This window comes from Bacteroides sp. Phil13 (genome assembly GCF_001940965.1).
GTDB classification, from domain to species: Bacteria; Bacteroidota; Bacteroidia; order Bacteroidales; family Bacteroidaceae; genus Bacteroides; species Bacteroides intestinalis.
In genome coordinates this window covers 1-43,193 of sequence record NZ_MSHA01000008.1, presented here as the reverse complement: position 1 = coordinate 43,193, position 43,193 = coordinate 1, and the positions used below count along the sequence as shown (strand labels likewise).

Annotated in this window: 29 protein-coding genes, 1 tRNA gene and 2 pseudogenes; 24 read left to right on the top strand and 8 right to left on the bottom strand. The window is 42.9% G+C overall.

Annotated features, from left to right (window positions below):
- Position 1: 1 nt before the first annotated feature.
- Both BWI44_RS01025 and BWI44_RS01020 read right to left on the bottom strand, forming a co-directional pair.
- Positions 2-74: transfer RNA gene (locus BWI44_RS01025), tRNA-Phe, on the bottom strand.
- 126 nt (positions 75-200) lie between these two features.
- Positions 201-1,202, bottom strand: coding sequence for a malate dehydrogenase (locus tag BWI44_RS01020; protein WP_021967914.1), 1,002 nt, complete (start codon positions 1,200-1,202; stop codon positions 201-203).
- Between the two features lie 241 nt (positions 1,203-1,443).
- Here BWI44_RS01020 and BWI44_RS01015 point away from each other — a divergent pair, with 241 nt between their 5' ends.
- The 5 genes and pseudogenes from BWI44_RS01015 to BWI44_RS00995 all read left to right on the top strand — a co-directional run bounded on the left by BWI44_RS01015 (position 1,444) and on the right by BWI44_RS00995 (position 5,248).
- Positions 1,444-2,292: a CvfB family protein gene (locus tag BWI44_RS01015; protein WP_195208799.1), complete on the top strand. Its 849-nt coding sequence runs from the start codon at positions 1,444-1,446 to the stop codon at positions 2,290-2,292.
- 119 nt (positions 2,293-2,411) lie between these two features.
- Positions 2,412-3,368: a hypothetical protein gene (locus BWI44_RS01010; protein WP_195208800.1), complete on the top strand. Its 957-nt coding sequence runs from the start codon at positions 2,412-2,414 to the stop codon at positions 3,366-3,368.
- A 138-nt stretch (positions 3,369-3,506) separates the two neighbouring features.
- On the top strand, positions 3,507-3,860 hold the full coding sequence (rplS, locus tag BWI44_RS01005; protein WP_007660372.1) for a 50S ribosomal protein L19: 354 nt from the start codon (positions 3,507-3,509) through the stop codon (positions 3,858-3,860).
- Positions 3,861-4,209: 349 nt separating this feature from the next.
- Positions 4,210-4,392, top strand: a pseudogene (locus tag BWI44_RS01000) (helix-turn-helix transcriptional regulator); the annotation flags it as partial.
- A 163-nt stretch (positions 4,393-4,555) separates the two neighbouring features.
- The gene (locus BWI44_RS00995) at positions 4,556-5,248 is read left to right on the top strand and encodes an ATP-binding protein (protein WP_286810459.1); all 693 of its coding nucleotides are present in this window, start codon (positions 4,556-4,558) and stop codon (positions 5,246-5,248) included.
- 66 nt (positions 5,249-5,314) lie between these two features.
- On the opposite strand, the gene BWI44_RS00990 is transcribed toward BWI44_RS00995, so the two are convergent.
- Positions 5,315-6,295, bottom strand: coding sequence for an ROK family protein (locus BWI44_RS00990; RefSeq protein ID WP_021967915.1), 981 nt, complete (start codon positions 6,293-6,295; stop codon positions 5,315-5,317).
- 178 nt (positions 6,296-6,473) lie between these two features.
- On the opposite strand from BWI44_RS00990, the gene BWI44_RS00985 reads away from it, so the two are divergent.
- The 9 genes from BWI44_RS00985 (at position 6,474) to BWI44_RS00945 (ending at position 19,092) form a co-directional block, all read left to right on the top strand.
- Positions 6,474-7,190, top strand: coding sequence for an ABC transporter ATP-binding protein (locus BWI44_RS00985; protein ID WP_007660366.1), 717 nt, complete (start codon positions 6,474-6,476; stop codon positions 7,188-7,190).
- A gap of 100 nt (positions 7,191-7,290) precedes the next feature.
- The gene (locus tag BWI44_RS00980; RefSeq protein WP_044532659.1) at positions 7,291-8,550 is read left to right on the top strand and encodes an ABC transporter permease; all 1,260 of its coding nucleotides are present in this window, start codon (positions 7,291-7,293) and stop codon (positions 8,548-8,550) included.
- Between the two features lie 27 nt (positions 8,551-8,577).
- A complete protein-coding gene (locus BWI44_RS00975) occupies positions 8,578-9,822 on the top strand; it encodes an ABC transporter permease (protein ID WP_007660364.1) in 1,245 nt (414 codons plus the stop codon).
- Positions 9,823-9,903: 81 nt separating this feature from the next.
- On the top strand, positions 9,904-11,004 hold the full coding sequence (locus BWI44_RS00970; protein WP_286810437.1) for an efflux RND transporter periplasmic adaptor subunit: 1,101 nt from the start codon (positions 9,904-9,906) through the stop codon (positions 11,002-11,004).
- 42 nt (positions 11,005-11,046) lie between these two features.
- Complete coding sequence (locus BWI44_RS00965) at positions 11,047-12,375, top strand: TolC family protein (RefSeq protein WP_138291025.1); 1,329 nt, start codon at positions 11,047-11,049, stop codon at positions 12,373-12,375.
- Positions 12,376-12,450: 75 nt separating this feature from the next.
- On the top strand, positions 12,451-13,344 hold the full coding sequence (locus BWI44_RS00960) for a glycosyltransferase (RefSeq protein ID WP_195208802.1): 894 nt from the start codon (positions 12,451-12,453) through the stop codon (positions 13,342-13,344).
- Positions 13,341-14,438, top strand: coding sequence for a glycosyltransferase family protein (locus BWI44_RS00955; RefSeq protein WP_138291027.1), 1,098 nt, complete (start codon positions 13,341-13,343; stop codon positions 14,436-14,438). The genes BWI44_RS00960 and BWI44_RS00955 overlap by 4 nt, the downstream gene beginning before the upstream one ends.
- A 297-nt stretch (positions 14,439-14,735) precedes the next feature.
- Positions 14,736-16,295, top strand: coding sequence for a glycoside hydrolase family 43 protein (locus tag BWI44_RS00950; RefSeq protein WP_195208803.1), 1,560 nt, complete (start codon positions 14,736-14,738; stop codon positions 16,293-16,295).
- 97 nt (positions 16,296-16,392) lie between these two features.
- The gene (locus BWI44_RS00945) at positions 16,393-19,092 is read left to right on the top strand and encodes an endo-1,4-beta-xylanase (RefSeq protein WP_394368903.1); all 2,700 of its coding nucleotides are present in this window, start codon (positions 16,393-16,395) and stop codon (positions 19,090-19,092) included.
- Here the strand turns inward: BWI44_RS00945 and BWI44_RS00940 are convergent.
- Entirely contained in the window at positions 19,089-20,231 is a 1,143-nt protein-coding gene (locus tag BWI44_RS00940) for a DegT/DnrJ/EryC1/StrS family aminotransferase (RefSeq protein ID WP_195208805.1), read from the bottom strand. The two genes, BWI44_RS00945 and BWI44_RS00940, sit on opposite strands and share 4 nt — an antisense overlap.
- Positions 20,228-21,193: a GNAT family N-acetyltransferase gene (locus BWI44_RS00935; protein WP_286810433.1), complete on the bottom strand. Its 966-nt coding sequence runs from the start codon at positions 21,191-21,193 to the stop codon at positions 20,228-20,230. The genes BWI44_RS00940 and BWI44_RS00935 overlap by 4 nt, the downstream gene beginning before the upstream one ends.
- Before the next feature lie 361 nt (positions 21,194-21,554).
- Between BWI44_RS00935 and BWI44_RS00930 the strand changes: the two genes are divergently transcribed.
- The 4 genes from BWI44_RS00930 (at position 21,555) to BWI44_RS00915 (ending at position 29,593) form a co-directional block, all read left to right on the top strand.
- Positions 21,555-22,328: a 5'-nucleotidase C-terminal domain-containing protein gene (locus BWI44_RS00930; protein WP_195208807.1), complete on the top strand. Its 774-nt coding sequence runs from the start codon at positions 21,555-21,557 to the stop codon at positions 22,326-22,328.
- 44 nt (positions 22,329-22,372) lie between these two features.
- Complete coding sequence (locus BWI44_RS00925; protein ID WP_195208808.1) at positions 22,373-23,275, top strand: bifunctional metallophosphatase/5'-nucleotidase; 903 nt, start codon at positions 22,373-22,375, stop codon at positions 23,273-23,275.
- Between the two features lie 35 nt (positions 23,276-23,310).
- Entirely contained in the window at positions 23,311-26,313 is a 3,003-nt protein-coding gene (locus tag BWI44_RS00920; protein WP_195208809.1) for a serine hydrolase domain-containing protein, read from the top strand.
- Positions 26,314-26,443: 130 nt separating this feature from the next.
- Complete coding sequence (locus tag BWI44_RS00915) at positions 26,444-29,593, top strand: serine hydrolase domain-containing protein (RefSeq protein ID WP_195208810.1); 3,150 nt, start codon at positions 26,444-26,446, stop codon at positions 29,591-29,593.
- A gap of 117 nt (positions 29,594-29,710) precedes the next feature.
- Here BWI44_RS00915 and BWI44_RS00910 read toward each other — a convergent pair whose 3' ends face one another.
- The 3 genes from BWI44_RS00910 to BWI44_RS00900 form a co-directional block, all read right to left on the bottom strand.
- On the bottom strand, positions 29,711-30,340 hold the full coding sequence (locus BWI44_RS00910; protein WP_117691817.1) for an outer membrane beta-barrel protein: 630 nt from the start codon (positions 30,338-30,340) through the stop codon (positions 29,711-29,713).
- A 40-nt stretch (positions 30,341-30,380) separates the two neighbouring features.
- The gene (locus BWI44_RS00905) at positions 30,381-31,013 is read right to left on the bottom strand and encodes a DUF4136 domain-containing protein (protein ID WP_117691815.1); all 633 of its coding nucleotides are present in this window, start codon (positions 31,011-31,013) and stop codon (positions 30,381-30,383) included.
- Between the two features lie 369 nt (positions 31,014-31,382).
- Entirely contained in the window at positions 31,383-32,390 is a 1,008-nt protein-coding gene (locus BWI44_RS00900; RefSeq protein WP_118423148.1) for an aldo/keto reductase, read from the bottom strand.
- A gap of 216 nt (positions 32,391-32,606) precedes the next feature.
- Between BWI44_RS00900 and BWI44_RS00895 the strand changes: the two genes are divergently transcribed.
- The 6 genes and pseudogenes from BWI44_RS00895 to BWI44_RS00870 form a co-directional block, all read left to right on the top strand.
- On the top strand, positions 32,607-33,494 hold the full coding sequence (locus tag BWI44_RS00895; RefSeq protein ID WP_007660335.1) for a helix-turn-helix domain-containing protein: 888 nt from the start codon (positions 32,607-32,609) through the stop codon (positions 33,492-33,494).
- Between the two features lie 165 nt (positions 33,495-33,659).
- Positions 33,660-36,257, top strand: coding sequence for a beta-glucosidase (locus tag BWI44_RS00890; RefSeq protein ID WP_195208811.1), 2,598 nt, complete (start codon positions 33,660-33,662; stop codon positions 36,255-36,257).
- A gap of 341 nt (positions 36,258-36,598) precedes the next feature.
- Complete coding sequence (locus BWI44_RS00885) at positions 36,599-39,736, top strand: SusC/RagA family TonB-linked outer membrane protein (RefSeq protein WP_195208812.1); 3,138 nt, start codon at positions 36,599-36,601, stop codon at positions 39,734-39,736.
- Between the two features lie 25 nt (positions 39,737-39,761).
- Positions 39,762-41,429: a RagB/SusD family nutrient uptake outer membrane protein gene (locus tag BWI44_RS00880; protein WP_118216648.1), complete on the top strand. Its 1,668-nt coding sequence runs from the start codon at positions 39,762-39,764 to the stop codon at positions 41,427-41,429.
- Positions 41,430-41,462: 33 nt separating this feature from the next.
- Positions 41,463-42,569 (top strand): glycan-binding surface protein, encoded by a 1,107-nt coding sequence (locus tag BWI44_RS00875; RefSeq protein ID WP_118423151.1) that lies wholly within the window; start codon positions 41,463-41,465, stop codon positions 42,567-42,569.
- Positions 42,570-42,689: 120 nt separating this feature from the next.
- Positions 42,690-43,193 (top strand): annotated as a pseudogene (locus BWI44_RS00870) (hypothetical protein); the annotation flags it as partial.

Here is a 43,193-nt window from a genome sequence, read left to right as displayed (position 1 = left end):
GTGGTGCCACCAGGAATCGAACCGGGGACACAAGGATTTTCAGTCCTTTGCTCTACCAACTGAGCTATGGCACCTTCTTCGTTTGCGGGTGCAAAGATAAATAGTTTTTTTAATACAGCCAAAGGATTTCTGAAAAAATAAAAGAAAAATCCCCCTTACATTTTATAGGTCATCATGTAGGGGGGAATGTCTTCTTATGATTAGTCTATATTCGGGTTGATGCTTTTCCAATCCTTTATTTCAGGAAGTACACCCATTCCGATTACCTCGTCGCGCAGCTTGCAAAGGTGTGCATAGCTTTCTTTCAGTTTAGCTTCTTCTTCCGGAGTACCTTTCAGTTCTTTGTAATGTACGCCGTCTTTGGTGATTTCTGTTTCCATAGCCATCATGATGTGGTCGAAACCGTGGCTGTGTACATAGGTACCTGCAGGCCAGCGGAACGGTTTGCCACCCATAGCAGCGGCAATCATCTCTATGGATACGTACGCAGGGCTTTGGAAAGAAGAGCGTCCGCGAAGATTGATAATATTGGCACCACCCTTGGTTACCTTGCTTTGAATTTCAGCCCATTGCTCGGCTGTGAGAGCAGGAGTACCGATGATTTCCAACAAAGGTTTACCGTCTACTTTTGCAGTGGAAGCATAAACAGCCATTTGTTCTCCGTGGCCACCATAGGTACGGCAGTTCTCCACCTTATCGGGAGAAATGTGGAAATGCTTGGCAAGTTCGCTGCGTAGGCGAGTACTATCGAGAGCGGCAAGGGTAGTTACCTGTGAAGGTTTCAGGCCGGAGTACAACAGGGTAATCAACCCGGTGATGTCAGCTGGATTGAAAATTACCACTACATGTTTCACATCCGGACAGTAAGCCTTTACATTCTTACCGAATTCCTCGGCGATGGCGGCGTTGCCTTTCAATAAGTCTTCACGTGTCATGCCGGCTTTGCGGGCAGCACCACCCGAAGATACGATGTATTTGGCATCTGTCAGTGCTTCTTTGATATCGGAAGTGTAAGTGAGGTTCAGTCCTTCGAAACCGCAGTGGAACATTTCTTCCGCTACACCTTCCAAGCCCGGGCCGTAAGGATCATACAGACAAATGTTTGGTGTCAAGTGCATCATAATGGCAGTCTGTGCCATGTTAGAGCCGATCATGCCGGCGGCTCCTACAATCGTAAGTTTTTCGTTTGTTAGAAATTCCATAACTTTTATGTATTTAAAGGTGAATATTATTTCTCTCATTTCTGATTTCGCGGTACAAAAATAACTGTTTTCCAGGAGAATTGTTCATAGAAAAAAGTTATGGTTTAGATTAAAAAGTTATTCCTTATATCTAATCTTTGTTCAAAAGCGAAGATTAGCTGTATCTTAGCGTTAAAAATAAGCAAGCTTATTTTGTACTGCTTTCGGTTTACATTACCTTTGCCCCAAAGGAAAAGAAATTATGAGCATCGAATTAGGAAAATACAATGTCTTGGAGGTAGTCAAAGAAGTAGAGTTTGGCATGTATCTGGATGGTGGTGAAGACGGAGAAATCCTGCTTCCCTTGCGCTATGTGCCCGAAGGTTGCCAGCCGGGAGACTTACTGAATGTATTTATATACTTGGATAATGAGGAACGCCTTGTTGCCACTACGCTGACCCCGCTGGTGCAGGTGGGCGAATTTGCCTGTCTGGAAGTGGCATGGGTAAACGAGTATGGGGCATTCTTGAATTGGGGATTGATGAAAGACCTTTTCGTTCCTTTCCGTGAACAAAAGATGAAGATGCAGGTTGGGAAGAAGTATGTCATTCATGCTCATCTGGATGATGAAAGTTACCGCATCGTAGCTTCTGCCAAAGTGGATCGCTATCTTTCCAAGGAGGCTGCCCCTTATCAGGCGGGGGATGAAGTAGATATACTGATCTGGCAAAAGACGGATTTAGGTTTCAAGGCAATCATTGAAAATATGTACAGCGGTTTGCTCTATGATAGTGAAATATTCCAGTCCCTGTACACGGGCGACCGGGTGAAAGCTTTTATCAAGCAGATACGCGAAGATGGCAAGATAGACCTGATACTCCAGAAACCCGGTTTCGAGAAGGTAGACGATTTTTCGAAAACCCTGTTGCAATACATCAAGGATAATGGCGGACGGATTGCATTGAATGATAAAAGTCCGGCAGATGAAATCTACTCTACCTTTGGGGTGAGTAAGAAGACCTTTAAGAAAGGAGTGGGCGATCTTTATAAAAAGCATCTCATCCTCTTGCCGGGAGATGGTATTGTGTTGGTAACTTCCCCGAAGTCCTAAACTGATTAGGGAAATCCCTATATAAGAATAGAGAGAAACAAGCGGATAGGGGATAATCTTCCCCTATTTTTGTTTTCAATAAAGAATAGATATTCATGAACTAAGTAAAAAACGCTACCATGAAACGAATATTATTTATCCTGTTTGCCACTTTGAGTACTGCTGTTTGCAGTGCAGGCACCGACGCTATGAGTAATAGCAAAGTACGTAAGGAAACCCGTTTCCTCACCGATAAAATGGCTTATGAGTTGAATCTGAACACCGAGCAATACAATGATGTGTATGAAATCAATTATGATTTCATTTCCGGCATACGCTATCTGATGGATGATGTATTGTATGGCAATGAGTGGGCGCTCAATCGTTATTATGATTATCTGGATGTACGAAATGACGATCTCCGCTGGGTGCTTAGCAGCAGGCAGTATGCTCGCTTTATGCAGGCAGAGTATTTCTACCGCCCCATCTATACCAGTGGAAACCGTTGGTACTTCCGTGTTTACATCACGTATACCAATCACAATCATTTCTATTTCCCTCGACCATATCATTATCGTACCTACGCAGGTGGGCACTATCGTACACATTATAATAATACAAGCTATTATCGTGGACGTTACAAACATCCGTTCTATAACGGTTCGTACCGCATCCGTGATACTAAATCCTATACTACGCACCGCCGTTCGGATTTCGGTTCTGTAACTGTACGTCCGGGTTCCAATCGTGCACCGGCAAGAGACGATGTATACACTACCCGTCGTAGCAGTTCCAATAATAACCGCTCTGCCACTACCGGTACTACCCGTCGTGAAAGTACGAATAGTAATGCTACTACCAATACTAATAATAGCTCACGCAGCAATAGTAGCACTACGCGCAGAACAGATAACAGCACGCGCAACAATAGCGGTTCCCGCAGTAACAGTAATAGTTCCCGCAGCAATCGCAGCAGTGAAACGAAAAGCAAAACGAACACTACTCGCCGTAGCACCACTACCAAGCCGGGTACGGAACGTAAAGAGAACAGTTCTTCCAGTAACACTTCCCGCCGTTCTTCGGGTGATCGCCGCTAAGTAAAAAATGAGCGAATTATTTGTGTATCTGCCGAATAATTCGTTCCTTTGCACCGCTTTCGCGCAATCGCTGTCAGGACCCAGAGAGAAGCCTGGTATGTTGCGTTGTAACGATCAAACAATTTAAGAACAATAACAATGGATTTAATTAAAATTGCAGAAGAAGCATTTGCTACCGGTAAACAACACCCGAGCTTCAAAGCAGGTGACACTGTTACAGTAGCATATCGTATTGTCGAAGGTAACAAAGAACGTGTACAGTTGTACCGTGGTGTTGTTATCAAGATTGCCGGTCACGGAGACAAGAAGCGTTTCACTGTACGCAAGATGTCCGGTACCATAGGCGTAGAACGTATTTTCCCAATCGAATCACCGGCTATCGATAGCATCGAGGTGAACAAGGTGGGTAAAGTTCGTCGCGCTAAATTGTACTATCTGCGTGCTCTTACCGGTAAGAAAGCAAGAATTAAAGAAAAAAGAGTTAATAGCTAATCTGTTATACTCTAATTTCGAGATAAAAAAGGGAAGCCGATTCGTTGGTTTCCCTTTTTTATTGCAATAGATGGTAGCTGACATTCTGTGCCTTACAAGAAGTTAACTTCCTGTCAGCAAGGAGTTGACTTCTTGTCGACAGGGAGTTAACTCCTTGTATGCAGGGAGTTGAGAGGTTGAAATTAGAATGGTGTGAGATGGTCTATCCGTACTATACTTGGGATGCACTTGTTCCGTACCAAGGCCGTAGTTTCTCCACTCAGGGGTACTTGTGAGGGGAGATACTACGGAGCAAGTGCATCTCGGGTATAGTTTAGGTATGGTGATATGCAGTCGTAAAAGGTTTGTATTGAATTCGTTTGGTTTAAGTGCGCAGGAATTGAAACTATGTTATCTGATTTGCGCCCGGCTGTGCAATAAAGCGATTGCAGTTATTACTCCTAAGTCGGTATTAAAGACGAAGCAGCGTATTAAGAATAAAATAGGTTTGTCGGGTAAGGATAGTTTGGATCGGTATGTACAGCAATACTGATATAATTACTGTCTGAAGTTTTGCAAGTACTATTTTTTCGATTGTAATCGAAAAAATATATCTTTGTAGAAAAAAGTGGTTATGCTTGAACGGGAAATCCGGAAATCAATTCTTGCTGATTTCAAACGCAAGAAAGTAATTGTATTATTGGGAGCAAGACAGGTTGGTAAAAAAAACTTTTGTTGTCACTGGCTCTTCTTCGTTTGATATGGCAAATGAAATCAATGAATCGGCTACTGGGCGTTTGATAGAATATAATCTTTATCCTTTTTCTTTGGCTGAGCTGGCTGCTGATACTTCTGAACGGGAGGAAAAACGATTGTTAGAGAATAGATTGATTTATGGCTTATATCCGGAAGTGATAACGGAGCCGGGGGATGCCAAAAGAACATTGACATCTCTTACTAACAATTATCTGTATAAAGATTTGTTTTCTTATAAGGGCTTGAAAAAGCCTGATGTTATTCAAAAACTTGTTAGAGCTTTAGCTTTACAGTTAGGAAGTGAAGTGTCTTATAATGAACTAAGTAATCTGTTGGGAATAGATAAAGAAACCGTTGAAAACTATATATGTCTTCTGGAAAAATGCTTTGTTGTATTCAGACTGGATTCCTTTAGTCGAAATCTGAGGAATGAAATAAAAAAAGGAAAGAAAATTTATTTTTATGATAATGGAATCAGAAATGCAGTGATTTCCAATTTTGCTCCGTTAGAACTGAGGACGGATGCGGGTGCATTGGAGTTTAAATGGAACGCTAAGGCTAAAAGTAAGCAGCCTAAGGTTTTTATGGAAAGTTATCCAAACTCTGTTTATGAGATAATTACGCCTGAAAACTTTTGGAGTTTTGTGAGATAAAAAAATCCTCCTTTCCCGTTTTACCGGCAAAAGGAGGATTCTACTTAAAATTATGATGGACTATTTTTACTTCAAGTCTCTTAGTTCCCAGCCCAATGCACTGGCACCTAATACAGCAGCATCGGAATCTTTTAATTCAGACATCAACAACTTGGCTTTACCTTTATAGATATTCAGCACATTGTCATCGATAGCTTTCTGGATAGGCTTGAAGATATAATCTCCGGATTTAGCCAATCCACCAAACAGGATGATAGCTTCGGGGCTGGAGAATGCGATAGCATCTGCTATAGCTTCACCTAGGATAGTACCTGTAAAGTTGAAGATATCTTGTGCAAGTTTGTCACCTTGAACGGCTGCATCGTACACATCTTTAGACGTGATATTTTCAGCAGGAATAGAACGAAGCAAACTTGGCTCGGTACGTGCAGTTAGGAATTCACGGGCTGTACGAGCTACACCGGTAGCCGAACAGTAAGTTTCCAAGCAGCCATGACGTCCGCATCCGCAGAGACGACCGTTCTCGCGACGTATGATGACGTGACCTAATTCTCCGGCAAAACCATCGTGACCATAAACCATCTGACCGTTGATAACGATACCGCTACCTACACCTGTACCCAAAGTGATCATGATGAAATCTTTCATACCACGTGCAGCACCATAAGTCATTTCACCGATAGCTGCGGCGTTGGCGTCGTTCGTCAATGCAGTTGGGATACCCAGACGTTCCTCAAACATGGCTGCCAAAGGAATTACACCTTTCCAGGGCAAGTTAGGGGCAAATTCAATAGTACCACTGTAGTAGTTACCGTTGGGAGCACCAATACCGATACCTTTAATTTTATCCACACCACCGTTGGCGATAATCAAAGGTAACAGATTTTTGCAGACTTCGTCTACATAATTATCTACCTGTTCGTGAGCGCCGGTTTTGATGGAACCGCTTGCGATAATAGTTCCGCGTGCATCCACAATGCCAAAGACGGTGTTTGTTCCGCCTATGTCAATACCTACTACGTAGGGCTTTTCCATGCTTGAATTCATGATATTAATGTTTTGTTTAAAGGGTTAGTTAATTAGTTTTATGGTTACAAATTACACAAAGAAAAATGATACTTCAAAATCTTTTTGAAAAAAACTTCACCTCATTTGCAACTTTTCGTAACATAGCTGCGTCTAATAGTGAAAATTAATAAGAAACAGACTAAAAACAGAGAGATTCGTGATACAGCTGAAAGACATTAACAAGACCTACAACAACGGGGCACCCCTACATGTGCTCAAAGGCATCAACCTCGAAATTAAACGGGGGGAGTTCGTTTCCATTATGGGAGCTTCGGGTTCCGGTAAATCCACTCTACTGAATATATTAGGTATTCTGGATAATTATGATACCGGTGAGTATTATCTGAATGGTACGCTGATCAAAAATCTCAGTGAGACCAAGGCGGCTGAATACCGGAATCGTATGATTGGATTCATCTTCCAGTCTTTTAACTTGATTTCCTTTAAAAATGCAGTGGAGAATGTGGCACTACCCCTTTTCTATCAGGGAGTGAGCCGTCGCAAACGCAATGCCCTGGCACTGGAGTATCTGGATCGCTTGGGGTTGAAAGATTGGGCGCATCACATGCCGAACGAAATGTCCGGCGGACAGAAACAGCGTGTCGCCATTGCCCGTGCTCTTATCACTCAGCCGCAGATTATCCTGGCTGACGAACCTACCGGTGCCCTTGATAGTAAGACTTCCGTGGAAGTTATGCAGATTCTTAAAGATTTGCACAAGACAGGTATGACTATTGTGGTGGTTACGCATGAAAGCGGTGTAGCCAATCAGACGGATAAGATTATTCATATTAAGGATGGTATTATCGGCAGTATTGAAGAAAATCAGAATCATGATGCTTCTCCATTCGGAAAAGACGGATTCATGAAATAAAAGAATGTACAATGTACAATTTACAACGTACAATTGAAGCTTCGCCAACATTCCGGAAGGCAAATTGTAAATTGTAAATTGTCAAATAGTAAATGAATATATGTTTGATATTTGGCAAGAAATATACGGAACCATCAAACGGAACAAATTGCGTACGTTCCTTACAGGGTTTGCCGTGGCATGGGGCATTTTTATGCTTATCGTATTGCTGGGTGCCGGAAACGGTATTATCCATGCTTTCGACCAATCTTCCTCGGAACGCGCATTGAACTCTATCCGCATTTTTCCGGGATGGACTTCCAAGCCTTATGCGGGATTGAAAGAGGGACGTCGTGTCCGTTTGGAGAATAATGATCTGGAAGCTACCGAAAAATTTTTTCCGGATCATGTCATCAGTGCCGGGGCTACTGTAAGGCAGAGTAATGTAAACGTCAGTTTTGGGCAGGAGTATGTTAATATCTCTCTGATGGGGGTACATCCTAACTATACGGAGGTGGAGACTGTGAAGACTGCAGACGGGCGTTTTATCAACCAAAATGACTTGAAGGAGCGCCGGAAAGTGATGGTTATACATAAGAAAACTGCTGAAATTCTATTCGGTAAGACTCATACTGAACCTATCGGACAGTTTGTTAATGCAAGTGGAGTGGCCTATCAGATCGTTGGTATCTATAACGACCAGGGAGACCGTGAAGCCAGTGAGGCTTATATCCCTTTCTCTACTTTGCAGACCATTTATAATAAGGGTGAACAGCTGAATAATATCATCTTTACGACTAAGAATCTGGAAACGATAGAGAGCAATGAAATTTTTGAGGCAAACTATCGTAGGGTAATTGGTGCCAGTCGCCGTTTCGATCCTCAGGATAACAGTGCTATCTGGATATGGAACCGCTTCACGGATTATATGCGGACGCAAAATGCAATGGGAATGCTGCGTACAGCTATCTGGGTAATTGGTATCTTTACTTTACTGAGCGGTATTGTAGGAGTTTCGAACATCATGTTGATTACAGTGAAGGAGCGTACTCGTGAATTCGGTATCCGTAAGGCACTTGGAGCGAAGCCGTTATCCATCCTTTGGTTGATAATTGTGGAGAGTGTCACTATCACTACTCTGTTCGGATATATAGGTATGGTGGCCGGCATTGCCGTCACGGAATGGATGAACTCAGCCTTTGGTAATCAGACTATGGATGCGGGAATGTTCCAGCAAACCATGTTCTCGAACCCGACAGTAGATTTGGGGATTGCCATTCAGGCTACGCTCACTTTGATTATCGCAGGCACACTGGCAGGATTCTTCCCTGCGAAGAAGGCTGTGAGTATCAGTCCGATAGAAGCATTGAGAGCGGATTAAGTCGAACGTAAATCGTAAATAGAAATTATGAGAATAGATATAGACTCTTGTGAGGAAATCCTCATCACGATTACAAGAAACAAAACGCGGAGCTTACTGACGGCTTTTGGTGTATTCTGGGGCATTTTTATGCTGGTGGCACTCATTGGTGGTGGCCAGGGGATGCAGCAGGCTATGAGTTCCCAGTTTGAGGGCTTTGCCACGAATTCTGCTTTTCTGGTTTCGCAGAAGACGGGGGAAGCGTATAAAGGTTTCCGCAAAGGACGCTGGTGGGATTTGGAATTATCGGACATTGAGCGTCTGCGTCATGGGGTGAATGAAATAGATGTCATTACACCGTCCATCGCTTATTGGGGAAGAACAGCCATACACGGAGATAAAAAATATGATTGTAGTGTAAAGGGACTGTATCCCGAGTATGAACATATAGAGCATCAAGAGATGGCATACGGACGCTTTATTAATGATGTGGATATTAAGGAGGCGCGTAAAGTGTGTGTGATTGGTAAACGTGTGTATGAAAGCTTATTCCGCCCGGGAGAAGATCCATGTGGAAAGTATATTCGGGTAGACGGTATTTATTACCAGGTTATCGGTATGTGCTCGTCCGAGGGGAATATGAATATCCAGGGACAAGCATCGGAGGCTGTGACTTTGCCTTATACTACCATGAAACAGGCATATAATCTGGGTAACCGGATACATGTGATATGTTTTACAGTGAAACCGAATATTAAGGTAACGGATATTCAGGATAAGGTAGAGCGCATTGTAAAGGCGGCTCATTACATATCTCCGGATGATAAGCAGGCAGTGATGATGCTGAATGCAGAGGCTATGTTCTCTATGGTGGATAATCTGATGACTGGTGTCCGGATTTTGATCTGGATGGTAGGTTTGGGTACTTTATTTGCCGGAGCAATTGGTGTATCGAACATTATGATGGTAACGGTGCGCGAACGTACTACGGAAATCGGTATTCGACGCGCTATTGGAGCACGTCCACGGGATATTCTGCAACAGATTCTTTCGGAAAGTATGGTGCTGACCACGATTGCGGGTATGGCAGGTATTTCTTTTGCCGTATTGGTGTTGCAGGTATTGGAGGTTGCTGCCAATGATCCGGGGCATATAACTACGCATTACCAGGTTTCATTCGGGCTGGCTATCGGTACATGTGCGTTGCTGATAGGTTTGGGGGTACTAGCAGGGCTGGCTCCCGCTTATCGTGCCATGGCGATCAAGCCTATCGAGGCTATCAGGGATGAATAATTGAGGTATCTGAATATTTAGAGAAGCCCTACAGACAGTAAGGTAAAAATTAAAATAGAAAAACAATAATATAATAATAGTATGAAAAAGTATCTGAAAATCGCATTGTTGGTAGTTGTAGCTGCCATTTTCATCTTCACGTTCGTGTTCCTTTATCAGAAGTCTAAACCGAAGATTACGGTTTATGAGACAATTACTCCGGCAGTAGCTGATCTGGAGAAAACAACGGTGGCAACCGGAAAGGTGGAACCGAGAGACGAGATCCTTATCAAGCCTCAGATATCGGGTATCATTGACGAGCTGTATAAAGAAGCCGGACAAACGATACGTAAGGGTGAAGTGATTGCTAAAGTGAAAGTAATTCCCGAACTGGGTACGCTGAACTCTGCCGAGAGCCGTGTGCGTCTGGCTGAACTCAATGCGAAGCAGGGTGAAACTGACTTCGCTCGTGTAGAGAAATTGTTTGAGGACAAGCTGGTTAGCCGTGAGGACTATGAAAAAGCTGAGGTTAGTGTGAAACAGGCACGTGAGGAGTTGCAAACAGCTAAGGATAATCTGGAAATTGTGAAGGAGGGTATTACAAAGAACAGTGCTTCTTTTTCAAGTACGCTGATCCGTTCTACAATCAACGGCTTGATTCTGGATGTACCAGTAAAGGCCGGTAACTCGGTAATTATGAGTAATACATTCAATGATGGTACTACAATCGCTACGGTTGCTAACATGAACGATCTCATCTTTAGAGGTAAGATTGACGAAACGGAAGTAGGACGTGTGCATGAAGGAATGCCGGTGAAGCTGACAATCGGCGCTTTGCAGAATCTTTCATTCGATGCTATACTGGAATATATTTCTCCGAAGGGAGTGGAGGAGAATGGTGCCAATCAGTTTGAAATAAAAGCGGCTATCCAGGTACCGGATACGGTGATGATCCGTTCGGGTTATTCTGCTAATGCGGAAATTGTACTGGAACGTGCACAGCAGGCACTTACCTTGCCTGAGAGTACAATCGAATTCAGTGGGGACAGCACATTCGTATATGTGATGACGGATAGTGTGCCTACCCAGAAGTTTGAACGTAAAGAAGTGAAAGTTGGCATGAGCGATGGTATCAAGATTGTTATCAAAGACGGTGTAGACGGTAAGTCTAAAGTACGTGGTGCAGAAAAGAAGGATAAATAAAAACCGTTGGAGTAACCTTGTATAATTCAATAATAACAGATTATGAAGAAGAACTTAATAATGGGATGCATGGCCATCTTTGCCGTTTCAGTACAGGCTCAGGAGGGCTGGACGCTGCGCCAGTGCATCGACTACGCTATAGAACATAATATTAGCATCCGCCGAACTGCCAACGCTGCGGAACAAAGTGCCGTGAGTGTGAACACGGCCAAATGGGCACGTCTGCCGAATCTGAATGGTAGTGCCGGACAAAGCTGGAACTGGGGGCGTACGCAGACGGCTGTAAAGAATGAAGCCACTGGTGATTATTCTACGGTTTATGTCAATACAAGTAGTAACAGCACCAATATGTCTGTGTCTACCAGTATTCCCTTATTTTCCGGTCTGGAAATTCCCAATCAGTATGCTTTGTCTAAATTGAATCTGAAAGCCGCTATTGCGGATTTGGAAAAGGCTAAGGAGGATATTTCCATTAATATTGCTTCTGCGTATTTGCAGGTGCTATTCGATCAGGAGCTATATCAGGTAGCCATCAGTCAGGTGGCATTGAGTAAAGAACAGTTGGCACGTATTGCACGTCTTGCCGAACTGGGTAAAGCATCTCCTGCCGAGGTTGCTGAGGCTAAGGCTCGCGTGGCACAAGATGAGATGAAAGCTGTACAGGCAGATAATAATTACCAGCTTGCTTTACTTGATCTTAGCCAGCTTATAGAGTTGGAAACTCCGGAAGGGTTTTCTTTATCAGCTCCTGCGGTAAAATTGGACCTGCTTCCTCTTACTCCACCGGATGAGGTTTATCAGACGGCATTAACAAGTAAAGCTGCTGTTCAGGCTGCAAAATATCGTTTGGAAGGTAGTGAACATAGTATTCGTATTGCTCAGAGTGCTTTTTATCCTAAATTGAATCTGAATGGTAGTCTTGGTACGAATTATTATTCTACTCTCGATCGTAATTTCAGTCAGCAAATGCGGGATAACTTTAGCAAGTACGTAGGACTCAGTCTTAGTGTGCCCATCTTTAACCGTTTTGCCACTCGCAATCGTGTACGTACTGCCCGCTTACAGCAGGAGAATTATTCTTTGCAGTTGGACGATGTAAAGAAGACGCTCTATAAGGAAATACAGCAGGCATGGTACAATGCATTGGCTTCCGAGAGCAAATATACCAGTAGTAGTACAGCTACCAATGCCAGTGCAGAGTCTTTCAAACTGATGAGTGAAAAGTATGACAATGGTAAAGCAACCGCTGTAGAGTATAACGAAGCGAAACAGAATCTGATGAAAGCCCAATCTGATGAATTGCAGGCTAAATATGAATATCTGTTCCGTACAAAGATATTGGACTTCTATAAAGGAATACCGATTGAATAACTTTTTTAGTGTCTTTCTCTTGAAAATCCTTCTCCGGCTGTAGGGCTGGGGGAGGATTTTCTGTATATTTGCTGCATGAGTCCTTTTATCAGCATAATTATTCCCTTTTACGGTACGGCAGACCCGGTGCTGCTGCAACGTTGTCTTGATTCTATCCGCCGGCAAGGGATGGAAGAGGGAAGCTATGAGATAATTGTAGCGGATGACGAGAGTCAGACTACGGGAGGAGCGCGTAATAATGGAATGCAACAAGCACATGGTGAGTATCTTTTTTTTGTAGATGCAGATGATGTCTTATTGCCGAATACACTGCCTTCTTGTTTGTCTCTATTGAGACTGTATTCGCCTGATATCCTGAAGTTTGGTTTTCAGGAGCTTACTTGTCACTTTTTGTTAGAACAACAGAGTCCGGCAAATCAATCGCTGTCTTATGTGGAATACTCATCCGGTGCTGACTTTATGGCACTCAACAACTTTACAGGAGTTGTTTGGACGCATATCTTCCGTCGGAGTATGCTGGAAACGTCTTCTCTTTATTTCAGTGAGACGAGCTTTTTTGAGGATGAAGAGTTTGTAGCCAAAGCTTACCTCTTTGCCCGAAAAATGTTGGTGACTTCTTATAAAGTATATGGTTATTACCGTTCCTCATCTTCTTTGACGCGAGTGAATGTTGATGAAAAGTGCCGGAAGAGAATATTAGCTTTCAAGGAAATGCTTTTCCGTTTGAAAGCGTTTAGTCAGTCAGTTACTTCTGCTGGACGTTTGGAAGCATTGGATAGACGAATCCATTTTCTTGTTATTGATTATATCCGTCAGATGTGGAGAAATAAATGCAGTATGAGAGAGATAAACCAACGATTGGCTGTCCTGAAACAAAATGGATTAGTGCCTTTACCTTATAAAAACTATTCCTGGAAGTATTGTTTGGTTTGTCCTGTCATTAATGTTTATATCCGTTTGGTTATATGAAGATATTATTACTTGGAGAATTTAGCGGGTTGCATTGGAGTCTTGCGGAAGGGCTTCGGGCATTAGGACACGACGTTTGTGTTGCTTCCGATGGTTGTGGCTGGAGAAACTATCCGCGCGATATAGCTCTTGACCGGCCGACGGATAGTTTGCGTGATGGCATTTTTTGTATTCTCCGCATCTTGCGTCATCTACCGAGTTTTCGGGGATATGATGTTGTACAGATTATCAGTCCTTATTTTCTGCGCCTACGCAGCGAACGCACTCTGCCGGTTTATCGTTATTTGCAGCGACATAATGGTAAGGTCTTCTTGGGAGCTTTCGGGACCGATTATTATTATATCCGCGCTTGTATGGAAACAGATGTTTTCCACTATTCGGATTTTAAGATCGGAGGCCGGTATCGTGATACAGCTTTTAATCAGATTACTCTTCAGGATTGGTATTATGGTGGGGCAGCTCGTGCCACTCGGGCTATAGCTGAAACTTGTAATGGCATTATCGCTTGCTTATGGGAATATTACGTTTCTTATCAACCCGGCTTCCCTGAGAAAACAGCCTTTATTCCTTTGCCTATTGATTTGCGGAAGGTAACATCGCGCGTTCGCTGTGTACCGGAGAAATTGAATTTCTTTATTGGTATTCAATCGGCCCGTAGTAATTTAAAAGGTACTGATGTCATGCTGCCTGTGTTGCAAGAAGTGCAACGCAAGCATCCCGACCTTTGCCGGATTACCGAAGTGCATGATGTGCCTTATGCCCTTTATCAGCAATTGATGGATGACGCAGATGTGCAGTTAGACCAGTTGTATTCATATACTCCTTCTATGAACTCACTGCTTGCCATGGCAAAAGGAGTAACTGTTGTGGGAGGCGGTGAACCCGAAAACTACGAAATCTTAAATGAAACGGAGCTTCGCCCCATTATCAATGTCTTGCCTGATGAACAGGATATTTACAAGAAACTGGAAGAGATTGTTCTTCATAAAGAACGTATTCCGGAACTGTCGGCGCAAAGTGTAGCATACGTAGCCAAACATCATGATCATATCAAAGTAGCCCGGCAATACCTCGATTTCTGGGAACGGCATTAATGCCCTTTATAACTCATCATTTGTTTCACGGCATGGAACTGTTTGTTTCAGATGGTGCAACAATTACCTCCTACCTTTTTCTTCTTTTTAAGCCTGTATTTGCCCTTGAATACCTTCTGTATCTTTCGGATGTAACATGAGTGAAAGAAAATGAAATGTTATTGCAGAAAGATGTAATATCAGCGAAAGTTTGTGTAAAATGATTGTAGGTGCCTTTTGATGTCTATGTTGTATATTTGCTGCAGGGAGATTTCCCTGCGAAAGAAACAAGCAAAGAAATATCAAAAAAGAAATAGTATGCAAAGACGTTTTTATCTTTTCTTGCTGGTAACCATCCTGTATAGTTGCACAGCTTTGAGCCAGGGAAACTCAGCCGGAAATCCGGTGATTTATGCCGATGTACCCGATATGTCGATGATTCGGGTAGGAGATACCTATTATATGAGTAGTACGACCATGCACATGGCTCCGGGAGTCCCCATTATGAAGTCAAAAGATCTTGTGAACTGGGAATTGGTGAATTATTGCTATGATATTCTGGCAGATGTGGATGCACTGAACCTGAATAATGGAAAAAATGCGTATGGAAGCGGAACATGGGCAAGCTGTATTCGCTATCATAATAATATGTATTATGTATCGACATTCTCCAGCACTACCGGGAAGACCTATATATATGTTACGGAAGATATAGAAAAGGGTTCTTGGAAAACAATCACGTTTACTCCCTCTTATCATGATCATACGGTTTTCTTTGACGATGATGGCCGTATTTATATCATCTGGGGAGGTGGCAAACTGCATATAGCGGAGTTGAAATCCGATTTATCCGGCATCAAAGAAGGCACTGAACGTATCTTTATTGAGAATGCCAGTGCTCCGTCAGGGGATAATGTCGGTTTGCCCGCCGAGGGTTCACAGTTATTTAAGGTGAATGGGAAGTATTATTTATTTAATATAACCTGGCCGAGGGGAGGAATGCGTACAGTGGTTATTCACCGCGCTGATAATATGAATGGCCCTTGGGAGGGTAGAGTAGCTTTGCAGGATAAAGGTGTGGCTCAAGGAGGCTTGATAGATACGCCTGATGGCAGATGGTTTGCTTATCTTTTCCGTGATAATGGCGCGGTAGGCCGTATTCCTTACCTTGTTCCGGTAAAATGGGAAGATGGCTGGCCCGTTCTTGGAATAAATGGAAAAGTTCCGGAAACATTGGATCTACCGGCAAGTAAAGGCTTAATACCGGGTATTGTAGCTTCGGATGAGTTTATACGCAAGAAAAAAGATGCAGCTTTGCCGCTGGTTTGGCAGTGGAATCACAACCCAGATAATTCTCTTTGGTCGGTTGGTGAACGAAAGGGGTATCTGCGCCTTAAAACCGGACGGGTGGATGCTGATTTCTTGTCTGCACGAAATACATTGACACAGCGAACGGTTGGTCCGGTATGTTCGGGAACCACTTCTATGGATGTATCTAATATGAAAGAGGGAGATTTTGCAGGTCTTGCACTTCTTCAGAAAAAATATGGATTCGTAGGTGTAATGTATGAAAACGGGGTAAAGAAGATTGTAATGGTAAGTGCGCAGACTGATAAGCCGGAAGAGGTGGAAAGTCTGCCACTGAACCAGGATACAGTATTCTTGAAAGCCGAATGTAACTTCACGGATAGGAAAGATATGGCAGACTTCTACTATAGCCTGGATGGCAAGAAGTGGATTAAAATAGGTAGTCAGCTTAAAATGGCCTATACCCTCCCACATTTTATGGGGTACCGTTTCGGACTATTCAATTATGCTACCAAGACTTCCGGGGGGTATGTAGACTTTGACTATTTCCGTATCAGCGATAAGAAATAAAGTGATTCGTAATTATAAATAGATATTTTATATAGAAATGAGAAAGGTGAAATCAACGCTTTCCGTGGGTAAGCGTATCATTTTGTTGTCAGTTTGTATGGCAATGTTTTCAGTAACAGGATTTAGCCAGGGAGCTAAAGGTAAAAAGGTAAAGGGTGCTCCGGTATTCTCGCAGGTGGTCTATCAGGGCAATGATCGGGTGTACAGTGAGAATCCTCTGTCGCCCGGTGAGTTTTATAACCCTATTTTGCAGGGTTGCTATCCCGATCCGTCCATAACTCGCAAAGGGGATGACTATTTTCTGGTGTGTTCATCGTTTGCCATGTTTCCCGGTGTGCCTATTTTCCACTCAAAAGATTTGGTGAACTGGACGCAGATCGGCCATGTGCTGGACCGTACTTCACAGTTGAAAGTACATGATACGGGTATCAGTGCCGGTGTATATGCTCCGGCCATCAAGTATAACCCCAATAATGATACTTTCTATATGATTACCACTCAGTTTGCAGGGGGATTCGGGAATATCATTGTAAAGTCGAAAGATCCTTTCAAAGGATGGAGTGATCCTATTAAGTTGAATTTTGACGGTATCGACCCATCTATCTTTTTTGATGATAACGGCAAGGCGTATGTGGTTCATAACGATGGACCGAAGCGTGGCGAAGAACTCTATAACGGACACCGTGTGATTAAAATCTGGGAGTATGATGTGGAAAACGATCAGGTGATTCCCGGTACGGATCAGGTTATTGTAAACGGGGGCGTGGATTTATCCAAAAAGCCTATCTGGATTGAGGCTCCCCATATCTATAAGAAAGACGGACGCTACTATCTGATGTGTGCCGAAGGTGGTACGGGGGGCTGGCATAGTGAAGTTATCTTTGTGAGTGATAACCCGAAAGGCCCCTTTATCCCGGCTCCGAGCAATCCTATCCTGAGCCAGAGATATTTGGATCATAACCGGAAGAATATGGTAGATTGGGCAGGACATGCCGATTTGGTAGAGGGACCTGATGGCAAGTACTACGGTGTATTTCTGGCTATCCGCCCCAATGAAAAGGGCAGAGTGAATATCGGTCGGGAGACATTTATCCTGCCGGTAGACTGGTCGGGTGAATTCCCCGTCTTTGAAAACGGACTTATCCCGATGGAGCCAAAGCTGAAGACTCCTACAGGTGTTGAAAATAAAACCGGAAAAGACGGCTATTTCCCTAACGGTAATTTTACGTTTACCGAAAACTTCACATCTCCGCAACTGGATTACCGCTGGATTGGTTTGAGAGGTCCTCGTGAAGAATTTATTTCAATTCTGAAGGACGGAGGATTACAAGTCACCCCGTTCCCGGTAAACATAAAAGAAGTGAAACCAACTTCGACGCTTTTCTATAGACAGCAGCATAATAACTTCTCATTTACTACTACTTTGAACTATACTCCGAAAACGGAGAAAGACTTAGCAGGTATCACTTGTGTGCAGAGTGAAAATTTTAATTATGTTTTCGGTCTGATGAAGCAAGATAAAGATTTCCATATGGTGCTGGCGAAGACAGAAAAAGGCAATACCCGCCTTCTTGCAAGTGCAAAGGTGGATATGAAGAATCCAATCCGGTTGCAGGTGAAAGGTGTAGGAGATAATTATGACTTTAGTTATTCGCTGGATGGGAATAATTTCGTGCTGCTGGGTAACACCGTGTCCGGTGATATTCTTTCAACCAATGTTGCCGGTGGCTTTACTGGTTGTCTGATAGGTTTGCATGCTACTTCTGCCAATGATATTCGAGTGAATAATCTAAAGGATGCCTATGCTGATTATTTCACTATAGGATGTGCGGTGAATATGGCGAATTTTAATTCACCTCAACAGATAGCATTGATTACTTCTAACTTCAACAGTATCACTGCGGAGAATGATATGAAACCTCAACCCACACAGCCTGCAGAGGGAAAATGGAACTGGGAAAATGCCGATAAGATTGCTAACTTCGCACGTGCCCATAAGATTGGACTTCGGGGACATTGCCTGGTTTGGCATGCTCAGACCGGAGATTGGATGTTCCATGATGAAAAAGGTGATTTAGTTTCAAAGGAAGTGTTGTTTGAGAGAATGAGAACTCATATTCACACTATCGTCAATCGTTATAAAGATGTTGTTTATGCATGGGATGTGGTGAACGAAGCAATGACAGATGATGCGAAAGCGGAGATTCCTTACCGTCAGTCTCTCTATTACAAGATTGCAGGTGATGAGTTTATTAAAAAGGCTTTTGAGTATGCTCATGAAGCGGACCCTAAAGCATTGCTTTTCTATAATGATTACAATGAAACGAATCCTGCCAAGCGCGATCGTATCTATAATATGGTTAAGAGTATGAAGGCCGAAGGAATACCCATTTCCGGTATCGGAATGCAAGGACACTACAATGTTCTTTCTCCTACGGAAGATGAGTTCAGAAAGGCTCTCGAACTTTATTCACAAGTGGTTGATAATATTCATATTACTGAATTGGATGTTCGTATCAACACTCGGGAACAAGGCGGACAGCTCAGTGTAAATCAGGAGGGTAAGAAGTTGGAACTGACTCCTGAGGCGGATGCGGCACAAGTGGCCCAGTATGATATGTTGTTCCGGGTGATGCGTGATTATAAGCATGTGATTAGTAACGTAACTTTCTGGAATGTGTATGATGGCGATTCATGGTTGGATCGTCGTTGGGGGAATCGTCAGCGTAATTATCCGCTTCTGTTTGATGAGAACCTGTTACCGAAGTCTTCATATTATAAGGTGCTGACTTTCTAAATAAAGGCGTTGATGCGGTTTATTATATGCTCTGTCTCTTCATTCGTGAGTAATGGAGAGATGGGGAGACTTAACTCCTCATTATGGATACGTTCTGTAATGGGGAGTTGTTGCATTCCATATTCCTTTTTCAACGCTTCCTGGCGATGAGGTGGAATGGGATAATGAATCTGAGTAGAAATACCGCATTGGGTCAGATAACGTTGCAATTCATTCCGGCGGGGAGAAAAGACGGGAAAGATGTGGAAGACATTGGCTTCATTAATATGATCCGTATGGACAGTACTTTGTAATCCCAAGCGTTGCCAGTCAATATTTTCTTTATAGGATTGTGCTATCTCCCTCCTTCGGGCATTATCTTTATCTAAGCGGGATAACTTTATGGAAAGAACCGCCGCCTGTAATTCGTCCAATCGGCTGTTTATGCCTTGGTACAAATGAACATATTTTTCTGTGGAACCGTAATTGGCAATGGAACGTGCGGTGGTGGCAAGTTCGGCATCATGGGTGGTTATGGCACCGCCGTCTCCCATGGCACCCAGGTTCTTGGCCGGATAGAAGCTGAAGGCTGCGGCATCACTTAAATTACCGGCTCGCAAGACCGGGCTTCCTTTTCCCGGTAAGCCTTTGTGCCAGATGGCACCATGTGCCTGTGCGGCATCTTCTATGATTTTTAGTCCGTAGCGGTTAGCCAGATCGTATATTCCTTGCACATCGGCTAAACGTCCATATAGATGGACTGGTAATATGGCACGCGTACGAGGGGTAATCAGTGATTCTGCATAGGTGAGGTCTATGTTGCATGTTTCAAAGGCAGGTTCACAGAGCACTGGTCTCAGTCCGGCACGGATGATAGAGAGTATGGTTGCGATGTATGTATTGGCAGGGACGATTATTTCATCTCCGGCATCCATGACTCCCAATTCACGGTAAGCAAGAAATATTAATGTAAGAGCATCCAGCCCATTTCCTGTACTTACACAATGAACTGTATCGCAGTAGGCTGCGAATTCTTGCTCAAAACGAGCCGTCGCCTCTCCATACAGGTACCATCCCGAATGGGAAACACGTAGTAAGGCATCCGACAGTTCAGGCTCAAAGGAAGCATTGATCTTTTGCAGGTCTAAATACTTTATCATAATTTCAATTCGTAAACGTCATACATGATTGCTCTTGCACCGAAACCTTCCTTCTGGAAAAGTAATCCTTCATTCAATATTTGTCCGCCTTGTTCGGTGGAAATGCCGAAGTCGAAGTAACGCTTTTGTTCATAGCGGCTGTATATCAGTTTGTGGAAAAGCAGGTCGAGTGCTCCGCATTTCTTTCCTTGTGTGGAAGCAGCAATGTATTGCACGTGGGCCACTTCTTCGGTTTCGTATATTACGCAACCGCCCAGTGTTTCAGTTCCGTCGCATACTCGGAAAAGGGAAATCTGACGGGGAAAGTTTTTGTGCAGTCGGGTGATTTCTTCCAGTGAATGTACCGGGGCAACGCAATATCGTTCATGTAGGTTTTCTTCCAATATCGACCAAAAAGAGGCGAAGTCCTCGTCTTCTGTGATTGTCAATGCACAGGCTTGTGCCTTTTTCAGTTGGCGACGGCGCAGGGTGCGGAAAGGTAGACGGTCATCCAGTGGAATTACGGATGAGATGCTACGTGCTGTAAGTTGTGCGCCCAAGCGAACGAGGATATATAAATCTTCTTCCGCTGGATAGCGGTGATAAATGTGCGGAATAGCCCGATACACCACTGATTGTACACCGCACTCCGTATGTAAATAATTCAGGGCGGTGCGGAACGCACTTTCGGCTTGCACTAAGGTGATAGAGGCGGAGAGGAGTATTCCGCCATAAGTCAGTCCCTGATGGGAATAAAAACAATCACCGGAAAGGTTGCCGGGAAGCAAGGCTGTTAATTTCTGATTGCAATAAATCAGTAGGGAACAATCCTGAAAACGCTCGGCATGATAGTCCATATAGTCGCGTTGCAGCATGAATGTACCGTTCTTGGAATGGAGCACGAAGCGGTCCCAGTGTTCTTTTTCTTCTGCCGAGTAGCGGACTATGTGCCAGTTTTGATCGGTTACCATGCTTATTCCCATGTATCTGCTTGTTTAATACTTGATAAGTAACGTAAATTTCGTTGGTTTATTATATGTTTGGGGATATTCAGTGTGACGATGGTTCATAAACCGTACCTTAACCGTATCTCAATCGTATCTCAACCCTACTTGCTCCATACTTTCTCCAGTCAGAAGTATCTCTGACCGAAGAAATCCCGGATTTGGTACGGAGCAAGTATATCTCGTGTACAGCCTGAAGAAGTGTAATCTGTTTGACGTGAAAATATCTCGAAACTTAAAAATGTGCCTGAAAATGAAAAAGCTCATTCTTTTTCTTCCCGTCAGGATGGGATAAGAAAGACTATTCGTTATATTTGTAGCAATTTAAAAAACAAACGAAATGAAAAGAATGACTTTGAAATTTATCCCTGCCGTACTTTTGGTAGCTGTATTCTTGCTAAGCTCTTGTAGTTCTGCATATAAGGTGACGAAGGCGGAGGGGACGATGGTGGCGGTTGACTCTACCTGGGATGTAAATCCTGATGCTGAAGCGATAGCATTGCTTGCTCCCTATAAGGTGAAGGTTGACAGTATCATGCTCCGTGTGGTAGGTACTGCAGAAGTAAGCATGGACAAAGGAGCGCCTGAAAGTCTGCTTTCTAATCTGGTAGCGGATGTTCTACGTAATGCAGCCGGACAAGTATTGGGTAAGCCTGCCGATATGGGATTAATAAATATGGGTGGCTTGCGTAATGTATTGACTGAAGGTCCTATTACTTGCGAAAATATTTATGAGATATTGCCTTTCGAAAATTCTCTTTGTGTATTGACCATGAAAGGGGTTTATCTGAAAGAATTGTTCAATAATATTGCAGCATGTCACGGGCAAGGTGTCAGTGGGATGCAGCTTCTGATAACAAAAGACGGAAAACTATTGGAAGGCACGGTTGCAGGCTGTCCGATAGAGGATGAACAGCTTTATACAATTGCTACCATTGATTATCTGGCAGACGGAAACGATGGTATGACTGCCCTGCCGCAAGCTGAGAAACGTGAATGTCCGGATGGGGCTACTTTGCGTGGTTTGTTTATGGACTATGTGGAGCAACAGACTACTGCCGGAAAGAAGATTACTTCCCGTATGGAAGGCAGGATAACTGTGAAAGATGAGTAATCCAGCTTCGCAAGAGCATAATCATAAATTATAAATCATAAATCATGAAACGATATATTCTTTTATTGATGGCAGTTTGCTGCCTATTTTCGATATCCGCACAGCAATCGACTAAAGAGATACCTGTAGAGCCTCTCTGCCTGGTAGCTCCTGACTCTGCCCAGAAAACCAAACAACTGGTGATTCTGCAAACAAGTGATACGCACAGCCGTATTGAACCCATTGCTGTGAATGCTGCCGACCGCTATGCCGGTATGGGTGGAACGGTGCGCCGGGCTACCTTTATTAAGGAAGCGCGTAAAATAAACCCCAACCTGTTACTGTTTGATTGCGGAGACATTTCTCAAGGAACTCCTTACTACAATTTGTTTCAGGGGGAAGTCGAAGTAAAGATGATGAATCTTATGGGTTATGATGCCATGACGATAGGTAATCATGAATTTGATTTCGGTTTGGAAAATATGGCACGCTTGTTCCGTATGGCAAACTTCCCGGTGGTATGTTCCAACTATGATGTGACAGGTACGGTGCTGGAAGGCTTGGTGAAACCCTATACTACCTTTAACCGCAATGGGTTGAAGATAGGCGTATTCGGTCTTGCTCCGAAGATGGAAGGGTTGGTGCAGGCTGATAAATGTGAAGGTGTGGTTTATAATGATCCGATAGAAGTAGCACAGAAAATGGCGGATTTGCTGAAGAATGAGGAAGGCTGTGATGTGGTCATTTGCTTGTCGCACCTCGGTTATCAACTTAAAAATGCTTCTTGTGACGAAGAACTGGCACAGAAAACGAACCATATTGACGCCATTCTGGGTGGGCATACTCATTCCTTTATGAAAGAACCGGCTGTCTACTTGAATAAAGACGGTCAGAATGTACCTGTGATGCATACCGGAAAAAGTGGAATTTACGTTGGTATGTTGAAACTAACACTTGCGGAAGAATAAATATCCCAATCATCTAAGTAATAAATAGTAAAAAAATGAAGAGACCTATTCTCTTTTTGCTTGCTGCCCTTTTGTGGGGTGGCGCAGGATTGCTTCATGCTCAGACAGAAGCGCCTTTTCTCCCTTCAGCGGCAGATGCCCGTTGCAAACAGTGGGTAGATTCTGTATATTCCGGTTTGAACCTGCAAGAAAAAGTAGGGCAGTTGATTGTTACCACCTTTCCTGCCAAAGTGGATAAACAGAAGAAGAAACAAATACGTGATCTGGTTAAGAAATATAAGATAGGAGGTCTGCTGTTTGCCGAAGGTACACCGGAAGAGCAGGCTATACTGACGAATATTGCCCAGAAGAATTCTAAAGTTCCTGTTATGATTACTTTCGATGGTGAATGGGGACTCTCTATGCGCCTAGAAGGTACGCCTTATTTCCCGAAGAATGCTGCACTTGGCTGTATTGAAGACAACCATCTGATTTATGAATACGGGCGTGAAGTGGCACGGGAATTTCGTGAGCTGGGTGTTCATGTGAATTTTGCACCGGATGCGGATGTCAATACCAATCCTTTGAACCCGGTGATCCATGTACGCTCTTTCGGGGAAGACCCGAAGAAGGTGGCTGAAAAGGTGGTCGCTTATAGCCGTGGACTGGAGAGTGGCGGTGTGTTGTCCGTGTGCAAACACTTCCCCGGACACGGAGATACGGATGTGGACTCGCATAAAGGATTACCGTCACTATATTATAACCGCGAACGCCTGGATAGTGTGGAACTGTATCCTTTCAAAGAAATGATACGTGCCGGCTTGGGTGGGGTGATGGTTGGTCATCTGCAGGTACCTGTGCTGGAACCGGATGCTATCACGGCTTCTTCACTTTCCGGAAATGTGGTGACCGGATTGTTGAAAAATGAAATGGGATTCCAGGGGCTGGTGTTTACGGATGCACTGGATATGAAGGGAGTTTCATCTGTGCCCCAGGTTACTACAAAGGCCTTGCTTGCAGGAAATGATATGGTGCTGGTGCAGTATAATACTGAAAATGCTGTGCAAGAGGTGCTGAATGCGGTGAAAGACGGTGTTCTTTCGGAGAAGGTTGTTGAAGAGAAATGTCGTAAGATACTTACTTATAAATATCTGTTGGGTTTACGTCAGCCGCGTCCTCAGTTGCAGGTTAGCGGAATGAGTTATCGTATCCATACAGATGAAGCCAAGGCACTGGTAACGCGACTTCGCCAGGCTGCTGTTACGGTGCTGGGTAATCATTTTGGAGTATTACCGTTGACACCTGTTGGCGACACCCCGATTGCACTGTTGAGTGTGGTCGAAGGTAAAGACAGCATCTTCATTGCTGAGATGAAGAAATTGTCACCTGTTCCCGTGGAGTGTTTTCATTTGGCGAAGGAGATGAGTGGAGATGAGCACCGTGAACTGGCACGCAAACTGGCGAATTATCGGCGGGTTGTAATCAGCATATCAGGTAAAGATACAGATGCGCTTGCTTATGCCGATTTTCTGGCAGGATTGAATCTGCCCGCCCCCGTAGTATATGCTTTCTTCACGTCCTATCGTGCGATGCAACCTTTAGTTCCGGCTTTGAATCAAGCCAGTGCTGTGGTGCTGGGACATTCATCGGAAGCGGATATTCAGCAATATGTAGCGGGTGTACTGTTTGCTAAAGTCCCTGCTCAGGGAAAGCTTTCCATGAGCATCGGTAATCTCTATCAGGCCGGTGAGGGAAGTGTGATTACTCCGGGGATGAAACCGGGACGTATTATTCCTGAAGATTTGGGAATGAAGTCTAATGAGTTGCATCGTATCGATGCTATTGTCAAGGGCGGATTGGCTGCCGGATCCTATCCAGGGTGTCAGGTGCTGGTGTTGAAAGATGGTCAGACGGTATATGATAAGTGTTTCGGTACTCATTCTGATAAAGACACCACTGCTGTACGCCCTACAGATATGTTCGACCTTGCTTCTTTGACGAAGACTACTGCAACACTGCTTGCCGTGATGAAACTTTATGATACGGGTAAGTTGAAGCTGACGGATAAAGCGTCCCAGTATTTGCCAATCTTGCGAAATACTGATAAGAAGAATATTACAATAAAGGATTTGCTTCTTCATGAATCCGGTCTGCCTCCTTATATTCGTTTTTATCTGGAGGCCATCGACCCGAACTCGGTGCATGGACCGTATGCTCAAAGTTGGGTGGATGAGTGGCATCGCACGCAAGTCAGTGAACATAGCTATTATTGTTCAAATTTCAAGTTTAAGAAAGGCTTGGTCGCTGAAAAAGAATCATCTACTTACAACTTGCATGTAGCTGACAAAATGTGGCTGAACAAGAACTTCAAGAATACCATCTTGCAAAAGATTGCCCGGTGTGATATGGACAGTAAGCGGTATGTGTACAGTGATCTTGGCTTTATCCTATTGCAGCAGGTGGTAGAGGCTATAGTTAAGTTGCCAATGGACCTTTATCTGGCTAAAGAGTTTTATGCACCTATGGGCTTGCAACGTACCATGTATCTGCCCTTATTAAGGTACTCCAAACAAGAGATTATGCCTACGGCCGCAAATGATTTCCTGCGCCGTCAGGATTTATGCGGCTATGTGCACGATGAGACTGCCGCTTGTATGGGTGGCATTTCCGGTAATGCAGGTTTGTTCTCTACAGCTACGGAAGTTGCGAAGATATACCAGATGATGCTGAATGGGGGAGAATGGAATGGCAAACGTTATTTGAGTGAGGCGACTTGCCGTTTGTTCACTACGGAGGCCTCTGCCATCAGTCGCAGAGGATTGGGTTTTGACAAACCTAATTTGAAGGATTTGAAGAACAGTCCTTGTGCTCCTTCGGCTACCAATACCGTTTACGGACATACCGGTTTTACGGGTACCTGTGCCTGGGTGGATCCTGAACATGGAACGGTGTATGTTTTCCTCAGCAACCGTCTGTGTCCCAATGTGTGGAATACAAAACTGACTGAGATGAATATCCGTACCAATATACAGGAAGCGATTTATAAAAGCCTGAAATAGTCTGGGTATAGAAATACAGGAGACACGGGAAATACAGTGTTTTTTACTAATTAGTCCAAAAAACTCTGTATTTTCCGTGTCTTTGTGTTCGAAATACTATAACTTTGGTAGCCTTAATGCATAAATGATGATGAAAAAACTATTCCTATTCTTTTTGATGATATACAGTTGTTGTGTCCGCTTTGATGCTCAGGCACACCATCTGTCGGTACCACAATCTCCTGTACCTTCTGTTGAACCTATTATGATACGATCTGTTTCCAATGATGAACGATGCCGGCAGTGGGTGGATTCGGTACTCAACAGGATGAATCTGAGAGAACGTATCGGACAATTATTCATTTATACTATTGCTCCTCAGCAAGATAAGGCAAACCGGGATTTGCTACGTAAAGTTGTGGATGGCTACAAAGTGGGCGGCCTGCTTTTTTCCGGTGGATTGATGGAAAACCAGGCGATACTGACCAATGAAGCACAGAAGATGGCAGATGTTCCGTTGATGATAACCTTTGACGGCGAATGGGGACTTTCCATGCGCTTGCGAGGTACACCAGTATTTCCCCGAAATATGATTCTGGGCTGCATACAAAACGACAGTCTGCTTTATGAATATGGTCGCGAGATGGCCCGGCAATGTCGGGAACTTGGTGTGCAGGTTAACTTTGCTCCGGTGGCGGATGTGAATATCAACCCGAAGAACCCGGTTATCAATACCCGTTCGTTTGGAGAAAGTCCTGCTAATGTGGCCGATAAAGTAATAGCCTATGCCCGTGGACTGGAAGAAGGTGGCGTACTTTCCGTGAGCAAGCATTTTCCAGGTCATGGTGATACGGATGTGGACTCGCATCATTCGTTGCCGAAGTTGACATTTTCTCGTGCACGTTTGGATAGCGTGGAGTTATATCCGTTTAAGAAAGCCATTCAGGCCGGGCTATCCGGTATGATGGTGGGACATTTGGAGGTGCCGATACTTGAATCGAAACGAGGGGTGCCTTCCTCACTTTCCCGTAGTGTAGTGCATGATTTGCTGACACAAGAGATGAAGTTTCAGGGGCTGGTATTTACGGATGCATTGGCTATGAAAGGTGTTTCTGCCAATAACACGAGTATTTGCCTGCAAGCTTTGAAAGCAGGGCATGATTTGCTGCTTGTGCCCCGACGGATTAAGGAAGAAGTAGATGCTATACTGGATGCCGTGAAAAACGGTGAACTGACGGAAGCGGAGATTGAAGCAAAGTGCCGGAAGGTACTTACTTATAAATATGCTCTCGGCCTATCAAAGAAACCTTTTGTTCGCCTTTCGGGGTTAAGTAATCGTATTAATACGGCGCACACTCGTGATTTGATACGGCGCCTGAACCAGGAGGCGATTACCGTATTGAAGAATAAAAACGATGTGCTTCCGTTGGATGTAGATACCCGGGAAGTGGCTGTGCTCAATGTAGGTGATGCAAAAGAAATACAACCGTTCCTGAAGGAGCTTTCCGGATTTATTAATCCTGTTGGTTCAAAAGGAGTACCTGCCATTTTTCAATTGAAAAAAGAGCTACCGGTGGCTGCACGTAAGCAGTTGCGTGATTCACTGTCACAGTATAAACGTATCCTTGTTTGTGTGACGGAACATCGCTTGGCGCCTTATCAGGCCTTCTTTGGGGAATTTGTTCCTGATATTCCAACAGCTTATCTGCTTTTTATACCCGGTAAGCAAATGTTGCAGATACGCCGTGCGGTATCGGCTGCTAATGCTGTAGTACTTGCACATTCATCGAATGATGATGTACAGTGTCAGGTAGCCAGAATACTATATGCCGATGCAACGGCAAACGGACGCCTGTCGGCAAGTATCAGTGACTTGTTTACTACGGGAGATGGACGGACCATTACTCCGAAAACACCGCTTCACTTTGTGCCTGATGAACATGGTATGAACTCCCGTCTGTTGACTCGCATTGATGAAATAGCGAAAGAAGGCATTAAAGAAGGAGCTTATCCCGGTTGTCAGATTGTGATATTGAAAGACGGAAAGGAAATGTATAATAAAGCTTTCGGAACACATACCTGGCTGGGTGCTACGGGTGCTTCTGTCAAAAAACTCTCTACGACCAATATCCCCGGCGCTACTTTACCGGTATCTCCGACAGATGTTTATGATCTGGCTTCGCTGACAAAGACTACGGCAACATTGCTCGCTGTTATGAAGCTGTATGATAAAGGACGTTTGAATCTTACCGATCGTGTGTCAGACTATCTGCCTTGGTTGCAAGATACGGATAAAAAAGATATCACAGTCCGCCAGTTGTTGTTGCATGAATCCGGATTACCTTCTACATTGTTGTTTTATCAGGAAGCTATCGATAAAGAGAGCTATGGAGGAACTCTTTTCAAAGCAAAACCGGATGCTGCACATTCTGTACAGATAGGGGTTCGTACCTGGGCTAATCTGAAATTTAAGTTCCAGAAAGGGTTGACTTCTAAAGTGCGGACGGCAGAGCATACCTTACAAGTTGCCGATAGCTTATGGCTGAATCGTTCCTTTAGAGAAATCTATCAACAAACGATTGTGAAGGCACCGTTGCGCGATCGCCGTTATCGGTATAGCTGTGTAGGTTTCATCCTGTTGCAGCAATTGGTTGAGGCGCGTACGGGCATGTCGATGGATGCTTTTTTGGAGCAGGAGTTTTATGCTCCGATGGGGTTGAAACGTACGGGGTATTTGCCATTGAAGGGTGCAGCTACGGCAGGAACAGCATATGCAGGCATTGTATCTGGTAAGCATACTCCTATACCGAAAGCGGAAATCATACCTTCTTCGGTGGATCCATTCTTGCGGAAGACGGTTCTTCAGGGCTTCGTGCATGATGAGTCGGCAGCTTTCCAAGGCGGTGTATCAGGGAATGCCGGTCTATTCTCCAATGCAACGGAAGTGGCTCAAATTTATCAAATGTTGTTGAATGGAGGAGAGTTGGATGGTAAGCGTTATTTGAGTCCGGAAACTTGTCGTGTATTTACTACTACTGTATCCTGCATCAGTCGTCGTGGTCTGGGATTCGATAAACCTGACCGGCAGAATCCGGCAAAGAGTCCTTGTGCTACGGCTACGCCTGCCACTGTTTATGGGCATACCGGATTTACAGGAACTTGTGCCTGGGTTGATCCGACGAATGGGCTGGTTTACGTTTTCCTTTGCAATCGTATCTATCCGGATGTATGGAATACGAAGCTGATGAAGATGGATATCCGTACACGAATACAGGAGGTGATGTATCAGGCGTTAAAATAGCTATATATAGAAGAAGGGAATAGCCCCCCGCTCACGCGGCCGGTTATTCCCTTTTTCACGTCTTGAAACAATCAATTAATACCAGTCAAACTTATCTGTGTTGCAATGCAAATTATGTTAGAATGCAATACCCAGACGCAGACCGAAATTGCTTAAACCGTCTACACTATAAGTGAACAGGTCGCCCTTGTTCGTGCCATAGCTATAGTAAGCGGCAATGTGCAACCCCGGACCATAAGCCCATGGGTAAATGTTGAGACCAATTTCCGGTGATACATAGAAGCCCCAGGTACTCTTGTTTGCTTCATAAACATTGAAAGTTGATTTCATTTCAGCGTATTGAGGACCTACCTTCACACCAACGTAAGGTTGGAAAGCGCTACCGCGGTCGAAAGTATAACGACCTGCCAGACCGAAAGGTAACTGGAACAATGTATGCTGTTGGTCGGTATTGATGCTGCCGCCTTCACCTACCGGAAGTGTTTGGCGTCCGAAGTATTCGTGATTGCTATGATAAGCCAGGAAAGCACCGAGAGCAAAGTTTGGAGTGACGTAGTAACCACCTTCGAAGCTCATACCCCATCCGCTGGCTTTATCAGCGAAATGGTTGCTCAGGGGGAAGTTGAATTGCCAATCGATATTGGCATAACCGTTATCGGTCAATTGTGCCTTTGCCGGCATGGCGAAGACGAGAGCCAGAGCGGCAACCGCCAGTACTCTCATAGAAATATATTTTATTGTTTTCATACTTGTTATTGTTTTAAACGACTTAACTACTTACTACTAATTATTTATTAGTCAGATATGAAGATTGAGCATAAGCTTGGTTTACGCCTTCAACAGCCAGTTTGGTATTTACAGATGTGGAACCGCTAAGTAATCCGCTCATATAGCTTGTCCAGAGTACGGGCAGCTTTTCTTTTTCGCCTTGTGTGGCTTCCAGATTTAGGAGCTCGGTAATGAATGACCCCGTGCTATAAGTATAAGTCACAGCATACGGATAGTACCATCCGCCCCAGTTACCCCAGTAAGGTGCATCCCAGTAACCTGGATAGTTCCACCACCATTCGGGACGTCCGTAGTCATTAAAATAGTAAGTGCTCTTGATGTAGCTGACCTGTAAACCGAGGTTGGCTTCTTCACGGTCGTCTACGCGGACAAAGCCACGGTTATTCATATTGGTAGCATAGGCTTGCAGAATTTCCTGAGCGCTTTCATCTTTCCAATATTCGGCTTCTTTCTTATCGCCGATGACAAGAATGCTGTCCGGCATGTAGTACGTTTGGAAAGCTTTGAAATCGGCTTTCGAGTCATAATTAGTATAAACCAGATATTTGTTGTCCAGCTTATCCATGTCAGGGTCTTTTTCGCAGGCTGCGAAAGTTAAGACCACCAATAATAGGGGAATTAATTTCTTCATACTTTTATAATGTTTAGGTTATATATAAAAAATCCTGCCCTGGTACCTCAGGCTTTTGGTACATGAACAAGATAAAAAATAAAAGGTTCAGAAAGGGGTGTGTTAAAATTGTATTCTTGGTGAAGAAAGTCTTAAGAAAGTGAGTTTTTGGGATAGAATACTGGTTCGTATCTTATTGGAAATTAATGTTCTGGAGTTTCCTGCCTGTGGGAACGCTTGTTTCTTCACGTAGGAACGCCTGTTTCTTCACGTAGGAACTGGAGTTTCCCTTAATGGAAACGAGCGTTCCCTTTCGTGGAAACGCTCGTTACTCTTAAAAGGAACTGATTTACCTGCCTGCAGACGATAAAACAAGTCCTTATTATCAGTTTATTTCAGATTATCTATCTGATTGATCTTTTCTAATTCTTCTGCTGTGAATTTCGTATTTTTGATACTTTGCAGATTGTCATCCAACTGTGCTACAGAGCTTGCTCCGATAATGACTGAGGTAACCATATCATCTTTCAGCAACCATGCCAGAGCCATTTCAGCAAGAGTTTGTCCGCGTTGCGTGGCAACTTCGTTCAGGGCTTTTATCTTCTTCAGCGTTTCGTCAGTCAATGCCTCTTTTTTCAGGAACCCACCTTTGGCAATGCGTGAGTCGTCGGGAATACCGTTCAGGTAACGGTTTGTCAATAGACCTTGTGCCAGAGGAGAGAAAGCAATGAAGCCTGTACCGTTTTCTTTAGCTTGTTGCAGGATACCTTCTTCTTCCGGTTCGCGGTTGAAAATGTTATATCTTCCCTGATAAAGCAGGCAATGCACATCTCTTTCTGCCAGGTAACGGTAGGCAAATTCGGCTGCTGCTTTCGGATATTTTGAGATACCGACGTACAGGGCCTTACCTTGCCGCACAATATCTACGAGGGTTTGCAGAGTCTCTTCCAACGGAGTGTCGGGATCGTAGCGGTGTGAATAGAAGATATCCACATAATCCAGATTCATGCGTCGCAGGCTCTGATTAAGGCTGGTCATCAAGTATTTTCTGGACCCCCATTCGCCGTAAGGGCCGGGCCACATATCATGTCCTGCTTTCGTGGAAATGAACAGTTCGTCACGATAAGGCATGAACGATTTCTTCATGATCATTCCGAAAGTTTCTTCTGCTGAACCGTAGGAAGGACCGTAGTTGTTGGCAAGGTCGAAATGGGTAATCCCTTTGTCGAAAGCGTGGTGTGCCATTGCCTGTGAATTAGCGAAAGTATTGACGTCGCCAAAGTTGTGCCACAAACCTAATGATATTTCGGGCAGCAATATGCCGCTTCGTCCGCAACGGCGATACTTCATGCCGTTGTCGTACCGACTGCTGTCGGGAGAGTAAATGGGGTTTATCATTGCTATTAAGTTTAAGTGAGAATACAAAAGTAAGTGATTTTATCGGAAAAGAACAGATTGTACTGTCGAAAAGTATAGCAAAGCACAGCGGATTTCTTAGTGAAAGATGTCGGAATAGGAGCGTTGTGAAGATTGCAAATAAAATCAGGCTTATTAATTATTGTATTAATAAAGAATGATTATATTTGCAACATGATACTTTTTTAACCAGTCAATATGGAAAGCTCAAATTACATCATGAGGGAAATTACTCCCTTGTCCGATCGCGATTGTTTTTATATTGCCGATCGTCGTAAGACAGAATTTACTTATCCTATTCATTGTCATGCTGAGTTTGAACTCAACTTTACAGAGCATGCGGCCGGTGTCCGCCGTGTGGTAGGAGATTCAGCCGAAGTTATCGGAGATTATGATCTGGTGTTGATAACCGGCAAAGAGTTGGAACATGTGTGGGAACAGCATGAATGTGACTCTAAAGAAATCCGTGAGATTACAATTCAGTTCTCGCCCGACTTGTTTTTCAAGAACTTTATGAATAAGAACCAGTTCGATAGTATTCGTTGTATGCTGGAGAAAGCTCAGTGCGGTATTAGTTTTCCTATGCAGGCCATTATGAAAGTATATAATTGGTTGGATCGACTGGCTTCGGAGGAACAAGGTTTTTATGCAGTGATGCATTTCTTGAGAATACTTTATGAGCTATCGCAATATGATGATGCGAAAGTATTGTCCAGTTCTTCTTTTGCTAAAATAGAAACTTTCTCAGATAGTCGTCGCGTGCAAAGAGTGCAGAAGTATATTGCCGATCATTATCAGGAGGATATTCGCTTGAATACTTTGGCGGATATGGTAGGCATGACGCCTGTTTCATTCAGCCGTTTTTTCCGGTTGCGTACGGGGAAGACGCTTTCTGATTATATCATAGATATCCGTCTTGGTTTTGCTACCCGTTTACTGGTGGACTCTGCACATACGATTGCTGAGATATGTTATGACTGTGGTTTTAATAACTTGTCCAATTTCAACCGGATATTTAAACGGAAGAAGGATTGTTCGCCGAAAGAGTTCCGGGAGAATTATAGAAAGAAGAAGATAGTGATCTGATTTTGAACTTTTAGTATTTGGCATATCGTTTGTCTTACTCTTAAAAGAGGTATTTCCCTACTCAACGAAGAATTGTACAATGAAAGGATAAAATAATATCAGTTGGAGTATTAGGATATCGCTACATTTGCAAATAGAAAAACATATTCTAATCTATTGGAAAATATGCAAGCGAGAAAGTCTTTATTAGTTGGAGCATTTATATTAGCAAATATTTCATTGAAGGCCCAGGACAATGGTGGATGTGATGACTGTCCGGCTTTCAATGCAAGTGGAAAAGTGGAAGTGCGTGGAGTGAAGGAGCGAATTATTGGCGATTTATCTCAACCTATATCTGCACGTGTAGAGAATCTCATCAGCAAGATGACACTTGAAGAAAAGGTGGCTCAGCTTTCTAATGAAACAGATAGCATACCGCGCCTGAATCTCCCCTCATATAATTATTGGAATGAATGCCTGCATGGAGTGGCTCGTGCGGGTGAAGTGACTGTGTTTCCACAAGCTATTAATCTGGCTTCTACCTGGGATACATTATTAATTAAGAAAGTAGCTTCTGCCATCTCTACAGAGGCTCGCCTGAAATATTTGGAAATAGGAAAGGGACTTACTTATTGGTCTCCTACTATTAATATGGCTCGTGATCCCCGCTGGGGACGGAATGAGGAAACTTATGGTGAGGACCCTTATTTGACTTCCCGTTTGGGGGTAGCTTTTGTGAAGGGATTACAGGGAGATCATCCCGATTATCTGAAGACGGTTGCTACAATAAAACATTTTGTTGCCAATAACCAAGAAAATGACCGTTTCTCCAGTTCTTCACAGATACCCACCAAGCAGTTGTATGAATATTACTTTCCGGCTTATGAGGCATGCGTAAAGGAAGCGGATGCGCAATCTGTAATGACTGCTTATAATGCCTTTAACGGAGTGGCTCCGAGTGGCTCAACCTGGCTTTTAGGAGATGTTCTGAGAAAAGAGTGGGGATTTGACGGATTTGTTGTTTCTGATTGTGGAGCTATTGGAGTCATGAACTGGCAGCACCGGGTTGTAAACTCATTGGAGGAAGCTGCTGCTTTAGGTATAAATAGTGGTTGTGATTTGGAATGTGGGGGAACCTATCGCGAGAAACTGGTAGCAGCTGTAAAGATGGGATTGGTTTCAGAACAAGCTATTGATAAGGCTTTGACTCGCGTATTAACAGCACGTTTTAAATTAGGTGAATTCGACCCTATTGAACTTGTTCCCTATAATCATTATGATAAAAAGTTACTTGCAGGAGAAAAATTTGGGAAGCTAGCTTATGAAGCTGCGGTTAAATCCATCGTACTTTTAAAGAATGACAATGATTTCTTGCCTGTAGATAAGAAGAAGATACGTTCTGTAGCTATCGTCGGTCCATTTGCTGATAATAATTATCTGGGCGGATATAGTGGGAAACCTGTTCATAACGTTTCTTTGCTTCAGGGTGTTAAAGATTTAGTAGGTAAAAAAGTGAAGGTTTCATACATGGAAGGCACTTCCGTGATTTCTCCGGTTGGTTCGGAGTATTTGGTAGCTTCTGATGGGGTGAGCCAGGGACTTACTGCTGACTATATAAGTGGGCACAATCTGAGTAATATCCCTTTGTTTTCAAGAATTGATAAGACTGTGGGTTTTGACTGGGGAGATGGTACACCGGATGAACGTTTAACTAAAAATAATTATTCTGTCAGATGGAGTGGATATCTGAAAGCTCCGGTAAGTGGCAAACATACTATTGGTATGTATGCGGATGGTGGAGTGCGCATTTGGTTGAATGATCGTTTAGTTTTGGATAAATGGAATGCTCGTGGTTTACAGTTTTATTCTGTAGAGGTTCCGTTTGAGGCAGGCAGAAAAATGCCAGTTAAAATAGAATATATAAATAAGACGGGTGCTGCTGCTTGTATGTTGGTTTCTGATTTTGGAAATTCAGATCAAATAGATAAGGTGAAAGAATTTGTATCCGGGGCGGATTTAGTATTGGTTGCTTTGGGGAATGATGAAAAGTTGGCTCGTGAAAATCGTGATCTGCCTTCCATTTATTTACCTATGACACAGGAATTGCTGCTAAAAGAAATCTATAAAGTGAATCCTCATACTGCCTTGATACTCCACACGGGAAATCCGTTAACTTCAAAATGGGCTGCAGAAAATGTCCCTGCTATTCTTCAAGCTTGGTATCCGGGACAAGAGGGAGGTAAGGCTTTGGCTGGCATTTTGTTCGGTTCAGAAAATCCATCGGGTAAGTTACCGATGACTATTTATGAATCGGAAGAGCAGTTGCCGGATATTTTGGATTATGATATTTGGAAAGGTCGTACCTATCAATATTTGTCAAGTAAGCCTCTTTACGGATTCGGACACGGTTTAAGTTATTCGAACTTTGAGTATACACATTTGCAAAGTGATGGTGTGGTTCGTCCGGATGGTACTTTGCAATGTTCTATTGAAATTAAAAATATAAGTGATGTAGCAGGAGAAGAAGTTGTTCAGGTATATATTTCCCGTGAAAATACTCCGGTTTATACTTTCCCGTTAAAGAAATTGGTGGCTTTTGCGAGAGTGGACCTGAAACCGGGTGAAAGTAAAACGGTTACTTTTACAATTGCTCCCCGCCAGCTTTCTATATGGCAGGAAGGAATATGGAAGATGCTTCCGGGGAAATATTCCTTGTTTGTGGGAAGTGGTCAGGAAGGACTATCTAAAGGAATAAATAGGAATTTTGAAATAAGGGTAGAATAAGGTTAGTTGAGTCAGGATATAGGTGCTTTTTTAGGGGAAAAGATTGTTTTAATGGATAGTTTATAGTCTGTGATATGATGCTTTTTTATTCTTATATTGGGATAATATAATATAGGAATACTTTTCTTGAAATGTATTAATTTAACTTTTAACTATGTTAGGTAAAAACTCTTCAACTCGTTTTATATAACGTGTTTGAATGGGGTATGCCTTCTGATCAGATACTTATTGCATAGTGTCGAAATAGTATTAGTTAATGATAAAATTGTACTTGTTTATCATAGAGACGGCAGCTATATTTGCAGTGTTGAAGAATTTATTATTTTAAATCAGTGTTATATATGAAAAACATTATGTTGTTTCTGATGACGCTCTTAATGAGTAGTCATGTGATGGCTCAGGAATCCATCGTTACCGGTACTATTACTGATGCTAACGATGGTTCTCCATTGATTGGAGCCAATGTGTTGGTTAAGGATGCCGGGGTAGGTTCCATTGCTGATACGGAAGGTCGGTATAGCGTGAATGTCCCTAAAGGGAAAAATGTGCTGGTCTTCTCATGTATAGGTTATAAGGAACAAACGATAACCTTGAAACCTGGACAGAGAACTCTGAATGTAAGAATGGCAGAGGATACGGAATTGCTTGATGAAGTCGTGGTAGTTGGTTACGGTACGATGAAGAAGAGTGATTTAACGGGATCGGTCACCAGTATTAAGAGTGATGAGTTGATGAAAACCAATCCGATCAGTATCAATCAAAGCTTGCAGGGGCGTATTGCTGGTGTACAGGTTAATCAGAATGATGGTGCTCCGGGAGCAGGTGTAAGTATTCAGATCCGTGGTGCAAACTCATTCTCTACATCTACGGAACCGCTTTATATTGTGGATGGTATTCCTTTCACAACCAGTGGTACTCCGGGGACCGGTAAGGATGGTATGCTTCAAACGACCAATCCGCTTTCTGCCATCAATCCGGCAGATATTGAATCTATTGAAATCCTGAAAGATGCTTCTGCCACTGCTATCTATGGTTCCCGTGGTGCCAACGGTGTTGTACTGGTTACTACAAAACGCGGTGCTAAGGGCAAAGATAATATTAGTTTCAGCGCTAATTTCGGAATCTCCAAAGTGGTGAAGAAGATGGATATGCTGGATGGTTATACGTATGCTAAATATCGTAATGAGGCTGCGGAGATGTTTAATAAGTATGATGGGGCAAATGAAAAAATACCTTATCCGGGAACATCCACTGTTGATCCGGCTACAGGAGAAGCGGTATACTCTCCGGGACCGGACGATTACAGAAATGGTAAGTATCCAAGTGTGAATTGGCAGGATGAAGTGTTTGAGACAGCTTTTTCTCAGGAATATAACTTGAGTGTTAGTGGTTCCAGTGATAAAGGGTATTATGCAATTTCCGGTAACATATTGGATCAGGAAGGTATTATTAACAACTCTGGTTATAAACGTTATACATTCCGTGCAAATGTAGCTCGTAAAGTACATGAGTGGATTGAAATCGGAACTAATATGAGTTTCACTAATTCATTGAATAAGTTGGCAAAGACAAACTCAGTCAGTGATGGTATTATTCGTGGAACTTTGTTTTATCCAGCTACTGCTCCTTTGGATGATGAAACGAATAATGCTCAGTTGAACTGGTTCTCTTCCAACCCATATGTTTATACGCGTGCAGCAAAAGATGAGCTGACTACTAATACATTCTTCTCTTCTTCTTATCTGGAGATAACTCCGATTAAAGATTTAAAACTCCGTCAGAATGTAGGTTTCTCTTATAATGGAAACGAACGTAATGTGTATTATAACCGTGAGACAGTGGAGGGTAAGGATCCGGTGAACGGCTATGCTTCTAAAGCTGATAACTGGGCAAAGAATCTGGTACTCGAAACAATGGCTACTTATAACAAAGAGTTTAATAAGAATCACTCTTTGAATGCAGTGGTTGCTTTCTCTTATGAAAAAGGTGATTATGGTAATAAAGCCATGACTGCCACCGGTTTTCCGCAAGATATAACAGAAGATTATGATATGAGTGCAGCCGTTAATCCGGGTAAGCCGACCAGTGGGCGCGGCATGACTTCTTTGGTTTCTTTCCTGGGACGTGCCAATTATAGTTTAATGAACAAATATCTGTTCACTGCTTCTTTCCGTCGAGATGGTTCCAGTAAGTTTGCTCCTGGTAATAAATGGTCGAACTTTGCATCAGGTGCTATTGCATGGCGTGCCTCGGAAGAAGAATTTATTAAGAGACTGAATATCTTCAGTAACCTGAAAGTACGTGCAAGTTATGGTCAGACAGGTAATCAGGCTATTGGTGCTTATGCTACACGCGATTATTTGACTGTGGCCAATTATCCTATTAATGGTGCGCTTGCCAGTGGTTTTGCCAACCTAACCTGGAGAGGTCCGGCAAATCCGGATTTAAAATGGGAAACAACCAGCCAATATAATGTGGGTGTGGATATGGGATTCTTTAAGAACAGAGTAAACTTAACAGTTGATCTTTATTATAAGAAGACATCAGACTTGTTGCAGAATATACAGATTCCTCAAAGTACAGGCTTTTCTAACATGACTACGAACTTTGGTAATGTAACCAATAAGGGGCTTGAAATCTCCGGTAAGTTCTATGCAGTGGCAACAAAGGATTTTAATTGGGATTTCGATGCAAATATCTCTTTCAACCGTAATAAGATTAGTGGACTTCCCGGTGACCAGTTTGCACAAGGATGGAGTAAAGCTGATAATGTTTTCTTGCAACGTAATGGATTGCCGATCGGTACAATTTATGGTTTTGTAGAAGACGGATTCTATGATAACATTGCAGAGGTGAGATCAGATCCTTTCTATGCTAATGAATCGGATGCTGTATGTAAAGCTATGATTGGTGAAGTGAAATATAAGGACCTTGATGGCGTAGCCGGTATTACAAACGCTGACCGCCAGATTATTGGAGATACCAATCCTGATTTTACATTTGGTATGACGCATAATTTCTCTTATAAGAACTTCTCTTTGAGTTTCTTCCTGCAAGGATGTGTGGGAGGTGATATTTTCAATGCTAACTTAATGGAAGTAACAATGAGCGGTATCGGTAATATTCCACAAGAAATGTATAATACCCGGTGGACTCCAGAAAACAGAGCGATTGCGAAATGGCCGAAAGCTTATGCTGGTTATGGTAGAACTATGAAATTGTCTGATCGTTATGTAGAAGACGGATCTTACCTCAGAATGAAAAATATTAATTTGGGTTATAAATGGATACCTTCATTTAAAGGGATAGAATCAGTGAATCTATATGTTTCTGTAAGCAATGTATTTACAATCTCCGGTTATAGTTGGTTTGACCCGGATGTAAACTCTTTCGGTAGCGATTCTTCACGTCGTGGAGTGGATATGTTCTCTTATCCAAGTAGCCGTACTTTTTCATTCGGTTTGCAATGTACATTCTAACGTTTAATTCAATTCAAAGAAAGTTATGAAAAAGATTATATTAAAATCAGTCATATTGTTGTGGGCGGCTGTGGCTGCATGCTCTTGCGACAACCTGTTGGAAGAGAAAGCATACGATTTTGTTTCTCCTGAGCAGTTGGGAGACAGTGAAAGTGCTGCTTCACAACTTGTAACAGGAGCTTACAATACCATTATTACCAATTTTATTGCTCCGGGTTCTTATCTGTATCTCACGAATATGGATTGTGACTATGCTTCTGGTGCTTCATGGGCATTTGGTAATGTGGGAGCTGGTAATCCGCAGGGATTTTGGGGAATAGACCACATGTGGCAAGGGTGTTATACATTGATTCATCGTGCTAATTTGGCTACTTCTAAGATTACTGCAATGAACAATCTAACCCCTGAAAGTAAGGAAGATGCTTTAGGACAATTATGTTTCCTGAAAGCATGGGCTTATTTTAATCTGGTCAGAAATTATGGTCCGGTACCTATTTTCAGAAAATCTATATCAGAAGGTGAAGATATGCATCAGGCTCGTTCTTCCGTAGCTGATGTTTATGCACATATTATTGAACTACTGGATCAGGCAGAGAATATGTATTCTAAAAATGATGCGGGTTTTATCGAAGGACATGCTTCAAGTGGTGCAGCAAAAGCACTATTAGCAAAAGTTTATGCAACAATGGCATCAGGGGCAATGTCCGGAGTACCCATTGTTGTTAAAGGTGGAAAACCTTCTAATCCGGAACCACAAGCAATTACGCATACCGCACAAACTGTGGCCGGATATGAAAGTTTTGATTCGAAAAAGTATTATGAGCTGGCACGTGATAAGGCATGGGAAGTAATACAGGAGTATACCTTGTTTGATAAATATATGGATGTGTGGTCCATTGCTAACCGTAATAAGGGGGAACATATCTGGATGGCTCAGGCTAAAAGTGCTGATGCTGATTTTGGTAATACGATTTGCCAGGACTATGTAGGTATCTTTAAGGAAGACGGTACGATGGAAGGTAACTGGTATGGAATGCGTGACCACTGGTATTTACTTTTTGAAGAGAAAGATAAGCGTGCTGTAGACGGAGTTATACACCGGTATGCTTCTGGTGGTATTTCTAATGGAAAGGTGATTTATAATTATTATCCACGTTGGTATGCTGATAAAGTAGCCAATAAAGAGGTTTATGATAGTGAAGGCAATGCATTTGATGGTACGGAAGTATATCAGGAAGGCGAAGGTTGGACATTAGCAAAGTTGACTAAATTTACATTTGTGACAGATCGTAAACAAAAGAACAGTGATTTCCATTTTCCACTGCTTCGTTTGCCGGATATTATGCTGATTTATGCGGAAGCTGTGAATGAATTGAATGGTGGACCGGATGCTGAGGCTTATAATCAGGTTAATAGAATCCGTACACGTGCAAATGCGACTCCGTTCTCTGGCATGAATCAGAATGAGTTCCGTTCTGCTGTACTTGAAGAACGTGCCCGCGAGTTGGCGTATGAAGCAGATCGTCGGTACGATTTATTCCGCTGGGGTATTTATTTGGGAGTAATGAATGCTATTGATATGGATGAGCATAATGTTACTAAACGTCGTTTGGAACGTAATTTGCTTTATCCGCTGCCTATTAGTGAAGTCAATGCCAATGATAAGATTGACTCTAATAATCCGGGTTGGTAATGAGTATTCTGTATAAACTTAAATGAAGAAACAATGAAAACATTAAAATATACTTTATTAGTTTTGGCGATATTAGGGTGTGGTGCATTCTCATCTTGCTCTGATGATGATGAAGCGATTGCTCCCTTAAGTGTAGCAAAGGTGTCTACGGTGACTGACCGTAAGGAAGCTATTGATAAAGCTAATCTTGCACAATATATTATTGTGCAAGGTACTGGGTTGAATGCTGTTACATCTATTTTAGTGAATGATGTTCCGGTAGACATGTTAGAGGCATACATAACATCCAATGAAATTACATTTCCTATTCCGAGGGTGATTCCTGAAAATGTAAATAATCTGATAACCTTGTCAACTGGTAGCGCAACGGTAACCACACCTCTTTCTGTCTTTGTCCCGGATTTGCGGATTGATGGTATGTATAATGAATTTACTCCTGCAGGCGAAATGATGAAAATTGTGGGAGACTATTTTGATCTGTATGAGATAACTACTGAATCGGGTAAGTTATACTTTGGTGACCGTGAGATGGAAATTGTAAGAGCGGTACAGGATACTTTATATTTCAAACTTCCTACTGATGCTGCAGTTGGTGCTAAAGTTAAAATAGTCAGCCCGGTTGCAGGAGAGGTAATGGTTCCTGGAAAATATAAAGAAAAGGGCAATATGCTATGTGATTATGACCCATTTACAGGATGGGGAGGTGGACAATATCTGAGTAGTGGTCCTACCCCGGTAGCTATTAGCGGACAATATTGCCGCTTCAATATAGCCAAAGGCGATGCAAATGATTGGGACTGGAATTCAGTGACTGGTATCTCACAACTTGCTGTTGAGTATTTCCCGGAAGTACTGGCCAATCAAAATAATTACTTGCTGAAGTTTGAAGTGAATACATTGAAGCCTTTGACTAAGCGTCAGATTCGCTTCTATTTCTCTCAGATAAATTATGACTGGGAACCTTTTGCTTCAGGACTTGCTTTAAATACAAATGGTGAGTGGCAGACAGTAACTCTTGAATTGGGTACAATGTGGAAGGGAAGTGTTCCTGCCGATGGTGTTCTACAGATCATGGGTAACAGTTATGCAGAAGATACCGATATCAGTTTTGACAATTTCCGTATTGTGCCTAAAGACTAAGTACTGGCTATATCCTTTTATAAGGTTAAAAGAACAGTTTTTCAGATGAGAGTATAATTTCAAAAGAGAGGCAGTTATGAAAAACGAGCTACCTCTCTTTTATCCTTTAAAAAAGCTTGAATGATGATACGAAAAATCCAATATATATTTATTCTATTATGTTTACCTGTCAGTTTGTTGGCACAAGAGAAATTTAATATTAGAGGAGTACTTCCTTGGCATAACTTTCTTTCAGGTCCTACGGGCTGGAATTTGGAAGACTATCGGGATTATCTGGACGAATGTCAGCAATATGGTATTAATTTTATTGGATTTCATAATTATACCGGTGGGGGTGAACGTTATGCCACTTATGTGGAACCGATGATCAAGATAGAATATAAGGATATTCTTCCTCAAGCTTGTTTTGATAATTCTCTTACTGCACGTTGGGGGTATTTGCCCATGAAAGTGAAAGATTATGCTTTCGGTACTGACCGTGTATTTTCTTTGCCGGAAGGTGCGGAGGCTTTTGGTAGTGATGCTTCTGTAACTTCTTCTACTCCACGAGAGCATTATGAGAAATCGCAGACGTTGATGTGTGATGTTTTGAGCATGGCTCATGAACGTGGTATACGTATGGCA

Coding starts and splice junctions, on each gene's coding strand:
- BWI44_RS01020 (WP_021967914.1), bottom strand. CDS start 1,202: ATGGAATTTCTAACAAACGAAAAACTTACGATTGTAGGAGCCGCCGGC.
- BWI44_RS01015 (WP_195208799.1), top strand. CDS start 1,444: ATGAGCATCGAATTAGGAAAATACAATGTCTTGGAGGTAGTCAAAGAA.
- BWI44_RS01010 (WP_195208800.1), top strand. CDS start 2,412: ATGAAACGAATATTATTTATCCTGTTTGCCACTTTGAGTACTGCTGTT.
- rplS (WP_007660372.1), top strand. CDS start 3,507: ATGGATTTAATTAAAATTGCAGAAGAAGCATTTGCTACCGGTAAACAA.
- BWI44_RS00990 (WP_021967915.1), bottom strand. CDS start 6,295: ATGAATTCAAGCATGGAAAAGCCCTACGTAGTAGGTATTGACATAGGC.
- BWI44_RS00980 (WP_044532659.1), top strand. CDS start 7,291: ATGTTTGATATTTGGCAAGAAATATACGGAACCATCAAACGGAACAAA.
- BWI44_RS00975 (WP_007660364.1), top strand. CDS start 8,578: ATGAGAATAGATATAGACTCTTGTGAGGAAATCCTCATCACGATTACA.
- BWI44_RS00970 (WP_286810437.1), top strand. CDS start 9,904: ATGAAAAAGTATCTGAAAATCGCATTGTTGGTAGTTGTAGCTGCCATT.
- BWI44_RS00965 (WP_138291025.1), top strand. CDS start 11,047: ATGAAGAAGAACTTAATAATGGGATGCATGGCCATCTTTGCCGTTTCA.
- BWI44_RS00960 (WP_195208802.1), top strand. CDS start 12,451: ATGAGTCCTTTTATCAGCATAATTATTCCCTTTTACGGTACGGCAGAC.
- BWI44_RS00955 (WP_138291027.1), top strand. CDS start 13,341: ATGAAGATATTATTACTTGGAGAATTTAGCGGGTTGCATTGGAGTCTT.
- BWI44_RS00950 (WP_195208803.1), top strand. CDS start 14,736: ATGCAAAGACGTTTTTATCTTTTCTTGCTGGTAACCATCCTGTATAGT.
- BWI44_RS00945 (WP_394368903.1), top strand. CDS start 16,393: ATGGCAATGTTTTCAGTAACAGGATTTAGCCAGGGAGCTAAAGGTAAA.
- BWI44_RS00940 (WP_195208805.1), bottom strand. CDS start 20,231: ATGATAAAGTATTTAGACCTGCAAAAGATCAATGCTTCCTTTGAGCCT.
- BWI44_RS00935 (WP_286810433.1), bottom strand. CDS start 21,193: ATGGGAATAAGCATGGTAACCGATCAAAACTGGCACATAGTCCGCTAC.
- BWI44_RS00930 (WP_195208807.1), top strand. CDS start 21,555: ATGAAAAGAATGACTTTGAAATTTATCCCTGCCGTACTTTTGGTAGCT.
- BWI44_RS00925 (WP_195208808.1), top strand. CDS start 22,373: ATGAAACGATATATTCTTTTATTGATGGCAGTTTGCTGCCTATTTTCG.
- BWI44_RS00920 (WP_195208809.1), top strand. CDS start 23,311: ATGAAGAGACCTATTCTCTTTTTGCTTGCTGCCCTTTTGTGGGGTGGC.
- BWI44_RS00915 (WP_195208810.1), top strand. CDS start 26,444: ATGAAAAAACTATTCCTATTCTTTTTGATGATATACAGTTGTTGTGTC.
- BWI44_RS00910 (WP_117691817.1), bottom strand. CDS start 30,340: ATGAAAACAATAAAATATATTTCTATGAGAGTACTGGCGGTTGCCGCT.
- BWI44_RS00905 (WP_117691815.1), bottom strand. CDS start 31,013: ATGAAGAAATTAATTCCCCTATTATTGGTGGTCTTAACTTTCGCAGCC.
- BWI44_RS00900 (WP_118423148.1), bottom strand. CDS start 32,390: ATGATAAACCCCATTTACTCTCCCGACAGCAGTCGGTACGACAACGGC.
- BWI44_RS00895 (WP_007660335.1), top strand. CDS start 32,607: ATGGAAAGCTCAAATTACATCATGAGGGAAATTACTCCCTTGTCCGAT.
- BWI44_RS00890 (WP_195208811.1), top strand. CDS start 33,660: ATGCAAGCGAGAAAGTCTTTATTAGTTGGAGCATTTATATTAGCAAAT.
- BWI44_RS00885 (WP_195208812.1), top strand. CDS start 36,599: ATGAAAAACATTATGTTGTTTCTGATGACGCTCTTAATGAGTAGTCAT.
- BWI44_RS00880 (WP_118216648.1), top strand. CDS start 39,762: ATGAAAAAGATTATATTAAAATCAGTCATATTGTTGTGGGCGGCTGTG.
- BWI44_RS00875 (WP_118423151.1), top strand. CDS start 41,463: ATGAAAACATTAAAATATACTTTATTAGTTTTGGCGATATTAGGGTGT.